Source organism: Pseudomonas abyssi, from assembly GCF_003444685.1.
GTDB classification, from domain to species: domain Bacteria; phylum Pseudomonadota; class Gammaproteobacteria; order Pseudomonadales; family Pseudomonadaceae; genus Halopseudomonas; species Halopseudomonas abyssi.
In genome coordinates, this window is record NZ_LMAZ01000001.1 from 694435 (window position 1) to 750396 (window position 55962).

Sequence of the window (55962 nt, forward strand, 5' to 3'; positions counted from 1 at the left end):
CAAGATAATTGCCTCCTATACGGAATCGAGCGCCTGGCGTCAGGTTTTGGTCAGGTGCGGTGTTGTTTGTACACACTCAGGGATTGTTGGTAGATGATCGGGCGATGTAAAGGCATAACTGGAGCGCGGCCGTGTTAAGCGTCAATCGGTTCGAGCCGCAGCCGCAGGATCGGCTGTTCAACTCCGAAGCGTTCTTTCGGCTGCATGCGCCTGAGTGCGCGTTCTACTTTCAGTGGATGCTCAAGGGCCGGGTCGCCATGTGTCTGCATGTCAGCGAGGTTGCAACGGCGCAGGTTCGCTCGCCACGGCGCGGCACCTTTGGTGCTGTCAGTTTTTTTGAGGACGTGGCGCTGCCCGAGCTGGAGGCCTTTTTGCTGGAGGTGACGCGCTTTTTGCAGCAGCAGGGCATCCGCCGCCTGGAGTTGCTGTTGCCGCCGGCCGCGCATGCTGACGAGCGGGTGGCCGAGCAACACTTTGTGCTGCGCTCGTTGGGCTTTAGCGAAACCCTCTGTGATGTGAACTACGCCATCAGCGTAGATGAGCGTCCGCTGTCGCAGCGGCTGAATTATGCCAACCGTAAACGCTTGAACAAGTGTGTGCGTGACGGGTTCAGCGCAGGGCCGATGGACGCCAGCTCGCTGGCTGAAGTCTACGAGCTAATCCAGCGCAATCGGCAGAGCAAGGGCTACCCCATGACCATGACGCTACCGCAGCTGTCCGAGATGCAGACACTGTTCCCGGCTCAGGTGCTGCTGTACGGCTGTCATGCCGGCGACACCCTCGCTGCTGCGGCGCTGTGTCTGCAGGTGTCGCCTGCCGTACTTTACGTTTTTTATTGGGGAGACGATGCCCAGTTCTCTGGTTACAGTCCTGTCACCTTGCTGGCGGATGCCATCTACAGCGACTGTCAGCATAAGGGCGTTGCCTTGCTGGACATTGGCACGGCCAGTGAGGAGGGGCAGGCGAATCAGGGGCTGATTCGTTTCAAGCGCGGCCTGGGCTGCGAGGCATCATTGAAATTCAGACTGGAGAAGATCCTTGAGCCGTGACTTGCAGCAGTATCAGCAGGAATATCATGCCTTGCCCTTTGAGGCGACGCAGCTTAGCTACCGCCGGCGCGTGGTACTCGAGCAACTGGCCGCTCGCGCGCCCGAGCATGTGCTGGAAGTGGGCTGTGGCTTGCGCCCATTGTTCTGCGAGGTAGAGCCGTTTAGCTCCTTCACCGTGGTTGAACCGGCCAGTGAGTTTGCTGCCCATGCTCGCCAACTGGCTGGTGATGACGGGCGGGTGCGGATCATTGAGCAACGGCTGGAAGAGGCGGTTGACCAGATCGAGCAAAAACCGGACATGATTATCGTCAGCAGCCTGCTGCACGAGGTCGAGAACCCGCAGAGGCTGCTTTCAGCGGTACGCGCGCTGTGCCACGCCGAGACGCTGGTGCACGTCAACGTGCCGAATGCCTACTCACTGCACCGCTTGCTGGCGGTCGAGATGGGCCTGATTGCCGACCCGTTCGAGCGCTCGGCAACCCAGGCGCGAATGCAGCAGCACAGCACCTTCTGTCAGGCGTCGCTCACGACGCTGCTCGAATCTGCCGGCTTTGTCGTGCAGGACAGTGGCAGTTTCTTCATCAAGCCCTTTACCCATGCACAGATGCAGCAGCTGTGCGAGCAGGGGGTGCTGACCGAGGCGCACCTTGAGGGGTTGTTCAAGCTGTGTCGGCGCTTACCGGAATTCGGCTCGGAGATCTATGCCAATGCCAAACGCAGCTGATGTTATTTTATTGGGCAACAATCTCGCGTTAATGGTCGCTGCGCGGGAGCTGGCTGCACAGGGCCAGTCGGTTGTCATGCTAAGCGATGGCAAGCGCCCCGGCGCACACTTCACCGGTATGCGGGTGGAGAACCATGACTTTGATATCGGCATGGTGCTGTTCGAGCAGGTTGAGCGCGGTGAGCAGGCGCTGGATGTCGACAGTTACCACCCGGAGCAGCGCAACGACTGCGCGCGCTTTGCTCGGCTGGTCAGCGAATACGTCGAACAACTGGTGGACACGGTCCCGGTGCCGACGCCGTCGGTATACCTGGACGGCCAGCGTCACCCGGACTTTGTGATTGCCAATCGGCTCGATTACTTCGCCTCCAGCGAGCGTCGCGCAGATCTTGCTCAGGCCCTGCTGGCGCTGCCCGATCCGGGGCCGTTGCACGCGTCCCGCAAGCTGGCCCCCGACTATCAGGGTGTCGGTTATGCCGAGGCTTCCCTGGCAAATCACGGTGAGCCTTTGCACGCGCTCTTCGAGTTGCTGGCCAACAAGATTACCTATCGCTCCACGCGAGACATTCTTGCGCCCTGGCATCGGCTGGCCTGGTTACCGCTGTATTACCCGCAGACACTGCAGGCCGCGGTACGGGGTGATGTTTCAGGTTTGCCGGAATACCCCTTCCGCGCGGCTCGTGAGGGCTTTACCGGTGCTCTGGTTCGAGAGCTGCTGCAGGCAATGCGCGAGGCTGGTGTCCAGGTTGTGGATGATAACGTGCAGTCGTTGGCGCCTGCTGCCCAGGGGTTGTCCATCACCACGGGCGACGGCCAGCAGTGGGTTGCCCCGAGGGTTGTTATGGGGCTGGCGCAGGGGCGGGCCGGCGAGTTGCTGGGAGTTGACCACGCGCCGCCCAAGGGAGCGTCGGTCTGTATTCTGTTTGGCCTGATTGAGCGCGAAAAGCTGCGTCAGCTCGATAGCTGTTTGCTGGTGCTGGACGCAGAACGGGCAACCTATCGGCTGAGCAACCAGGACGTGGCTGCCGGCACTGAGGCGCCGGTTTGCCGTGTCACGGTCGAGTTCAATCCGACCTATGCGGCGCAGCTGTACTCTGATCAGGATGATGCGGGTTTACTGCAGTGTGTCAGCCAGGAGCTGGTCGCATTGGGTGTTGTTGAGGATGCCGAGGATTTTCGCCTGTTGCGCCGCATTCAGGCGGACGGTGCCTTGCCTTTCCCTGACCAGTCGCTGCTGGACTACACCGCGCTATTACGCCAGACCGCTGCCGACTGGCCGGGCGTGGAACTGACCGCCGGCCTGCTGGGCATGGGCGTGTCTTCCTTTAATGATCAGATCATCCAGGGGCTGAAGTTGGCCCGGAGCGGGAGTAAGTCATGAGCGACTCACTGCAAAGCCTTGAGCAGATTGCGCAGAGTTACCATCTGAGCGAGGACGTGCCCGACCGCTTTATCGAGACGGCCTGTCAGCATTATTGCTGTGACTGGATCGCCGGACATCTGCAGGGCGCGCGCAATGTGCTGGAGCTGGGCTATGGCGATGGCATTACCCTGGCGCGCCTGAGTCCTCTGGTTGAGCACTATCGCGTGCTTGAGGGCGCGGAAAGTCTGGTGCGCAAAGTGCGCGCTGAGCAGCCCCGGGTTGACGTTCTGCATCAGCTTTTCGAGCAGCATCACGTTGACCAGCCTTACGACCGGGTACTGGCTCTGCACGTGCTTGAGCACGTCGATGACCCGGTCAGCCTGCTTAAGCACATGGCCGGCTGGATGGGGCCTGACTCTGAGATGATCATCGTTGTGCCCAATCGTGAATCCCTGCATCGCCGTCTGGCGGTACTGATGGGGTTGCAACCGGAGCTCGATACCCTGAGTGCGCGCGACAAGGTGGTGGGGCATCAGCGGGTTTATGATCTTGCGGGCCTGACTGCCGACCTTCAGGCGGGTGGCTTTGAGGTTATTGAAAGCAAGGGGTTCTTCCTGAAAACCCTGCCTAATTCGATGATGCTGGACTACAGCGATGCGCTGATCGCCGGGCTCAATGAGGTGGGCGAGCAACTGCCAGCCGAGCTACTGGCGAATCTTGCCGTGCGCGTGCGTCTTGCCTCGGGTCGCCCTGTCTGATGGCCGAGCTACGCGTTCCCTTTCTTGATCTTCGGCGACTCAACGCTCCCTTTCTGCCGGCCATTCAACAGGCTATGGAGCGGGTGATGGCGTCGGGTTATTACCTGCTTGGCGAAGAAGTTGCCGGCTTCGAGCGCGAATTTGCAGCCTACTGCGGCGTGAGCCGAGCGGTGGGGGTCGCTAACGGGCTGGACGCCCTGACCCTGGTACTCCGTGCCTGGAAAGAGCTGGGGCTCTTGCGCGATGGTGACGAGGTCATATTGCCGGCTAACACCTATATCGCCACGGTGCTCGCAGTCAGCGCCAATGGGCTGGTGCCTGTGCTGGTGGAGCCAGACGCTGCATCGTTCAACATCAGCGTCGATGGCGTGCTCAAGGCGCTGAGCGTGCGCAGCCGGGCGATCATTGCCGTGCATCTGTACGGTCAACTGGTTGATATGCCTGCACTGATGGCGCTGGCGCGCGAAAACGGCCTGCTGGTACTGGAAGATGCCGCTCAGGCCCACGGCGCCGCGCTGGATGGCCGTCGCGCGGGTAGCTGGGGTGATGCCGCCGGATTCAGTTTCTATCCCGGCAAGGTGCTGGGGGCGATGGGGGATGCCGGCGCGGTGCTGACGTCGGACGAGCGCGTGGCGGAGGTGGTGCGCACGCTGGCCAACTATGGCTCCAGCGAGAAATATGTCTGCCCGATGCAGGGCTGCAACAGTCGCATGGATGAGCTGCAGGCTGCGATACTGCGTATCAAGCTGGCTGCGCTTGAGCAGGAGCTGCAAGGGCGCCGAGATGCGGCGCTGGCCTATCGACAGGGTATCGTCAATCCGGCGTTGCTCCCGCCGCAGGGTTCGTTGAATGAGCACGCCTGGCATCTGTATGTGGTGCGCTGCCAGCAGCGCGACCGCTTGCAGCAGCATCTGGCTGCGGCAGGTGTTGGCAGCCTCATTCACTATCCGATACCGCCTCATCGCCAGGGCGCCTATGCCGGTCTTGGGCACGGCCCTTTGCCGCTGACCGAAACCTTGGCTGATACGGTTCTGAGTCTGCCCATCTATGCTGGAGTGGACACACAGCTGGTGATAGACGCCTGCAACAGCTTTGTAGGGCCTGCCTGGCGCGCATAACAAGAAGGGAGAACAACCCATGGCGATCCAAGACTGTCGTCTCATAGAGTTGCCGCAAGTACACGATCAGCGAGGCAACCTGACCTTTGTGGAAGGAGGGCGCCATGTGCCCTTTGATATCCAGCGGGCCTACTATCTTTACGATGTGCCTGCCGGGTCTCACCGTGGCGGGCATGCCCATCGCGGGCTTTACCAGTTGCTTATTGCCATGTCGGGCAGTTTCGATATCACCTTGGACGACGGATTCGAGAATAAGAAATTTCATCTCGCGCGGCCGCATTACGGCTTGCTGATTACGCCGATGGTGTGGCGGGAGATGGATAACTTTTCCGGTGGCTCCGTGTGCATGGTGCTGGCCTCTGCCCATTACGACGAGGCCGACTACTACCGCGACTATGACCAGTTTTGCGCGGCGGCACGCGCCGCTGCGCCGTGACCATGGCCAATGACCTGCAAGACCGTAAGCGCGGTGAGCAGGCGAGCCACCAATCAGGATATCCCATGCACGTTGAAACCCCTGTAGCAGTCTCCGTTGTTGTCATGTCCTACAACAATGCCCGTTTCATTGGTGAGACTATCGAGTCGGTGCTATCCCAGCAGGATGTGGCGCTGGAGCTGATCATCGTGGACGACTGTTCCAGCGACGACTCTCTTGAGGTGGTGCGGCGCTATCAGTCAGACCCGAGGCTCGCGCTGGAGGTCAACACCGAGAACCTGGGGCAAACTGGCAACTTCAACAAGTGCGTCCGGTGCGGCACGGGCCGCTATGTCGTGGTACTTGGGTCTGACGATATCCTCTACCCGGGCCACCTGAGCGCGCTGGTGGAGGCGCTGGACGCCGATCCCAAGTTATCGCTGGCCTATACCCAGTGCACCTGGATCGACGAGGCCGGCAAGGTTCTGCAGCATATCGACCATCGCGGGCACCCTGCGCACTCCTACTCGGGTGGGCGCGACGAGGTCGTTGATCTGCTGACCTTCGATAACTACATCACGCCGTCTACGGTCATGCTGCGGCGCAGCATGCTCGATGACATGCGCTTGTCCGAGGGCGTGTATGCCCAGGAGGGCATGCTGGCCGGGGATTGGGAGCTGTGGATCAGGGTGGCGCGCCACAACCCGGATTTTGCCTTTGTCCGGCGTGCGTCGGTTGGTTACCGTATTCATGGCAATCAGGTTTCCCAGGATTTTTACCGCTCGGAGCGGCCGCTGTGGGAGCACCTGCATATTCTTGAACTGAACCTTGCCGACCCGCAGGTCAAGCCGCGCCTGCAAGCCGCCGCCGAGCGGGTGTGGGCCTTGGTGGAGGGGCGTATGTCGCGCTTCTCGGCCGAGGTGCTCGACAAGTACCGGGAGGATATCGACCGGGTGCGTGGGCAGCTGTTTGGCTACGCGGCCGCCGCCGACACCGACCAATGCCTGTTCTCGATCATCCTCACCACCTACAACCGGCCGGCGATGCTGGTCGATGCATTGCGCAGCGTCGCCGCGCAGACGTTGCGCGACTTTGAGGTGATCCTGGTCAACGACCACGGCGAGCCGGTAGAAGCGCTGCTCAAGGAATTCGATTTTCCGCTCACCTATCTGTATCAGGGTCGCAATCAGGGGCTGTCAGCTGCGCGTAACGCCGGCCTGGCGTTGGCCCGGGGCCGCTACGTCTGTTATCTGGATGACGATGATTTCTACGCGCCGCAGCATCTCGAGACACTGGCCGGCGCCTTTGAAAACGCCGGTGATGCCGTTGTTTACACCGGCGTTGAATATGTCGCCGAACGCGTGGAGGACGGTGTGCGGGTGGAGCTGTCCCGGCAAACGCCCTTCGAGCACGAGCGTTACGACCGTGAGCGGCTGTTTATTCACAACTATATTCCTGTCAACACCTGGGCCCATCCGCGCGCTCTGCTGCAAGGCGTGGGGCAGTTCGACACCGGCCTGACTGCCTTTGAGGACTGGGATCTGTTGCTGCGTCTGGCTGCGCGCTACCCGCTGGTTCACGTGCCTGAGGTTACCGCCGAGGTGCGCACCCGTGAGGGGGGCAGTGACGGCGATGATCATATGCTCAGTCGTGAACGTGAGCGCTTTGCCTCGCTGTATCAGGAAATGTATCGGCGCCATTCCGACCTGGGCAGTGAGCGGGTGCGTAAGGGCAGGGCTGTCCAGTTGCGCAGTCTTGGCGTGGTCGCCAAGGGTGATCCAACGCCGGTGCGTACCTGGCTGTCGGCGCGCAAGCTGACAGCGCCGCAGCAGCGCCTGGCCAACGACTACGTGACGGCGCACCGCGACGATAGCGCGCGGCTGACGGTGATACTGCTGGATCTGGCGGGCGACGCAGCCTTGCGGCAGCGGTCGCTGGACTCGCTTGTTGTGCAGGTCGACGCCGGCAATGTCGTCATGCAGGTGATGAGTGTCGATACCGCGCCCGCGGATTCGGCCGTGGCCTGGACCCAATGCTCCGAGCAAGACTGGCCGGCTCAGCTCAATGCGCAGCTCGCCCAGCTGGACTGCGACTGGGTGATGTTGCTGCAGGCAGGGGACGAGCTGATCGCCAGCGGCCTGCAGATGTTGTCACTGGAGCTGCTGGCCAACCCTGATTGCCGCGCCATTTTTGCCGATGCGTTGTTCCGTCAGGACGGCAGTGACTACGGCGCTGCGCTGCGTCCTGACTTCAACCTCGACTATCTGCTCAGCTTCCCGCGTGGGTTGTCGGCCAACTGGCTGTTCCGGCGTGAAGCCTTGTTGTCGCTCGGCGGCTTTGCCGAGGATGCGCACGAGATCATTGAACTGGATGCCATTCTGCGCCTGATCAACCAGCAGGGTGGCATTGGACTGGGGCATGTGCCCGAGCCGCTGGTGCTCAGTGACGCGCCGGTACTCAGTGACTCGGCGGCCGAGCGAACCGCGGTGTTGCGTCATGTGCAGGCGCGTGGCTACGAACATGCGCAGGTGCAGGCAGTGAGGCCTGGGCAGTATCGCGTTGATTACGGCCATGTCGAGCAGCCATTGGTATCGGTGGTGGTTATTGTCCAGGACCAGATGGCCGCCGCGCAGCGCTGTGTCATGAGCCTGCTGGAGCATACTAGCTATCCGCACTACGAGATTCTGCTGATCGACAACGCCAGTGAGCAGGCCGCTACCCTGGAGTGGCTGCAGTCGATCGAGGCGATGGCCAGCGAGCGACTTAAGGTGCTGCGCACGCCTGAGCGCCTGACTTACAGCGATTTGTGCAACCAGGCGGCGCTGAATACGCTGGGTGAGTACCTGCTGCTGCTGCGCGCCGAGGTGGCGGTGCTGGATGCCGGCTGGCTGGATGCACTGATGAATCACGCGCTGCGCCCAGAGGTGGGGGCGGTAGGGCCGAGACTGGTGGACTCCGACGGCAAGATTACCCATGCGGGCCTGATCCTCGGCTTGCGCGGGCCGGCATCAAGCCCCTTCGTTGGTGAGGCAGCTGACGCGCCCGGTTACATGCAGCGTCTGCAGGTAGACCATAATCCCAGTGCCCTCGGCGATGCCTGCCTGTTGGTGCGCAAGTCTGTCTTCGTTGAGCTGGGTGGGCTGGATGCCGGTGCCCTGGATGGCCAGGCGGCGGTGATTGATTTTTGCCTGCGCCTGGCTGACGGGGGGCACCTGCTGGTCTGGACGCCGTCCGCAACGCTGCTGCATGCCTGCGAGCCAGGCGGTATGACGGTAGAGGTGGAAGATACGCTCTATCAGCGCTGGCTGCCGCGCCTGGCGCGCGATGCGGCCTACAACGCCAACTTCTCGCTGGTTCGCAAGGGCGGCTTTCAGCTGACCGATCCGCAGATTTCCTGGCGACCGCTGGATATATGGCGCCCCCAGCCGGTGGTGCTGGCGCATCCTGCTGATGTGTTCGGTTGCGGGCACTATCGCGTCATTCAGCCATTTAATGCGCTTAGTGAGGCAGGATTGGTGGACGGAGCACTCTCTCAGGGGTTGATGCATGCGGTCGATCTGGAGCGTTATTCGCCGGACGTGGTCATCCTGCAGCGCCAGATTGGCGATGAGCGGTTGGAAGCCATGCGCCGCATGAAGGCGTTTTCATCTGCATTCAAGGTCTATGAGCTGGATGACTACCTGCCCAACCTGCCGATGAAAAGCGCCCATCGTAGCAAGATGCCGAAGGATATTGTGCGCTCGCTCAAACGCGGTCTGTCGCTGGTGGACCGGTTTGTGGTGTCGACCGAGCCGTTGGCCGAAGCGCTCAACGGCTACCACCCGGACATCCGGGTCGTGCATAACCGGCTTGATCCGCGCTGGTGGGGGCAGCTGCCTGCCTCAGCCCGCGGGCAGTCACGCAAGCCCAGAGTCGGTTGGGCCGGGGGCTCCAGTCACACCGGGGATCTGGAGCTGATTCTGGATGTGGTCAAGGAGCTGGCTGCCGAGGTGGAGTGGGTATTTTTTGGCATGTGCCCCGACAGCCTGCGGCCTTACGTCCATGAGTTTCACCCGGGTGTGGCGATCAACCTGTATCCGCGCAAGCTGGCCGAGCTGAACCTGGATCTGGCGCTGGCGCCGGTCGAAGAAAACCTCTTCAACGAGTGCAAGAGTAATCTGCGCCTGCTGGAGTACGGAGCCTGCGGTTACCCGGTGATCTGTTCTGACGTGCGCTGCTATACCGGCGATCTGCCGGTGACGCGCGTGAAGAATCGCTACCGGGACTGGGTGGATGCCATTCGCATGCATTTGTCTGATGCCGACGCGTCGGCAGCGCAGGGCAAAGCGTTGCAACAGGCGGTGCGTGATCATTGGATGCTGGATGAGCAGGGCCTGGTTGCCTGGCAGCAAGGGTGGTTGCCCTGAGCCGCTCAGGGGCGACGAACGGTCACTAAAGGATTGTTGCCTGAGGTCGATAACTGAATCATGGCTGGCGGGGATGCCAGCGCTGCCATAGCTGATCGGACGAATTCACCAGAGAAAAAATGAATTTCCTCCTAAAGCTTTCGGACAAGGTGTCGATACAGTAATCGAATGCGAACTCAATGGGTGCCTGGGCAGGTCCGGCCCACGAGTCGCAAGCTCAGGCAAACATTTTCAGGTCCTTTGGAGGCAATACCATGGCCCTTACAGTCAACACAAACACAGCTTCTCTGAATGCCCAGCGCAACCTGAACGGTTCGTCCAACTCGCTGGCTACCTCCCTGGAGCGTCTGTCTTCAGGTTCTCAAATCAACAGCGCCAAGGATGACGCAGCCGGTCTGCAAATCGCCAACCGTCTGACCAGCCAGGTCAACGGCCTCGGCGTTGCTACCAAGAACGCCAACAACGGTATCTCCATCGCGCAGACCGCTGAAGGCGCCCTGCAGGAGTCCACCAACATCCTGCAGCGTATGCGTGACCTGGCTCTGCAAGCCGCTAACGGTTCCAACAGCGACACCGAGCGTGACGCGCTGAACTCCGAAGTGACTCAGCTGAAGAAAGAGCTTGATCGTATCGCCAACACCACTGCTTTCGGTGGCAAGAAACTGTTCGACGGCAGCTTCGGTACCGAAACCTTCCAGGTGGGTAGTGCTGCCAACGAAGCGATCAGCGTCAAGCTGGACGAAGTGAGCACTAAAGAACTGAAGAGCGACTCCATCAGCTCTGGTTCTATCGCGGCTCAAACTGCGGCCACTGCTTCCGGTGCTGTCGCGGTTACCTTCACCGTGGCTTCGGGTAGTGCTGACGGTACTGACCGCGTGTTCACTATCAGCGCTGAATACGCCTCTGGTGCGACTGCAGCCGAACAGACTCAACTGCTGGCCACCGTGATCAACGATGCCAACATGGGTGTGGGTGCCTTCGTACAGGATGACGGTACTATCTCGGTTGTCACCGACGCTGACGTGGGCACCGCCAAAGGTGAGCTGTCCTTCGCATTCGGTAGCGGTGCGACTGTGGACGCTGCAGAGACTGCTGCAGGCTCCGCCACTGACGTAGCACTGTCTGATGTCACCACTGACAACACCGTCAAGGATATCGACATCAGCGATGCCAAGTCGGCTCAGGAAGCGGTCTACATCATCGACGAAGCCATCGCTTCCATCGATTCCCAGCGTGCAGACCTCGGTGCGATTCAGAACCGCTTTGAGTCCACTATCGCCAACTTGCAGAACGTGTCTGAAAACGCCTCCGCCGCTCGCGGCCGGATCCAGGACACTGACTACGCGGCTGAAACTGCAAACCTGACCAAGAACCAGATCCTGCAACAGGCGGGTACTGCGATCCTGGCCCAGGCCAACCAGCTGCCCCAGGCCGTACTCAGCCTCTTGGGCTAAGACCGGAACAGGGGTAACATGCGGGGGAAGGGCTAGCCTTTCCCCCGCTTTGTCCGTTGCGAGGTAAGCACCATGGAAATGGGTGTAATCAAACCGTTTGAAGTAACACGCGCCGTAGCAGGGTCGGCAGCGTTGGAGGCGGGCGCCAGCAGCAAGGCTGGCAAGCAGACGGAAACTGCGCAGGAGAGTACATCAGTCCAGGCGGTCACTCCCCAGACCCGTGAGGCGGTGCAAGAGCCGGCTCAGGTCGACCGGGATCAACTCCAGGCTGCTGTATCAGATATTCAGGACTTTGTTCAGTCGGTACGCCGCGACATCAACTTTGCGTTGGATGAAGACAGCGGCCGGATGATTATCAATGTAACCGAGGCGAGCAGTGGCGATGTGATTCGCCAGATTCCCTCGGAAGAAGCGCTGCGACTGGCCGAGAACTTGACGGAAATCCGCAGCGTGTTGTTTGAGGCAGAGGCCTGACCTCTGCTGCCGGTTTGGCTGGCACGCTACTTGCCTGAGTAGACCGGAAACCTTCTTTCGGCAGGCGAACCGTCAATAAACGGTCGCGAGGTAAGCATCATGGCTATTACAGGTATTGGCTCGGGTCTCGATATCAGCAACATCGTGTCGGCGTTGGTCGAGGCTGATGGCGCGCCTAAAAGTGCACAGTTGACTCGGCTGGAGCGTGCGTCAACCGAGAAGTTTACCGCCTTGGGCACTTTTCGTAGCGCGTTGTCCACCTTCCAGGACGTGTTGGAAAAACTCAACAGTGCTGATCTATACGAGAAGCGCAGCGCCACCTCCGGTGACAGTAAAACGTTCAGCGTCACTGCTGACGGCACCGCGTCGGTGGGCAGCTACGACGTGCAGGTGTTTAATCTCGCTCAAAGCAGCAAGGTGGCTCTGCGCGGGCAGGCCAATGCGACCGACGCCGTCGGTACGGGCACCATGACCATTACCGCTGGCGACACCTCCATCGACATCGACGTAACCGACGCCAACAGCAGCCTTGCCGGCATTCGCGATGCGATCAACGCCAAAAGCGCCGACAGTGGTATTTCCGCCACGGTGGTCAGCGATCCCAATGGTGGAGGCGGTTCGCGCCTGGTCTTGAGCTCCAACAAAGCTGGCACCGGCAATGACATCAGCGTCGCTGTGACCACCGATGGCACCGATACCGGTGATCTGGGGGCTCTGGCTTACACACCGCCGGCAACGACTGACTTTGAACCCACTGAGGTCGATCCTCTGGACCCGCTCGCGCCGCGTGTCATTTCTTATGCGCGTGATGCCAACCTGGCTATCGACGGCCTGTCGATCAGCAGTGCCAGCAACACGATCTCCGATGCGATTGATGGTGTTACTCTGACGCTGAAGGCGGCGCAGAGTCAGGAAGATATTGATGCCGGCAAAAGTGTCAGCCTGAATGTCGGTCTGGACAAGGCGGGTGTGCGCTCGTCATTGCAATCGTTTGTAGATGGCTACAACGCGATGATGAAATCGATTAACTCGCTGACGTCGGTTACCTCTGTTGGTGGCGAGGATGGTGAGCCCCTGGCGGCTGCCCTGGTGGGCGATGCCTCGGTGCGTTCGGTGGTCTCTGCCCTGCGTACGGAGATGACCAGTGTTGCGCGCGGCGATGTGCGTATCCTGGCCGATTTGGGGATTACCACCACGAAAGACGGTACACTGGCCATCGACAGCGACAAGCTGGATGATGCGCTGGACAATAATTTTGACGCTTTGAGCACCTTCCTGTCGGGTGAAGATGGCCTGATGGGGCGTCTTGACGCGAAGCTGGATCCCTACACCAAGGATGGCGGGATCATTGAAGGTCGAACCGACTCGTTGCAAAAGACGCTGTCTGGTATTGATGAGCAGCGTGAGCGCCTTGAACTGCGTCTGAGCAGTATGGAAACGCGTCTGCTTGCCCAGTTCAACGCGATGGACTCGCTGGTCGCCAATCTGTCGAGCACCAGCAGTTTTCTAACTGGCCAGTTGGCCAACCTGCCCGGCGTCGTGAGGGAATCCTGATCCTATGGCCAATCCGATTGATACCTACAAAAAGGTCAACATTTCCCAGGAAGTGTCCCAGTACCGTGCCGTTCAGCTGCTGCTGGACGGTGCCATTGAGCGCGTGAAGCTGGCGCGTCACGCTCAGGAAACCGGCAACCCCGAGCGTCGTGGTGTCGCCGTCAGCAGCACGTTGAGCATTATTGGCGCCCTGCAGGCGTCACTGGACAAGGACATGGGCGGCGAAATTGCCGAAAACCTGGACGCGCTCTATGACTACATGACTCGCAAGCTGGCCGGGGTGGCGCTGGACGACACGCCGCGGTCGCTGGAAGAGGTGCAGCAGCTGCTGGGTGAGATTAAGTCAGCATGGGACGCCATTGAGCCGGCGTGACCAGAGGCAGGTGAAAAAAACCGGCGTGGTGCCGGTTTTTTTATGTCAGGCCTTCAGGTTTGTAGCGTGGTGCCGATAAACCCAGCATGTACCACTTGCATGCAGGGCTTGTCCGATGAACGCTTACGCCGCGATGAAGCAGTACCAGACCGTTAACGTCAACGCCCAGGTTAGTGAGGCCGATCCTCATCGCCTGATCCAGATGTTGATGGAAGGGGCTCTGCAGCGTATCGCGCAGGCGCGCGGTGCCTTGCAGCACGGCAATGTGGCGCTCAAGGGCGAACAGATTGGCAAGGCGACAGCCATTGTGGGTGGCCTGCGTGACGCTCTGAATGTGGATCAGGGTGGGGAGCTGGCGGCCAACCTTGATCGGCTATATGCTTTCATGCAGCAGCGCCTGAGCGAGGCAAACCTGAAAAATGATGCAGCTATGCTCGACGAAGTCAGCGAGCTGCTGCGAGAAATCAAGGCCGGTTGGGACGGCATCCGCCAAGCGTGAGGACTCAGACATGGCCAATGCCGTAGAGCAGTTGCAACATACCCATAACTCCCTGATCGACGCCGTGAAGGCCGGAGATTGGCAGCAGGTTGGCGAGCTGGACCGGCTGTGCCGAGACCAGGTGCGCCAGGCAATGGAAGACCCTCAGCGCGATGACCAGCAGGTTGCTGTCGTGCTGGAGGATCTGAGCGAGACCTACCGCGAAGTGGTTGCCCTGTGTCAGGCAGTGCAAGGCAAGTTGGCCGAAGAGCTGCAGGATCTGCAGCGTGGACGGCAGGGCGCCAAGGTCTACCAGATGTTCCGCTGAGTTGGCTGGGCAGGCGTGAATGGCGTTCGTCGGAAAACGGCGCGCCAACTATTTGACTCGCTTGCCAATTCTGACTACATTTAGCCTCATGATAAAAGAGTATGGCGCAGCGCCATTATCTTGCTGCGATCATTCTTGCCTGCCAACAGGAAAGCCTTCCCGTCTATGCTGCCGAACAGCCATATCCTATTGATTGATGACGCTGCCCAAGGACGTCATGATCTGGGCGTTATTCTGTCCTTTCTGGGCGAAGACGCCATTATTGCCGACAGCGCAGGCTGGCAGGAGGCCGTCAACGCAGCGGTCGATACGCCGAGCCACATCCGCTGTGTCATTCTCGGTCATTGTGCCCATGCCCAGGGGCTGCCCGCGTTACTGGGGCAGTTGGACAAGTGGGATGAAAACCTGCCGGTGATTCTGCTTGACCCTGAGCAGTCGCTGCTGTGGCCAGATCACCTCAAACAACGCTTGCTCGCTGTATTTGAGCCGCCGCTGAGCTACAACCATCTGCTGGATGCCTTGCATCGCGCTCAGGTCTACCGGGAGGTGTTTGAGGAAAACAGCAGCCGCCAGCGTCAGCGTGAGCCGAACCTGTTCCGTAGTCTTGTCGGCACCAGCAGACCCATTCAGGCCGTGCGCCAGATGATGCAGCAGGTTGCTGACACCGAAGCGACGGTACTGATTCTGGGTGAATCCGGCACGGGCAAGGAGGTTGTTGCCCGCAATCTGCACTACCATTCCCGCCGCAAGGATGCGCCCTTCGTTCCGGTCAACTGTGGCGCTATTCCGGCAGAGCTGCTGGAAAGCGAGCTGTTTGGTCATGAGAAGGGCGCGTTCACGGGAGCCATCACCAGTCGCGCAGGTCGCTTTGAGCTGGCCCAGGGCGGCACGCTGTTTCTCGATGAAATTGGCGATATGCCGCTGCCCATGCAGGTCAAGTTGCTGCGTGTGCTGCAGGAGCGGACCTTCGAGCGTGTGGGTAGCAACAAGGTCCAGACCGCTGATGTGCGTGTCATCGCGGCCACCCACAAGAATCTGGAGCAGATGATTCAGGAGGGGGGCTTCCGCGAAGACCTCTATTACCGCCTCAATGTCTTCCCCATCGATATGCCGGCGATGCGCGAGCGTATCGAGGATTTGCCGCTGCTGCTCAACGAGCTGATCACGCGGATGGAGAACGAGAAGCGCGGCTCAATCCGCTTCAGTACCTCTGCGATCCTCTCGCTCTGCCAGCATGACTGGCCGGGTAATGTGCGGGAGCTGGCCAACCTCGTTGAGCGCATGGCGATCATGCATCCGCACGGCGTCATCGGTGTGGGTGAGCTGCCGCGCAAGTTCCGGTACGTTGAGGATGACCAGGACGATCTGCGTCAGCTGCGCGAAACCGAAGACGAGCGAGGCGAGGCGTTCAGTGGCTTGGTTGGGCTGGATAGCCCCGCGTTCCTGCCGCCGGAAGGGCTGGACTTGAAAGAATATCTCGGTGGCCTTGAGCAAACGCTTATTCAGCAGGCGCTGGATGAGTGCAACGGCGTGGTGGCCCGCGCCGCCGAGCGCTTGCGTATCCGACGTACCACCCTGGTCGAGAAGATGCGCAAGTACGGCCTCAATCGTGGCGCGGACGCGTCAGAAGACTGACATGCACTGATCCTTTTATTTTCAAGTGTTTGAAAATAAAAGGATTTTTTTTATGGCACGATGATTGCTGAGTGTCCCCTGAACGTTATCCGTAACTCAGGGGATGCCACATGGCTGCCAAGGCTCATCTCAATCCGCACACTGCTCAGCAGGACGGCGCACCGGCGCCCGGTCTGGCCGAGGGGGATCCGGCTGCGCTGCAGAATGCTTACCAGCGCTTTCAGGGGATGTCAGAGCAGCTCAGCGCCTCGCATGCGCTGCTTGAGCAGCAGGTAGTCCAGCTGCGGCGGCAGCTGGCAGATGCTCAAGCCCAACGCACCCGGGAATTGGCGGAAAAGGCGCGCCTGGCCGGACGACTGCAGAACGTGCTCAACCTGCTGCCCGGCGGCGTGATCATTCTCGACGGACGGGGTGTTGTGCGTGAGGCCAACCCGGCGGCGCGCGCACTACTCGGTGAGCCGCTGGAAGGGCAGCTGTGGCGTGACCTGATCCAGCAGCGCTTTGCTCCCCGGGACGACGATTATCACGAAGTCTCCCTGCGCACCGGTCGCCGGGTGTCGCTGGCGACCCGTTCACTGGAAGGTGAGCCCGGCCAGTTGATCCTGATTAACGATCTGACCGAGACCCGTCAGCTGCAAAGCGAGCTGGCGCGTAACGAGCGCCTGTCCGCCCTGGGCCGCATGGTTGCCTCGCTGGCCCATCAGATTCGTACGCCGCTGGCTTCGGCACTGTTATATGCAGAGCACCTGACCGACGAACAACTGCCTACCGCCCATCGCACCCGGTTTTCAGAACGTCTGCAGGGGCGGCTGCACAGCATCGAGCACCAGATTCGCGACATGCTGCAGTTTGCCAAGGGTGATCTGCCGATTGAGGATACCTTGCCGGTATCCATCTTCATGGAATGGCTGCAACTGCAGGCCGACAGCGTGATTGAGAGTCGTGGCGGCTCCTGCCGCTGGGTGAATCTGGTGCCTGCCGATGCGATGCTGCGTTGCAACCGTGACACCTTGGTCGGCGCAGTGATGAACCTGATCGAGAATGCCTTGCAGGCCGGCATGCCAGCGCCTCGTCTGAAAGTCGTGGCCCGCCAGCTGGAAGGTCAACTGAGCCTGACGGTGGTGGACGCGGGCCAGGGCATGAGTGCTGACCAACTGGCGCGTATTGGCGAGCCATTCCATACCAGCAAACCGCAGGGCACAGGTCTGGGGGTCGCGGTGGTCAAGTCTGTGGTCAAGGCCCATGGTGGCGCGTTCTATTTGCGCAGCAAGGCGGGCTGGGGTACCTGTGCCGAGGTTCTGCTGCCGTTGCGCCTGCTGGTTAAAGGCGAGGAGGTGGCGTGATGAAGGGCACCAGCAGCCGTATCTTGTTGGTCGAGGATGACGACGCGCTGCGCGAGGCGCTCGCCGATACCCTGATGCTGGGCGGCTATGATTACCTGGAGGCCGCCAGCGCCGAAGCGGCGTTGCAGTTGCTGCAACAAGACAGCGTCAGCATGGTGGTCAGCGACGTCAATATGCCCGGTATGGATGGCCATGCGCTGCTGCGCACGTTGCGCAGCCAGTATCCGCAGCTGCCGGTACTGCTGATGACCGCCTACGGAACCGTGCAGCAGGCGGTGGCGGCGATGCGTGACGGGGCGGCCGACTATCTGGTCAAGCCTTTTGCGCCCAAGGCGCTGCTGGAGCTGATTGGCCAGCATGCACTGGGGCGGTTGGCGCCGGCTGCGGACGGGCCGGTTGCCGTCGAGCCCGCCAGTGTTCAATTGCTTGAGCTGGCCGCCCGCGTGGCCGCCAGCGATTCGACGGTGCTTATCTCGGGTGAGTCTGGTACCGGTAAGGAGGTGCTGGCGCGCTACATTCACCAGCAGTCGCCGCGCGCCGCGCAGCCGTTTATTGCGATCAACTGTGCTGCCATTCCGGACAATATGCTCGAGGCGACGCTGTTTGGGCATGAGAAGGGTGCCTTTACCGGTGCAGTGGCAGCCCAGTCAGGCAAGTTTGAACAGGCCAATGGCGGCACCTTGCTGCTGGACGAGATATCCGAGATGCCCTTGGCCCTGCAGGCCAAGCTGTTGCGGGTGCTGCAGGAGCGAGAAGTCGAACGAGTAGGTGGGCGTAAGCTGATCCAGCTGGATATTCGCGTGATTGCCACGACCAACCGTGATCTGCCCGGCGAAGTAGCGGCAGGGCGTTTCCGCGAGGACCTGTATTACCGCCTGGGTGTTTTCCCGCTGCAATGGCAGGCGCTGCGCGAGCGGCCGGCAGACATTCTGCCCCTGGCTGAGCGCTTGCTGGCCAAGCACTGTCGCAAGATGAACCTGGGGACTGTCAGATTGTCGGCGCAAGCAGCCCAGGCGCTGCAGACCCATCCCTGGCCGGGCAACGTCCGTGAGCTGGACAACGCTGTACAGCGCGCGCTGGTGCTGCAGCAGGGCGGCGTAATCGACGTTGCTGACCTGTACCTGGACGGCGTGATCAGCGGCAGCGGTCTGCGCCGTGCGGCCGCTCCCGCGCCGGCAGCGGTCGAGCCGGTCGCGAGCGAGCCTGCGCCCGCGTCCTCCGAACTTGGCGTTGGCGTACGCCAGCGTGAGTTCCAGCTGATAGTCGAGGTGCTGCGCGCTGAGCGCGGGCGCCGCAAGGAAGCTGCCGAGCGTCTCGGTATCAGCCCGCGGACATTGCGTTACAAGCTGGCGCAGATGCGTGATGCGGGTCTGGATGTCGAGGGCAGCCTGTTCGCCGGCGTCTAGGGAAGCACTGATTCATTCCACACGCTCTCTGCGAGTGGAATGAATCAGTGCTTCCCTGGCGCCAAATCATGTCTCCTGCCAGCCGGCGCACTCCTGCGCCGGCTGGCTTGTTTTTATCTCCCCCGCTGCCTTGTCTGTGCGGCGTCTGGATGTCAATCTCACTGTTGGCACCATATTTGCTGAATACCCTGTAACACGACGATAGCCGTCAAGATTTGGACGGGTTGGAGGCGACAATGACTCAGGGTGTGGAATTCAATCGACTGATGCTGCAAATGCGCACCATGCAAATGGAAGCCATGGGCAAACCGCAGCCAGTGCCGGCGGCCGAGCCCAGCGTCAATGGCCCGGGCTTTGACGACTTGCTCAAGCAGGCCGTCGACCGCGTCAATGAGCTGCAGCAAACCACCTCTGACCTGCGTACTGGCTACGAGCGTGGGGTTGAGGGTATCGACCTGACCGAGGTGATGATTGCCTCGCAAAAATCCTCAGTAGCCTTTCAGGCCATGACCCAGGTGCGCAACAGGATGGTTGCCGCCTATGAAGACATCATGAAAATGGCTATCTAGGCCTGACCCGTCGAGGAATTGACCATGGATACCGCCAGCAATACACCGGCGACCCGCAATCAGCCAGAGGGCGATCGCAAGCCGCTGATGGGGCTTACCTTTCTGGATAATCTGGCGCAACTGCCGATGCTGCGTCAGTTTGGCTTGCTGGTCGGTCTGGCCGCCAGTGTGGCGATTGGCTTTGCGGTAGTGCTGTGGTCGCAGGAGCCGGACTACCGGCCCCTGTACAACAGTCTTGACGGCTACGACGCCGGCCAGGTGGTTGAACTGCTGCAGCAGAGCCGCATCGATTACAAGGTGGAGCCCAACAGCGGCGCCCTGCTGGTGCGCAGTGCCGACCTGGCTGATGCGCGCATGCGCCTGGCCAGCGCGGGTATTGCCCCTACCGATGGCAATCTGGGGTTTGAGATTCTGGACCGTGAGCAGGGTCTTGGCACCAGTCAGTTCATGGAAACGGCGCGTTATCGTCGTGGCCTGGAGGGTGAAATGGCGCGTACTATTTCCAGCCTCTACAACGTCAAGAGTGCGCGGGTGCATATTGCTATTCCGCGCTCTACCGTCTTTGTCCGCGATGACCGCAAGCCCAGCGCGTCTGTGCTGCTGGAAATGTATGCCGGTCGTCGCCTTGAGCCTGCGCAGGTCATGGCCATCGTCAACCTGGTTGCGACCAGTGTGCCGGAGCTGAGCAAGGATGAGGTCACCGTCGTTGACCAGAATGGCAACCTGCTGTCCGATCAGAATGAGCTGAACGAGCTGACTGTCGCCGGGCGCCAGTTTGATTACACCCGTCGGCTGGAAGATACCTACACCCGCCGCGTGCACAACATTTTGCAGCCGTTGCTGGGCGCTGGTCGCTACAAGGCTGAAGTATCGGCCGACGTGGATTTCAGCACGGTAGAGTCGACCGCCGAGATGTTCAGCCCTGACGCGGCGCTGCGCAGCGAGCAGGTAGTGAGTGAGGCCCGTTCGGCCAACAGTGGTCCGCAGGGTGTTCCGGGCGCGCTGTCCAACCAGCCGCCCGGCGCGACCCAGGTGCCAGAGCAGGTGATTGATCCGGAAACGGGTGAGCCCGTAGTCGCTGTTCCGCCCCAGGACAAGCGTGAGCAGGCGATTCGCAACTACGAACTGGACCGTCAGATCAGTCATACCCGGCAGCAGCAAGGGCGTCTGAAGCGTCTGTCGGTGGCGGTGGTGGTAGATGATCCGTCTGAGGTCAATGCCGAGACCGGTGAGGTGACCCGTACGCCCCTGAGCGAGGCTGAAGTGCTGCGTCTGACCCGGCTGGTGCAGGACGCCGTCGGCTATGATGCTGCCCGCGGTGACAGCGTCAGCGTGATCAATAGCGCCTTTGTGGCTGAATCCGACGTCGAGCCGCTGCCGGAAATCCCGTTCTGGGAGCAGCCCTGGTTCTGGGATGTCGCCAAGCAGATTCTGGGTATTCTCTTTGTTCTGGTGCTGGTGTTTGCAGTTTTGCGCCCGGCGTTGAAAAATCTGACTGTGGCCGGCAAGAGTGGCAGTGACGGATATCCGTCAGATCTGGCAGGTGGTGCCGGTGGCGGCATGGGCGGGCTCAACGACGAGCTGCGTGACGATCAGGTCAGTCTGTCTGGCCCGGCCTCTAGCCCGGTACTGCTGCCACCGCCTGGTGCCGGTTATGAACAGCAGCTGAACGCCATTAAAGGCCTGCTGGCTGAAGACCCGGGTCGTGTAGCCCAAGTTGTGAAGGAATGGATCAATGCCGATGAGTGAAGAAGCGGGTAAGCGCCCGGCCAAGATGTCCAAGCTGGACAAGGCGGCCATCTTTCTGCTCAGCCTGGGTGAGTCCGACGCTGCAGCCATTCTCAAGCACATGGGCCCCAAGGAAGTTCAACGGGTGGGTAGCGCCATGGCGGGCCTGCGCACCGTGCATCGTGAACAGGTGCAGGAGGTCATGGGCGACTTCATCGAGGTGGTCAGCGATCAGACCAGTCTGGGCGTTGGCGCGGACGGCTATATTCGCAGCATGCTGACTCAGGCCCTTGGCGAGGACAAGGCCAACAGTCTGGTTGACCGCATCCTGCTTGGCGGCAGCACCTCTGGCCTCGACAGTCTGAAGTGGATGGAGCCGCGGGCGGTGGCGGACGTCATTCGCTTCGAGCACCCGCAGATTCAGGCCATTGTGGTGGCCTATCTGGATCCGGACATGGCGGCCGAGGTGGTTGGATACTTCGATCACAAGGTTCGCCTGGACATTCTGCTGCGGGTTGCCGCACTCAACACCGTGCAACCCTCGGCGTTGAAAGAGCTCAACGAGATTCTGGAGAAGCAGTTCGCCGGTAACTCCAACACCTCGCGCGCCGCCATGGGCGGGGTCAAGCGTACCGCCGACATCATGAACTTCCTGGAGTCGAGCACCGAGTCGCAGTTGATCGAGGCCATCCGCGAGATGGACGAAGACCTCTCCTCGCGTATCGAAGACCTGATGTTTGTCTTCGACAACCTGGCCGAAGTCGACGACCGCGGGATTCAGGCGCTGCTGCGCGAAGTGTCCTCCGAGGTGTTGATCGTGGCGCTCAAGGGCGCGGACGATGCCATCAAGGACAAGATCTTTCGCAACATGTCCAAGCGCGCATCCGAGCTGTTGCAGGACGACCTCGAAGCCAAGGGGCCGGTACGCATCAGCGAGGTCGAAGCGGCGCAGAAGGAAATTCTCACTATTGCCCGCCGTATGGCCGACGCCGGCGAGATTGTGCTGGGCGGCAAGGGCGGCGAGGAAATGATCTGACGCGGTGGCCTGCAGTGGTATGCTGCCGTGGTTTTCAGAGCGGGGTAGGGTGCGATGGCGCAAGTCAAAAGTGAGAGCGAGCTGCTGCGCAGCAGCGATGTGTCGGCGTTCAGTCGCTGGGATCTGCCCAGTTTTGATGAAGCACCGCATCAGGTTGCGCTGGAGCGTGAGGCCCCTGAGCCGCAAGAGCCTGAAGTAGAAGACGAACCTGAGATCGAGGTGGAGGAGGTCAAGCCCTTCACGGTCGAGGAGCTGGAGCAGATTCGTCAGGAAGCCTACAACGAAGGCTTTTCTACCGGCGAGAAAGACGGTTTTCACGCCGGCCAGTTGAAAGGCCAGCAGGAAGCGCGCAACGCTCTTGAGGCGCGACTGGGGGAATTCGAACAGCTCATGGGCCAGTTGATGGCGCCGCTGCAGCAGCAGGACGAGTTGATCGAAGACATGCTGCTGGTGCTGCTCGAACATATGTTGCGCCAGTTGCTGCAGCGCGAGGTGCTGATTGACCGCTCGCAGGTGGTGACCGTTTTGCGTGGCGCGCTGAAGGCGCTGCCGGTCGGCGCAGAGAACATCCGTATCTACCTTCATCCAAGCGATTTCGATGCCATCAAGGCGCTGCGCGAGCGTCACGAGGAAAGCTGGCGGCTGCTGGAAGACGACAGCCTGATGCCCGGCGGCTGCCGGGTCGAGACCGAACACAGCCAAGTCGATGCCACCCTTGAGACCCGTCTGCAGCAGTTGCTTGAACAGCTGCAGGAGCATCACCGCGAGCAGCGCGCTCACCCCCCCGAACCAGACCTGCCGGTAACCGACGTGCTGCCGGCTGGCGATGACCCAGCGTCATGAGTCGCCCCGAGCGCATCAGCTTTGCGCGGCGCTTGTCGCGCTACCAACCCGCCCTGCAACTGCCGACTCAGCCGGTCGTTGAGGGCCGGCTGATCCGTATGGTCGGCCTGACCCTGGAAGCCGAAGGGTGCAAGGCGCCGGTGGGCAGCCGCTGCCTGGTGATCAGCGAAACCGCGCAGGGGCAGAGTCAGATCGAAGCCGAAGTCATGGGGTTTGCCGGCCACAAGGTTTACCTGATGCCGGTGGATCGGCTGGAAGGGCTGCAGCCTGGTGCCCGTGTAGTGCCCTCCGCTGGCGGGGGTAAACTGCCGATGGGCGCAGCTATGCTGGGGCGCGTGGTGGACGGCATTGGCCGTCCGCTGGATGGCAAGGGCAGTTTTGCCGCCGATGACTGGGTCGATCTCAATGGCCCGACCATCAATCCGCTCAAGCGTCACCCGATTGAAGAGCCGCTGGATGTCGGCATTCGCTCGATCAACAGTTTGCTCACTGTTGGGCGTGGCCAACGTCTGGGGCTATTCGCCGGCAGTGGCGTGGGCAAGAGTATGCTGCTTGGCATGATGACCCGCTTTACCGATGCCGATATCACCATCGTGGGGCTGGTCGGTGAGCGGGGGCGAGAGGTTAAGGAATTTATCGAGCAGATCCTCGGTGAAAAGGGCATGGCTCGCTCGGTAGTGGTCGCCTCGCCGGCCGATGACGCCCCCTTGATGCGTTTACGTGCGGCAATGTACTGCACGCGTATTGCCGAGTACTTCCGCGATCAGGGCAAAAATGTGTTGCTGCTGATGGATTCACTGACGCGTTTTGCCCAGGCCCAGCGCGAGATTGCCCTCGCCATCGGTGAGCCGCCGGCCACCAAGGGCTATCCGCCGTCGGTGTTTGCCAAGCTGCCGCAACTGGTCGAGAGGGCCGGTAACGCCGAACAGGGCGGTGGCTCGATTACCGCGTTTTACACCGTGTTATCCGAGGGCGACGATCAGCAGGACCCGATCGCCGATGCATCGCGCGCGATTCTGGACGGTCACGTGGTGCTGTCCCGGCGCCTGGCTGAAGAGGGCCACTATCCGGCGATTGATATCGAAGCCTCGATCAGCCGCGCCATGCCGCAGATTGTCTCGCCAGAGCAGTTGCAAAAGGCGCAGCTGTTCAAGCAGTTGTACGCCCGCTATCAGCAAAGCCGCGACCTGATCAGTGTAGGCGCCTACGCCGCTGGCTCCGATCCGTTGACCGACAAGGCGATGGAAAAAATGCCGGCGATGCAGGCGTTTCTGCAGCAGGGCTTGCAGGTCAGTGTCAATCTGAGCGACAGCCAAAGTGGGCTGGAGCAGACTCTGAGCAATGAGTGAAAGCCGCATTCGCCGTCTGGCGCCGGTGGTGGACATGGCGCTGGAGGAGGAACGCAAGGCCGCTGCCATGCTGGGACAGTGTCAGCAGCAGCTTGACGATGCCAGCGCGCGCCTGCGCGATCTGGAGTACTACAGCAGCGAGTACGCCAAGGGGTGGGCGCAGCGTGGTGCTCAGGGGGTAGGGCGTGACTGGCTGATGAACTATCAGCGCTTCATGGCGCAGATGGAAGTGGCGATCGAGCAGCAGCGCCAGACCGTGACCTGGCACGGTCAGAGTATCGAGCGCGCGCGCGACAACTGGCGGCAGCGTTACCAACGGCTGGAAGCGCTGCGCAAACTGATTGAAAAGTATCGCCAGGAGGCGCAAGCCAGAGCGGACAAGCAGGAGCAGAAACTGCTTGATGAGTTGTCGCAGCGAGCCCACGCGCAACGCACAAATAATCCCTGACAGGCACCGGACCCTGTGCTACAAAACAGTGTGTAGGTGATCGCACAAACTGACAGGGAGAACTCATGTCGATCCAGGCGTCCATGTCTGCTGACAGCCAGATACTGACCATTAACGTCAAGGGCCGGTTTGATTTTGGCGCGCATCAGGCGTTTCGCAGCGCCTATGAGCGCAGCGGCCTGACCCCCCGCCAGTATGTGGTTGATTTGCACGAAACTGACTATATCGACAGCTCGGCGCTGGGCATGCTGTTATTGCTGCGCGACCACGCCGGTGGTGACAGCGCCGATATCCGTATCGTTCATTGCAATCCGGATGTACGCAAGGTGCTGAGCATCTCCAACTTCGAACAGCTGTTCAGCATCGAGTAAGGCATGCGGTCCGAGGGCGCGCTTCCCCGACCGGTCGACCCCGAGGCGGCGCCCCTGCTGGTACTGGTTGCCGATGACAATCCGACCGATAGATTGATTCTCGGGCGTCTGGTCGAGCGCCTTGGTCACCGGGTCTGTCTGGCTGAAGAGGGTAAACAGGCGGTGAGCCTGTTCGTCGAGCGGCAGCCTGACATTGTCCTGCTGGATGCGCTGATGCCGGTCATGGACGGGTTTGAGGCGGCGCGACAGATCAAGCAACGCGCCGGTGAAGATCTGGTGCCGGTGATATTTCTGACCAGCCTGACCGAAACCGACGCCCTGGTGAAATGCCTTGAGGCCGGCGGTGACGACTTTCTGACCAAGCCCTACAACCCCGTCATTCTGCAAGCCAAGATTCGCGCCTTTCGGCGCATGCGCGAGATGCATCAGACCTTGCAAAGTCAGCGCGATGTCATCGCCGGTCAGCATGCCAGCCTGGTGCGAGACCAGGAGCTGGCCAAAATCATCTTTGACCGGGTCGCCCACTCGGGCTCTCTCAGTGATAACAGCCTGCGCTATCTGCAGTCGGCCTACGCCATGTTCAATGGCGATATTCTTCTGGCGGCGCACCGTCCTTCCGGCGAGATGCATCTGCTGCTGGGTGATTTCACCGGCCATGGGTTGTCGGCTGCCATTGGTGCCATGCCGCTGGCCGAAGTGTTCTACGCCATGACCAGCAAGGGCTATGCGCTGCGCGATATTCTGCTGGAACTCAATAGTAAGCTCGCGACCATTTTGCCGGTTGGCATCTTCTGTTGCGCGGTGCTGATCGAGGTAAACCCGACCAAGGGCCTGGTCGAGATCTGGAATGGTGGTTTGCCGGACGTGATGATCCTTGGCCGGCAGGGCGAGCTGCTTGAGCGAGTAACCTCAACCAACCTGCCCCTGGGCGTGGCCAGCCGCGAACGTTTCAGTCCGGATCCGAAGGTGCTGGTCATGCACCCTGGCGAGCGACTGCTGTGCTGGACCGACGGCGTCATCGAAACCCGCAACGGCGCCGGTCAGCTGTTTGGTGATGCCGGTGTGCTGCGAGTTATTGACGCCCATAAGGGTGAGCCAGAGCAGGTATTTGATGGCTTGCTGAGTGCTCTGTCGCAATTTCATGGTAGCCCGGAAGACGATGTCAGCTTGCTGCAGGTGGTGATGCCCGAGCGTGACCACTTGCCGGCGCCGCAGCCTCAGCCGCTGACGGCCGCCATGGATGCGCAGCAGGACTGGCGGCTTAGCTACACCTTTCGGGCGCAGGCCATTCGCGGTCAGAACCCGCTGCCTTTCATTTTGCAGAAGCTGTTGAGCGTGGCTGGCTTGCGGGCTAGAGCCGGCGCACTGTTCACGGTGCTCAGTGAGCTGTACAGCAATGCGCTGGAGCATGGCCTGCTGCGCCTGGACTCGGCCTGGAAGCAGGACTCAGATGGTTTCGCGCTCTACTATCAGGAGCGCAGTGCTCGTTTGCAGGCGCTGGACGACGGCTGGATCTGTCTGACCATTGATCATCGGCCTGATGCGCAGGGCGGCGAGTTGGTGTTGACTTGTGAAGACAGCGGTGCCGGATTCTCGACGGTGCGGTCTGCGGCCGATTACGCCGGCCGCGGGCTGGCTCTGGTCGCCGCATTAGCCGACGAGTTGGCATTCAGCGAACAGGGCAGTCGGGTCAGGGTGGTCTTCCGTTGGCAGCTTGGGCATACTCCCGAGGCTTGATGAAGCACTGATCAATTCCGCTCGCCATGCCGAATGAATCCAGTGTCTCCTCAACAGGATCAGGACTAAAAGGAGAGTCGCAGGCGATGTCAGAGTCCTTGCAAGATGTGAATCCAGCTGTGCTGCAAGCGCTGCGTGAATTGATGCAGGACGACTATGCGTTGTTGCTGGACACCTTCCAGGGCGATGCCGACCTGCGGTTGCGGCAGTTGCGTGAGGCGCTGCAGGCCGATGACATGGACGCGTTTCGCCAGGCCGCGCATAGCTTCAAGGGCAGCTGCGGCAATATGGGCGCTGCGGCTCTGGAGCAGGCCTGCCTCGAAGCTGAAGCCGCCGGGTTGGCCGGCGATAGCGCTGAAGCCGCCAAAGCGCTGACGGTGATTGAACAAGCGTTTGTCAGGTTGAAGCCCCTGCTGCACTGAATCTTCCCCCTTGTTTGGGCAAATTGGCCCAAGCCTTGCAAAAGATCTTGCGTACCCTTGACCGAGTCCTTCGGGTGGAGATCTTGTCATGCCTATTGGGCAAAACCTGCTGGCGCTGTTCAATGCCGATTTTTCTCGTGATGGCTTTTCTGCGTTTGCCTCAGGCAAGGCGGTAAGCGCTGATCCTGACGCTGTTGCGGCGTTCTCTGCGGTTCTGGCGGAGCAGACTCCGGCCGATCTGGATGCGTTGATGGCCCAGCTCAACGCCGCCGTTGAGACCGAGGCCGGTGTGGCAGACCCGGCCGTGGAGGTTGCCGCCAGCGGCAAGGAATTGCCGGCTGATGTGGCCTCCTGGCTGACCCAGCTGGCGCAATTGCTGCAGCCACAAACAACCGCTACCAGCACCGAGGTCCCGGAGCCTGGCGCTGAGCCGACTGCTGAGCAGAGCACGGATGACTCGGTGCTGGCCGGTATCAGTCAGCAGTGGCAGCGTTGGTTGGCGCAGTTGCCCGCTGACACGCCACCCGCCGAAGCGGCGCAAGCTGGCGCGGCCCCGATGGCTGGGGCGCCTGTCTCTGCCGCAGCGGCTGATGCCCGGAATGCGGCGCCTGGCACTGTCCTGGCTGAGACCGATACAGACGTCGAAGCAGCAAACGGCTCGCGTGGCGGCGTTGCGTTGTCGGAGCTGGTGTCGCAACTTCGGGCTGCCTTGCGTAGCGCCGAGGGTGCCGCTGCCGAGAGCGCGCAGGGAAGTACGCAAACGGCAGCGCAGACCGCTCGCTCCTCAGGTGATGCGGCCGCACCGATGGATGCTGCCCAGCGACAGGCAGCGCTGCAGGACAGCAGTCAGACCCTGCAGCGGCTGCAGGCCAGCGCGCCGCAGGCGGTGGATGAGGGGGGGCTGGCACGCTTGGTGGAAAAGCTCGAGTCCCGGTTGGGCGCGGGCAATGCGCGCAGTGACGCCGATGCGACTGATCTGAGCAAGAGCAGTGCCGTTACGCAGATGCAGCAGGCTGGCCAGAGCGCGCTCAGCGCACGGCCGGTCACTGCGCCGCTGCAGAGCCTGGGGGTGCCGATGGGGCAGCCCGGCTGGAGCGAGGCGGTGGTCAACAAGGTCATGTGGATGTCGAGCCAGAATGTGCAGTCGGTCGAGATCCAGCTTGATCCGGCCGAGCTGGGGCCGCTGGAGATCAAGATCCAGACCCGCGGACAAGAGCACCAGGTGCAGTTCGTCAGCCAGAATGCCGGTGTTCGCGATGCCCTGGAGGGACAGATGTTCCGCCTGCGCGAGATGTTTACCCAGCAGGGGGTGGGGCAGCTGGACGTGAATGTCTCTGACGGCTCGTCACAGCAGCGTCAGTCTGATGGCGGCCTGCTGGCCCAAGGTGATGGCCGTGGCGGTGAGCGCGGCAACGGGAGCACTGGGCTGGGAGCCGAGGCCGCCGATACCACTGCCTCGGCGAGCGATGTCTCGGCCCAAGCGCTGCTGGCGCACGCCCGGCTGGTCGATTACTACGCCTGAGTCCCGCCTGCCGCACCGTCCGGTGCGGCAAAGACATTTTTCGTTCCAGCCAGTATCCTATGCTTGGGAATTGCTGATTGATTCCGCATGCCCTCTGGCGTTCAGGCTCGGCCTGTGCGCCCCGTAGGCCGCGGGGAATTGATCAGTGCTTTCCTTGGTTCATGGAGCGCTGCTCCCTACTGCTTGCCTGCTGAGGCCCGCAGCGTTGAACTGCATATCCGTGGGTGTCGGGCGTGCTGCAGCGTGATGACTGGCACGCTCAATGCATCTGGCATGGTTATCGGCGGCCGTAAGGCCCGAATGACGGAATATTGGCATGGCGAAACAATCTGCAAAGTCCGACGACGACGCACAGGAAAAACCGGCCAAGGGCCGCAAGAAGCTATTCATTTTGCTTGGCATCGGCTTGTTGGCGCTGTTGCTGTCGGCGGGCGGCGTGGCCTTCTTTCTGCTCAAAGACGATGAGACGCCAGAGGAAACCGAGCCGGCTGAGCCCGTCAAGCAGGTGGCTCTGTATCAGCCACTGGACCCGGCCTTTGTGGTCAATTACGCAGCCGGTGGTCGACAGCGCTACATGCAGGTCAGCGTTGTGCTGATGGGGCGTGATGCTGAAGGCATGGCCAAGCTCAACCAGCATTTGCCGTTGATTCGCAATCAACTGGTGATGCTGTTTGGCAGCGAAGAATTTGAGGCACTGGCAACGCCCGAGGGCAAAGAGGCGTTGCGCGAGAAAGCCAGCCTGGCCGTCAAGGCGCTGCTGGAGAAAGAAGTCGGCGACCCGGTCATCGAGTCGGTGCTGTTTACCAACCTGGTTCTGCAATAGGACATAGCTATGGCCGTACAGGATCTGCTGTCACAGGATGAGATCGATGCCCTGCTGCACGGGGTAGACGACGGCGCTATCGACACCGATGTCGAGAGCGAGCCGGGATCGATCAAGAGTTATGACCTGACCAGCCAGGATCGTATTGTGCGTGGGCGCATGCCCACGTTGGAAATGATCAACGAACGCTTTGCCCGTTATACCCGTATCAGCATGTTCAACCTGATGCGCCGTTCCGCCGATGTGGCTGTGGGCGGGGTGCAGGTGATGAAGTTTGGCGAGTATGTGCATTCGCTGTATGTGCCGACCAGTCTTAACCTGGTCAAGATGAAGCCGCTGCGCGGTACCGCGCTGTTCATTCTGGATGCCAAGCTGGTATTCAAGCTGGTCGACAATTTCTTTGGCGGCGATGGTCGTCACGCCAAGATCGAGGGGCGAGAGTTCACTCCAACCGAGCTGCGGGTGGTGCGCATGGTGCTGGACCAGGCCTTTATTGATCTCAAGGAAGCCTGGCAAGCGGTGCACGACGTGCAGTTCGAGTATGTCAATTCCGAGGTCAACCCGGCATTGGCCAATATCGTTAGCCCCAGCGAGGTGGTGGTGGTGTCCACCTTCCATATCGAGCTGGATGGCGGTGGTGGCGACCTGCATGTGACCTTCCCTTATTCGATGATCGAGCCGCTGCGCGAGGTCCTAGACTCGGGTGTGCAGTCAGACGTCGACGAGCACGATGAGCGCTGGGTGCGCGCATTGCGTGAAGAGATTACCGGCGTCAAGGTGCCGCTCAGCGCCACCGTGGTGAAAACCCAGCTGAAGCTCAAGGACCTGCTGAGCATGCAGGCCGGGGATGTGATTCCGGTCGAAATGCCTGATCACATGGTGCTCTGCGCCAACGGTGTGCCGACCTTCAAGAGCAAGCTGGGCGCGGTCAAGGGCAACCTGGCCTTACAGATTCTGGGTCCGGTTGCGCGTCCGCGCTGACCGACCACGCTAAACAACAACAGGGGACAGCGAGATGGCTGAGGACAAACAACCCGACGAGATCAGTGCCGAGGAGCAGGCATTGGCTGATGAGTGGGCGGCGGCACTGGATGAGGCTGGTGACGCCGGGCAGGACGATATTGACGCCATGCTCGAGCAAAGCAACGCCGAACCGCGGATGCCGATGGAGGAATTCAACTCGCCGGCCCGTGCCGACGGGGATGACTTTGATCCGGGCGATAGCCCTAATCTGGACGTCATTCTGGATATTCCTGTCACCATTTCCATGGAGGTCGGCAATACCGACATCACTATCCGCAATCTGCTGCAACTCAACCAGGGGTCGGTGGTAGAGCTAGACCGACTGGCGGGTGAGCCGCTGGATGTGAAGGTCAACGGTACGCTGATCGCACATGGCGAGGTGGTGGTGGTCAACGAGAAGTTTGGCATTCGCCTGACCGATGTGATCAGCCCCTCCGAACGCATCAAGAAGCTGCGCTGATGCGGGCGTTGCTGCTTCTTCTGGGCGTGGGTGTGCCGTTACCGCTACTGGCGCAGACCGGCCAGCCGGCGGCCGCCGCTGCCAGTAACATCGGTAGCGCCTCGCTTGCCGGCCAGTTGAGTCAACTGGCGCTCGGGCTGCTGGTCGTGGTTGGCCTTATCTTTGCGCTGGGCTGGCTGCTGCGCCGGGTTGGGCCCATGGCCGGGCAGGGTGGGCAGCACATCCGCTTGCTCAGCAGTCTGCCACTGGGGCCGCGTGACCGTTTGCTGCTGGTCGATGTCGGGGGCACGCAGATGTTGCTGGGTGCCTCGCCCGGCCGTATCAACACCCTGCATGTCTTCGAGCAGCCGGTGGCGGACATCAGTCAGGCTACCGCTGGCAACAGCGACTTTGCCCGCAAGCTGCAGGCGATGCTGAAACGGGATCAGACACCATGATGCGCTGGTTTGGTTTGTTGTTGATACTGCTGGCGCCCTCGGTCTGGGCGCAGACGGCAGCCGATCCGTTGAGCATGCCGGCGATCACGCTGAGTACCGATGCAGAAGGCCAGCAGACCTATTCGGTCAGCCTGCAAATTCTGCTGCTGATGTCGGCGCTGAGCTTTATCCCGGCTTTTGTGATGATGATGACCAGCTTTACCCGGATCATCATTGTGTTCGCCATCCTTCGGCAGGCCCTTGGCTTGCAGCAGACGCCGTCGAGCCAGATCCTGATTGGCCTTGCGTTGTTTCTCACCCTGTTCATCATGGCGCCGGTATTCGATCGCGTTAACCAGACAGCGCTGCAGCCCTACCTGAATGAGGAAATGGCGCCGCAGCAGGCGCTTGAGGCGGCCAGTATTCCGATGCGCGACTTCATGCTGGCGCAGACACGCGAGACCGATCTGGAGCTGTTTGTGCGGTTGGCCAAACGTACTGACCTGGCCAGCCCGGACGATGTGCCTTTCCATATTCTGGTGCCGGCGTTTGTTACGTCCGAGCTGAAAACAGCCTTTCAGATCGGCTTTATGATCTTTATTCCCTTTCTGGTGATTGATCTGGTGGTCGCCAGTGTGCTGATGGCTATGGGTATGATGATGCTGTCGCCGCTGATCATCTCGCTGCCCTTTAAGATCATGCTATTTGTGCTGGTCGATGGCTGGGCGCTGATTATCGGCACCCTGGCCGCCAGCTTTGCGGTGACATAGGAGCAGGCCATGACTCCCGAAGTGGCGATCGATCTGTTTCGACAAGCGCTCTGGCTGACCTCGGTGGTGGTCGCCATTGTGGTACTGCCAAGTCTGCTCATAGGCCTGATTGTCGCCATGTTTCAGGCGGCAACACAGATCAACGAACAGACTCTCAGCTTTTTGCCGCGTTTGCTGATCACCTTTCTGACCCTGATCTGGCTTGGGCCCTGGCTGGCGACGCAGATGGTCGAGTTCACCGATACCCTGTATCGGCAGATACCCGGATTGATCGGCTGATGTTGGAGCTCTCCAGCGCCGAGATCAGTCGCTGGGTAGGTAGCTACCTGTGGGTGCTGTTTCGCATTGCCTCCCTGTTGATGACCATGCCGGTGATTGGCACGCAGCTGCTGCCGGTGCGCATCCGTCTCTACCTGGCGTTGGCCATCACCGCCCTGGTGGCCCCACAGATCGGCGAAGTGCCGACGATCGATGCGTTGTCGCTGCAAAGCTGGCTGTTGATCGGCGAGCAGATTCTGATTGGCGCGGCAATGGGCTTTTCGCTGCAGCTACTGTTTCAGATTCACGTGCTGGCCGGACAGATTGTTGCCATGCAGATGGGCCTGGGGTTCGCGTCCATGAACGACCCCAGCATGGGGATTTCGGTTGCGGTCGTTGCCCAGGTCTTCACCATGCTGGTGACGCTGCTGTTTCTGGCCATGAACGGCCACCTGGTGGTGTTGGAGGTGCTGGTTGAGAGCTTCACCACGTTACCCATTGGTGAGAGTCTCGGGCGGCTCGACTTTCAGGCGCTGGTGCTGCGGTTCTCCTGGGTAATGGCCGCCGCCATTCTGATCGGTCTGCCGGCGATTACCGCGCTGCTGATCGTCAATATTTCCTTTGGTGTGATGATGCGTGCTGCGCCGCAGCTGAACATTTTTTCCATCGGCTTTCCGCTGACGTTGGTGTTTGGCCTGTTTATTCTCTGGGTGCTGCTGGGTAATGTGCTGGCGCAGTATCAGGCGCTGGCAGCGGAGGCGCTGATTTACCTGCGTGCACTGGTGAGGGCGGGCTGATGGCTGAATCCGATAGCGGTCAGGAACGCACGGAGGAGCCCACGGGCAAGCGACTCCAGGAGTCGCGTGACAAGGGGCAGGTAGCGCGCTCGCGCGAGCTCAATACGCTGGCGGTGGTGATGGTCGCGGCGGTGGGGCTGCTGACGCTGGGGCCGGCGATGGTGCAGAAGCTGATGAACATCATGAGCTTCAACTTCAGCATTGAGCGCGAAGCGCTCTACAGCAATGACAGTATGGGCCTGCACCTGTTTGCTTCGGTGGGCGAGGGGCTGGAAGTGTTGGGGCCGCTGTTTTTCCTGTTGCTGGTGGCCTCTATCGTGGGGCCGGTGCTGCTGGGTGGCTGGCTGTTCAGCATCAAGTCCCTGGCGCCCAAGTTCGAGCGCATGAATCCGCTGGCCGGCCTCAAGCGCATGTTCTCGCTCAAGGCACTGGTCGAGCTGCTCAAGGCGTTGGGCAAGTTCCTGGTGGTGCTGGGCGCCGCCTTGCTGGTACTCCACCTGCGAACCGAGGATCTGCTCAGCATGGGCCAGGAGTCGCTGCAGTCAGCGATTGTGCACTGCGCCTGGGTACTTGCCTCCTCCCTGATCATCCTGTCTGCGTCACTGATCCTGATCGCAGCAGTCGATGTGCCGTTTCAGCTGTGGGACCACAAGCAGAAGCTGCGGATGACCAAGCAGGAGGTCAAGGACGAGTTCAAGGATTCCGAGGGCAAGCCCGAAGTAAAAGGGCGTATTCGTCAGTTGCAGCGTGAAATGGCCGAGCGCCGGATGATGGACAAGGTGCCGCAGGCCGATGTGGTGATCACCAACCCGACGCATTTTGCCGTAGCGCTGAAGTACGACCCGCTGGCGACCGGTGCGCCGGTGCTGCTGGCCAAGGGGGCTGACCTGGTGGCGCAGCGCATTCGCGAGGTGGCCAGCGAAAACCAGATTGTGGTGCTGGAATCAGCCCCGCTGGCGCGGGCGGTGTTCTACAGTACCGAGCTGGATCGCGAGATTCCGGCCGGGCTTTACTTGGCCGTGGCGCAGGTGCTGGCGTATGTCTTCCAGCTGCGCCAGTTCCGCGCAGGTCAGGGCAAGCGGCCGGGGCCGATGCCGCAGCCGCCGATCCCGGATGACCTCAAGCGCTGATCAGGGGCGCGGGGTTGGGTTGTGCTGCAGCTCCAGATCTTGAATCAGGTCACCCAGGTCCTCCTCCATCAGCCGGCGCAGCTCTGCCTCGTATTCTTCAATCGAACCGGACAGGTCCAGAATGATTTCCACCCGGCGGTTCAGTGCGCGGGTTTCCGGCCATTCATTGCTGGCGCGCGGACGGGTCTCGGCGTAGCCCTGCACGCGAATGCGTTCAGGCTTGATGCTGTCGTCCAGCAGCAGGGCGTTGGCTACCGACGAGGCGCGTGCGGCTGACAGGTCCCAGTTGGACTGGAAGCGATTGGTGTGGATCGGGATATTGTCGGTATGGCCTTCAATGGTGACCTCGCCCGGCAGCTCGGCGAGCACCTCTGCGATGCGATCGAGCATGGCGTGAAAGTCTTCGGTCATGTCGGCTGAACCAGACGGGAAGGAGCCTTTTTCCTCGACCCGAATGATGATTCGCTTGCGATCATGCTCGAGTTGGATACGCCCTTCCTGCAGCTCGTTTTCCAGCACATCACGCAGGGCGTCCACGCTGGTGTCGATCTGCTGCTCGGTGGTGCTCTGCACCTGCTCCTGCAGTTCGGTTTCCATTTCGGCGCGCAGGGTGTCGAGTTGCGGGGATTCCTCGGTGGTTTGCTGGCGCACGCTGTCTACCGGCGTGGGTTCAGGCTTGCCGGGGGAGAAGTTGTCGAAAATCGGGCTGGTACCCATCGGGATATCAAGCGCCGGAATATCGCGCTGCACGCCGAAGGCCTTGGATAACTCGCCGGCAATCTGCTTGAACTTCTGCGCGTCGATTTCCGAGAATGACAGCAGCAGTACGAAAAAGCACATCAGCAGCGACATCAGGTCGGCGAAGGTCATGACCCACGCCGGGATGCCGGGGCTATCGTCTTCCTGTTCTTCCATCAGGCGTCCTGCGCCTCGCCAGCGGCGGCTTTGTCACGTTTGTTCTCAGGCAGGTAGCTGCGCAGCAGTTGCTCGATGACGCGTGGGTTGGTGCCTTCCTGGATAGCCAGAATGGCGTCTATCCAAAGCGCCTGCATGCGCGCCTCTTCGGTCATGCGCAGGGTCAGCTTGTCGGCGATGGGCAGGCAGATCATGGTGGCGAGCATGGCCCCGTACAGCGTGGTGAGCAGGGCGACTGCCATGGCTGGGCCGATTGATTTCGGGTCTTCCATATTGGACAACATCTGTACCAGACCGATCAGCGTACCGATCATGCCCATGGCCGGGCCAACATCGCCCAGCGCGGAAAATACCTTGGCGCCCCAGCGGTTGCGGTCCAGCGTCAGCACGCGTTCTTTTTCCAGGATCGCTTTCACGGTTTCCTGCGGATGGCCATCAATCAGCAGTTGGATGCCGCTGGCCAGAAAGGGTTGGGAGATTTCTTTCTCTTCCAGTGCCAGCAGGCCTTGCTTGCGGGCCAGGGTAGCCAGTTCGACCAGTTCGCTGATACTGGCTTCGGTATCGGGCAGCTTGAAGCGGAAAGCGCGGCCGGCAACTTTAATGGCGCCAATAAATTGACCAACATTGAATTTGGCAAGCACCACGAACAGGCTGCCCCCGATCACGATCAGCAGGGAAGGCACATTGAAGAACACCTGAGCGCCAGAGCCCAGCAAGATTGACGCGGCAATAATGCCAATTGCGCCGATAAGACCTATCAGGGTTGCGAGATCCAACAGGGACTCCTGGAACTGAACGACGGGTTGACAGCCAAAGGGCTTTACGCGGGCTACATCGGGACTGCCGATCGGTTTTGCTCAGCCCTGCAAGTGAGTGCGCTGCAAGGCAGGGCGGACAGATTGCTCTGTGCCGCTAGCGTGCGGGATTGATCGGCTTCCCACAAGGTCTATTCTATGTGGGCTTGGCGATATTGCAAACGCCCGATGCTTAGCATTTTTGCTGCCGCGAGGGCTCTGATGGAGAGTATTCATGTCTGCAGTTGCACGTTGTTCCCTCTGGTCGCTGCTGGCAGCGGCTTTGATTGCGCTGGCCCTGGGCTTTGTCGGTGTCAGCTTGAAAACCGGTTTGTTGGAGTTCCGTGGCGCCGACCGGGTAGTGAGTGTCAAAGGTTTGGCGGAGCGCGAGGTCGCCGCCGATCTGGCTCTCTGGCCGGTTAACTTCAGCGTCAGTGGTGACAGCCTTGATCGTTTGCAGAGCGATATCGAGACCCAGCAGGGGCTGGTGCGCTCGTTCTTGTTGCTGAAGGGCTTTACCGAGGCAGACATACAGTTGTCGGTGCCCAAGATTGTCGATCAACACGCCAACAGTTACGGCGCCAACCTGCCGCCCGAACGCTATCGCGCTGAGGTAACCGTGCTGGTACGCACGCAGGATGTGGATGCGGTGAAGGCGGGAATGCAGAGCGTCGGCGAGCTGGTCAAGTCCGGGGTGGCGTTGACCCAGAGTTACGAGTTTCAGCCGACCTTTCTGTTCACTCAGCTGGAGTCGATCAAGCCGGAGATGATCGCCGATGCCACCGCCGATGCCAGAGCCGCGGCTGATCAGTTTGCCCGTGATTCGGGCAGCACGGTCGGCAGCATTCGGCGTGCGACCCAGGGTTATTTTTCGATCAATGACGTGGACCCCTTTACACCTGAAATCAAGCGTATCCGGGTGGTCACCAATATCGACTACAGCCTGGAGTAGTCTGCCGCGTGGCGGAGCACGAAGTGGCTGATGCTGGCCGGCCAAGCATGCAGGGCGTTGACGTCGTCGATCACCTGCAGCTCGGCCAGCGGCAAGGCGGCTGCCAGCCGTTGCGCGGTTTCTAGCGGGTGAATCGGGTCGTCACGCCAGGCCAGTATCAGTGTCGGGATTTGCAGCTGCTCAAGGGCTGCTGCTGGCGGCAGGTCGCACTGGCAGGCAGCGTCTAGTATCGCCAGCAGGTCGTCGGCGTGCATCTGTGCCAGTGCGTCCAGCGACGCCGCGGCGTCCCCGGGCCTGGCCGCGAGCAGCCAGGCGGGCAGGGCGGGGTTTTGTGCTGCCAGCGAGACTAGGCTGGCCAGTCCGCGTTGCTGAATAATGCGCTGCATCTGCCGGTAGCGTCGTACTTGAGCGGGTCTCGTGTGCCAGGCGGTGGGTGGCGTCGCCAGTACCAGGCAGGACACCTTCTCGGGTGCGCGCAGGGCTGCCAGCAGGGCGCTGGCCGAGCCCATCGAATGCCCTCCCAACGCGTAAAGCCCGGTTGCCTGGGCGTCGGCCAGCGACAGCAGGTCACCGGCCTGACTGGACCATAGATAGTCGGCAGGATCGATGCTGCCCGGCGAGCGGCCGTGCCCGCGGGCATCAAAGCGCACCCGGCGCAGCGGGTCTGGCTGGTCGGGGTGAAACCAGCCGGTGCGGCTCTCAAACTCCGTTGAGTGCATCAGGCCATGGGCCCATACGAGCGTGGGGCCGTCGCCGGAAAGGGTGGTGTGGAGCATGCGCGTTATCGTGATCAAGGCCGAAACGCCAGATTAACAGACGGGAATGCCGCTGACAGGCTATGGGCGGCGGATTAGACTGTCTGCCTTGTTTTGGGGGAGTTCACCGGATGGAGTTGTTACCCTGGGCGCACGCTGTCAGCGCCGGTTTTACCCTGCGTGGCTGGCACACCCGGCCCAGCGGCAAGCCCTTGCTGCATTTTTTGCATGGTAATGGTTTTTGTACCCGTACCTATGAGCCCATGCTGGCGTTGCTGGTTGAGCACTTTGATCTGTGGCTCTGCGATCTGCAGGGGCACGGACAAAGCGACCATGGCGAGCGTTTTGTTGGCTGGAATCGAAATGCCGAGGCGGCGGCCGAGGCGTTTCGCGCGGGGCGTGAGCAATTTGGTGATGTGCCGAGCCTGGCCTGTGGGCACAGCTTTGGCGGCGTGCTCAGTGCCTTGATGATGGCGGCGGAACCGGCATTGTTCGAGCGCGCGGTGCTGCTCGATCCGGTGCTCTTCCCGCCTGCACTCATCGCCCTGCGTCGCGGGCTGGGGCTGGTGGGCTTGAATGACCATGCGGTGGCCAAGCGTGCGGCCGCCCGGCGTGACTATTGGCCGGATCGCACCGCTGCCCATGCTGGCTTGCATAATCGCGGTATGTTCCGCGGTTGGGATGAAACCGCCTTTGAGGCGCATATCTCCCATGCGCTGCGCGAGCGCTCGGGCGGTGGCGTTGAGTTGTGCTGCCGGCCCAGCCGTGAGGCTGAGGTGTTTCGCACCATGCCAAAGGGGCTGTGGTCGTCGCTGCGCCGCCTGAAAACCCCGACCCGTATCGTCTACGGTGATCGTACCTATCCGTTTGTCATTCAGTCAGCCCGCCGACTGGCTGTCAGCAATAGCCAGGTCAGTGCGCACCAGACCGCTGGCGGGCACTGCTTCATGCTTGAGCATCCGGCTGCGGCGGCCGCCCAGGTGGTCGAATTTCTGACTGCCCGTCACTGAGCAAACGGCTGCGCTCCTGAATGCTCCGTGCGACGTGCTCGGCGAGGCCTGTACCGGCTTCGCTCATGGTCAGGTAGGTGTGGTCCGCGCCGGCCTGGATGATGCGGCGGGCGATGTCCTCGTACATGGCATGAGAGACAATCAGGCCGTCAAAGCCACGACCACGCAGGTTATGCACGGTGATGGTCTTGGCCTCGGCATCGTTCATCGCCAGAATCACCGAGTGGATGTTGGGCATGTCGAGGTTCTGCCAGAACACCGGGTCCTCGGCATCGGCAAACAGTGCGCGGCGGCCAGCCTGCAGGCTGGTTTCTACGGCAACCGGGTCCGAGTCCAGAGCAATCACCCGGTAGCCCTTCTCCGACAGGTTATCGTAGGCTGCCCGGCCGGTCCGACCCAGACCCATGATCAGAATTTGCGCATCATCCAGGGTGATCGGCTGTTCGTCGGGGTGGCGAATATCACGCTCAAAACGGGTGAGCAGCGGGGCGATGTGCTCATAGATGCTGTGTACGATGCGGTTTAGCGGTGCAGAGATCACAAAGGAGAAGGCGACGGTCAGTGCCAGTGGCACCAACCATTGTGGCAGCACCAGGCTGGCCATGATCAACCCGAACTCGCTGTAGTTGGTCAATGTCAGGCTGCTCAGAAAGGCGCTGCGCGCGCGCAGCTTGAAGCCAACGAACAGGGCGAAGAACAGCGCGCTCTTCAAGGGCAGCAACAGGGTCATGACCAGCGCGAAGATCAGTGCATGCTGATCCGGCAGGCCGCCCAGGCCGATCTGCAGGAAGAACCCTACCAGAAAGATCTCCTTCAAACTCCACAGCGACTGCGACAGCTCGCCAGCGCGCTTGTGACCAGCCAGCATGGCGCCAAAGGCGAGGGCGCCCAGCTCGGAGCTTAGCCCCAGCGTTTCAAAGCCGGCGCCGCCGACCACCAGTGCCAGTAGCAGGCCCAGCAGGACCATCAGCTCTTCATGTCCGCTGAGGTCCAGTAGCTTGTACAAGATGGGTTTGCACAGCGGCAGGATCAGCACCATCAGGGCCCAGCTCGATGGGCTTTTGCCGCTGGCGATGCTGATGGCGACCAGGGCAATCAGGTCCTGCATGATCAGGACGCCAATCGCCACACGACCGTGGAAGGCCCGCAGCTCGCGTTTGCCTTCGAGTACCTTGGCGGCCAGTACCGTGCTGGAGAATGACAGCGCCATGGCCAGTAGGCTGGCTTCGCCAAGCGGCAGGTCGAGCAAATAGAGGAAGGCGGGTAAAAACAGCGCGGTCGACAGGCCAAAGTGGAGCAGGCTGCCGCCAACCACTTCGGGGCGTACCAGATTCTTGGCCTTCAGTTTGAGGCCGACGGTGAACAGCAGTAGCAGGACGCCAAGGTGCGCAATGTGGGTGAGGATATAGCTGTCGTCCGGACCCACGCCGACGCGCTCGCCCAGCAGGGAAAGGGCAAAACCGGCACCAAGGTATCCAATCAGCGGGGGCAGGCCGACCTGCTTGAACAGCAGGCCCAGGCCGAAGGCAAAGGCAATCCAGACAGCTTCAATCACAACAGCATTCCGTTATCGGGTTATTCCTGTTGCCCGACTATAACGCACAAACCCGGCCTGAGCCGGGTTTGTGCGTTATACGATTGCCAACCGGGTTAGGCCGCGACGATCACATCTCCGTGGTTTTCCGGCTCGATCAATGCGCGGTGCAGCGCAGCAATCGCGGCGTCGTAATCTTCTTCCTGAACCACGCACTGCATTTCAACCTGGCGGATAGACTGATGCACCGCCTGGATGCTGATGCCGGCTTCGGCCAGGGCCGCCACGGTCTTGGCCAGAATGCCTTTGACCTTGAGGTCCGAGCCGATCGCCGACACGATGGCAATGTTATGCACGTTGACCTCCGCCATCGGATAGCGCTCCTCGATCAGGCGAGAGGCACGGTTGATCATCTTGCGCGAGCCGGAAATATAGTAGGTGATGCTGTTGGCATCCGAGTCCTTGTTCACCACGTACAGCTTGAGCTTTCTCAGCAGTTTGGTGATTTCCAGGTCGTACTCCACGTCGCCCAGCATTTCCTGGTCGAATACCTCGATGCCAAAGACGTCCTTGCGGCCGGCGATGATCTCGACGCAGGGCTTCTCGCTGCAGTAATCCTGGCTAATCAAGGTGCCGCCGTGATCCGGCTCGAAGGCGTTCTTGATGCGCAGATGAATGCCTGCGCGGCGCAGGGTGCGTGCTGCCTTGGGGTGGATTGCTTCCATGCCCAGGTTGGACAGCTGATCGGCCACGTCGTAGTTGGTACGGCCGATGGTGACGACCTTGTCGACGCCGACCAGGGTCGGATCGGCACTGGAGAGGTGATATTCCTTGTGAATGATCGCCTCGCTGGCACCGGTGGCGGCCGCAATCTGCGCGAAGGTGATTTCGCTGTAGCCACGATCAAAGGTGTTCATCAGACCTTCGCTGCAGTGGGTGTAGCCGGTTGCGACAACCAGCTCACGGCTGAAGTCGATGCCATCGAAACCGTCGCGCACCATGTCCTGGAAGCTCTTGGGCTCGCGCTGGTTCCAGCCGGTCAGATCGGCCAGACGCGCGTTTACGCCGCGCTTCTTGAGTGCCAGTACGGTATTGAAGGCGCTGTGCGCCTCGCCCAGCGACGCCAGCATCTCGCGGACTTTCATCAGGTGCTCGGTCAGCTGGAAGTGACCGTAGGAGCACAGCTGCTGCAGACTCACCATGCAGTCGCGCACGTCGCTGATGCGGCCTTCAATAAAGCGGTTTGCCGCCTGCAGCTCGTACTCGCCGCTGAACAGCTCTGCGTTCTTGTTCAGCATCGCTTGCTGCACGGCGTCCAGCGCGTCCAGCCAGGCGTCCTCGTTGTGGGCGTCGGCAAAGCGCTCGTACACACCGGGCTCGCCGGTTTTCTTGTGTTCGAGCAGCATGTTGGTCATACCGCTGTAGGCAGAGACAACGAAAACACGCTGGTACAGCTCGGTACCCTGACGTTGGCCAATGAAAATGTTGTTCAGTACTTCCTCAAAGCGGCTCATCGAGGTGCCGCCGATTTTCTCTACTGTATGCATAGTCCTGGTTTCTGTCTTTGGTGAAATCGGTCCTGCCACCAGCAGGTCGGGAGCCTCATGCTCCCGTTACAGGTAACGCTGCGTCGTAATGCGCAGTGGTGTTACCGGGCCGCGTTCGGCCACGAATGCCGGTCTGGGTGTATCGGCCCCGAAAGGCTCGACCGGCAGATTATCCACGTGGTTGTACACGTAGAACAGGTTGCTGCGCGGATCCGGCGTAATATTGCTGTTGGAGCCGTGCAGCGTGTTGCAGTCAAACAGTACCACCGAGCCGGCCTGGCCGGTTGCGGCGGTGATGCCACCCTCGCTGACCATGTCGGCAAGGCTGGCGTCATCCGGTACCCCCAGCTCCTGCTTGCGCAACGAGCGGCGGTAATGCTCCTGCGGAGTCTCACCCACACAGCCTATAAAGTGGCGATGTGAACCCGGCACCAGCAGCAGCGGGCCGTTGAAGGGCGAGTTGTCGGTGAGCAGAATAGAGCAGCTGATGGTGCGCATGCGCGGCAATCCATCCTCAGCGTGCCAGGTTTCAAAGTCGGAGTGCCAGTAGAACTCCTTGCCTTTGAAACCGGGTTTCAGATTCAGACGCGATTGGTGCACGTACAGGTCACCATCGAGCAGGTGCTGAACCTTGGCGGCGATGCGCTTATCTGCTGCTACCTTGGCGAACAGCTCGCTGCTCTGGTGAATCGCGAACAGCGAGCGCAAGGCGCCGCTGTCCGGTTCGCGTATGGCAGCGTCACTGGCAAGGATGCCCTTGTCGCTGCGTAACCGTTCAACCTCTCGGCGGAAAACGGCAACTTCCTCCGCGCTGAATGCATTGGGCAGTAGCAGGAAACCATCGCGTTCAAAGCGGGCAATCTGCTGCGCCGTTAGCGGCGCTTCGCGTTCATGGCGCCGATAGACAATCGGGTCAATTCGCTCGTGCCAGCGGGGCTGGTCTTGGCGGCGTGTGGGATACAGGTCAACCGCTGCCGTCATTAATCCTCCTTATATAGGGCCTGTTGTCGTGTCGTTCTCTCCACCGTTAGCGGGGGCGCAGCGACAACAGGCCATTTGGTTCTCAGCTGTTATCGACGGGGTAGACCCCGTCCTTGTCGTGTACTTCCTTGCCGCTCAGTGGCGGGTTGAATACACAAGCCATTTTCATGTCCTCGGTACCGCCGCGCAGCATGTGCTCGTCGTGCTTGTCCAGGATGTACAGCGTGCCGGGACGGATTTGATATACCTTGCCGTCCGACAGGGTTTCGATCTCACCGTTCCCGCTCATGCAGTAGACCGACTCCAAGTGGTTCTTGTAATGGATGTGGGTCTCTTTATTGGCGTAGATGGTGGTGATGTGGAAGGAAAACCCCATCTGGTCGTCCTTGAGCAGCATCCGGGTGCTTTCCCAGGTCTCGGTGGCGACGCGGCGTTCGGAGTTTTCGCATTCTTCCAGTGTACGTACGATCATGTTCTCTATTTCCTCAAGAAGCTTGGTTGGCGACCTGCTCAGCCATCACTTTGGCGAAAGCTGCGTCCAGAATGGTCAGGGCCTTGTCGATCTGCTCTTCGGTGATGGTCAGCGGGCACAGGCATTTGACAACCTGGCTATGGTTGCCGCTGGTTTCGATCACCAGGCCGTTGGCAAAGGCTTCCTTGCAGATGGCGGCGGCGGTGTCGCCATCCGGGCAGTTGATGCCCAGCATCATGCCGCGACCCTTGAGGTAGAGGGAGTCGGGGCCGTGCTTACGGACGATCTTCTGCATGCCGTCAGCGATACGCTTACCCTTGGCCTGCACGCTCTTGGCGAACTCGTCGTTGACCCAGAAGTGCTCCAGCGCAGCAGCAGCGGTAACGAAAGCGTGGTTGTTGCCACGGAAGGTACCGTTGTGCTCGCCCGGCTCCCACTGGTCGAGTTCGTTGCGCATGACCACGATGGCGAACGGCAGGCCAAAGCCGCTGAGCGACTTGGACAGGGTGATGATGTCCGGCTTGATGCCCATTTCTTCAAAGCTGAAGAAGGTGCCGGTACGACCGCAGCCAGCCTGGATGTCGTCGACAATCAGCAGCATTTCATGCTTGCGGCACAGTTTTTCCAGTTTGCGCATCCAGTCGGCAGAAGCGGTGTTCAGACCACCTTCGCCCTGAACGACTTCCACAATCACGGCTGCGGGCTTGTCGATGCCGCTGCTCGGGTCGCTGAGCATTTTGTCCATCATGGCGATGGTGTTGACCTTGTCGCCAAAGTAGTTGGCGTAGGGCATGCGGCTGACCTCTGACAGCGGTACGCCGGCGGCGCCACGATGATGGCCGTTACCTGTAACGGCCAGGGCGCCGATCGTGCAGCCGTGGAAACCGTTGGTGAAGCTGATGACATTGCTGCGGCCGGTGACCTTGCGGGCCAGCTTGAGCGCTGCTTCAACCGAGTTGGCACCGGTCGGGCCGCTGAACTGAACCTTGTATTTACCCAGGCCGCGCGGTTCCAGAATCACCCGATTGAAGGTCTCTAGAAAGCGTTCTTTGGCGTCGGAGTACATGTCCAGGCCGTGGGTGATGCCGTCATCTTCCAGGTACTGGATCAGTGCCTTTTTCAGAACCGGGTTGTTGTGCCCGTAGTTCAAGGTGCCGGCGCCGGCCAGGAAGTCGATGTAGCTCTTGCCTTCGCGGGTCACCAACTCGGCGCCGCGGGCCTGCTTGAAGACCACCGGGAACGAGCGGCAGTAGCTGCGAATATCCGATTCGTTTTTCTCGAACTGTTCAAAGGTGTTCATGTGATCTCCTGATCTCAAGCTTGAGCTGGTTGGGGTGCAGATTGGGTGAACGGGCCAGCGCGGTAGATGACTTCATCATCGTGCTGGCCATTGAAATGGGTTTCGCGGGAGAACAGCACTTCGGTGCTGTACTCGGCGCCCAGCAGGCGGAAGGCTTTCTTGAACAGCGCCTCGGATGCGTCGTTGCCTGGAGAAATGGTGGTCTCCAATCGACTGACACCGTCTGCGCGAACGCGTTCAATCAGTGCCAGCAGCATCTTCAAGGCCAGCCCCTGACCACGCATGCGGCTGTCCACGGCGACCTGCCAGACAAACAAGGTGTCTTGGCGCGCCGGCGGACGATAGCCGGAAATAAAGCCGACCATATCGCCATCAGCTGTCTCGGCAGCGATCGCGGTATCGGCAAAGTCGTGACACTGCAGCAGGTTGCAGTACACCGAGTTGGTGTCTAGCGGCTTGCAGCGTTCGACCAGGTTGTTCAGGGCGAAGCCGTCCGTGCTATTAGGTTTTCGTAGTGTTACGGGTGTAAGTGACAAACCGGGTTCCTAATGCTTATGCGTATATGCTTTTTCCATAATAAACATATCCAAAAAATTATCTCAACCCGCATTAAACGCCGTGTTCATGCGGTTTTGTGTGGTTTGAATATGTTTATAGCTGTTAAATAGATTTGTCATCAAACTACTTTCTTGTGTAATCAATTTGGCGCTATGCCCCGTCTGGTGGGGGCTGCGTGGGAACGGGCTTGGGTGCCTTCGGGTGCACCGTCCGGGCGCAGCAATGCCTCACGCTGGGGCGTGATCAGGGCGGTTTTCAGGAGGGAAGAGCGCCCGCCGGGCGGCGGGCATCTGCAGAGGGTTGGCGTTGCGCTTACAGGGTGAAGCCGCCGTCGATCGGAATGATGTTGCCGGTCATGTAGGCGCCGCCGGTGCCGGCCAGCATGATCGCCAGCGCGGCCATTTCTTCTTCGCGGCCCCAGCGTTTCATCGGAATGTGCTGACAGTCTTCGGCCATGGCCTCGGGGTCGCTGTGGATGTGGCTGGTCATCTTGCTCGGGAAGCGGCCGGGGGCGATCACATTGACGTTGATATGCTCGCTGACCAGTTCGCGGGCGAGGTTGCGCGACAATTGGTGTACAGCGGCCTTGCTTGGGCCGTAAGAGTAGGCTTGCTCGCCGAAGGAGCTGATGCCCGCTACCGAGCCGATGTTGATGACGCGTGCCGGATTGTCGGCGTTGGCCGAGGCGCGCAGCAGCGGCAGCAGCTGCTGGATGCAGCTGAACACCGAGATGACGTTCAACTGCATGACTTTTTCCCAACCCGATACCGGGAAGTCTTCCAGCGGCGCCCCCCAGCTGGTGCCGGCGTTGTTGACCAGAATATCCAGGCGGTCGGTGAGCTTGCCGACATCGGCGGCCAGCTGACGGGCGCCTGCCTCGGTGGACAGGTCAGCGGCCAGGGCGGTGCACTCGCCATACTGGCTGAGCTCCTGCGCGGTTTGCTGGCCCTCTGCAATCTTGCGGCAGCAGATGATGACGCGCGCGCCGGCTTCCAGGTAGCCCTGGGCGATCATGCGGCCAATGCCGCGGCTGCCACCGGTGACCAGGGCGGTGCGCCCGGCCAGGCTGAAGTACTGTTGCATGGGAGTCTCCTTGTTGTTGGTATGCGGTGCAGGTGGCTACGTTAAACCAGCGTGCACCCTGCCCCAAGTGCGACGGTGGCTTATAGAGCACGCAAATGCCCGATCATGGTGGGCGCTGCGGGCAGATGGCTTTTGGCTTATCCTTGGCTAGGGCCTGTTGTCGTTTCGTTCGCCCGCCTGTTGCAGCCTGTAAAGCCGCCAATCAAGGAGCGAGAAGCGTAGCGTGGTCTTTCCACGTGAGCGACGAGCGACGCCGAATGGCGGCTTTACAGGCGCAACCTCGGCGGCCCCACCCCGAGGGCCGGGGGCATTTTTCGGCAGGCGGATGAACGAAACGGCAACAGGCCCTAGAGTCGCCAACGGAACTGTTGTCACGAACAAGGTTCACAATGGCGAGCCCAACCAGCGAGTAGAGTGAGGAAGCAATGGGATCTGTTCGACGTTCGCGCAAAGAAGACGCATCGGCCTGGACCGTGGCAGACAGCCGCAGTGTCTACGGTATTCGCCATTGGGGCGCGGGGTATTTCAACGTCAATGAACAGGGTCATGTCGAGGTCATGCCGCGCGGTCCGCAGGCGGGCAGCATCGACCTGCACGAGCTGGTAGGGCAATTGCGCGAGAGCGGGCTGGATCTGCCGTTGCTGGTGCGTTTTCCGGACATTCTGCAGGCGCGCGTGCGTCAGTTGACTGGCGCCTTTGACCGTAACATCGAGGCGCTGGAGTATGGCGCGGGCTACACCGCGCTTTATCCGATTAAGGTCAACCAGCAGGAAGCGGTGGTAGAAAACGTGATTGCCACCGAGAACGTCTCCATTGGCCTGGAGGCGGGTTCCAAGCCGGAATTGATGGCGGTGCTGGCGCTGGCGCCCAAGGGGGGCACCATCGTCTGCAATGGCTACAAGGATCGTGAGTTTATCCATCTGGCGCTGATTGGCCAGAAGCTCGGCCACAAGGTGTTCATCGTAATCGAGAAGGAGTCTGAGGTCCGTCTGGTGATCGAGGAGGCCGAGAAGCTCGGTGTCACGCCTCAGGTCGGCCTGCGTGTGCGGCTGTCATCGCTGGCGTCCAGCAAGTGGGCCGACACCGGCGGCGAGAAGTCCAAGTTCGGGCTTTCTGCCGCCCAGCTGCTGCGCGTGGTCGATACCTTTCGGGCAGCTAATCTGCAGGACGGCGTGCGCTTGCTGCATTTTCACATGGGGTCGCAGATTGCCAATCTGGCGGACTATCAGCACGGTTTTCGTGAAGCGATTCGCTACTTTGGCGAGCTGCGCGCGCTGGGGCTGCCGGTCGACCATATCGATGTGGGCGGCGGCTTGGGCGTCGACTACGACGGCACGCATTCGCGCAACGCCAGCTCCATCAACTATGACGTCAATGAGTACGCGCAGACGGTGGTGGGCATGTTGCGTGATTTCTGCGACGAGCAGGGACTGCCGCATCCGCACATCTTCTCTGAGAGTGGTCGGGCGATGACCGCGCATCATGCGGTGCTGGTAGTGCAGGTAACGGACGTTGAGCGCTACAACGACGTGATGCCCGAGATCGAGGACCTGGACGAGTTGCCGGCGGTGGTCCGCAACCTGGTCCGTCTGCAGGATCAGCATGACATCGAAATGGTCACCGAGACCTACTGGCGCGCGACGCACTATATGGCCGATGTGGCCGCGCAGTACGCCGAGGGCAAGCTCAGCCTGTCCGAGAAGGCGCTGGCAGAGCAGTGCTACTACGCCCTGTGCAACCGCTTGCATGTGCAGCTCAAGGCGCGTCAGCGCTCCCATCGTCAGGTGCTGGATGAGCTGAATGACAAGATGGCCGACAAGTACATCTGCAACTTCTCCGTATTCCAGAGCCTGCCTGACACTTGGGCGATTGATCAGGTGCTGCCGATCGTGCCGCTGGACCGGCTGGAAGAAGAGCCGCTGCGTCGCGCGGTGCTGCAGGATCTGACCTGTGATTCGGATGGCAAGATACGTCACTACGTCGATGAGCAGAGCATCGAGAACACGCTGCCGGTGCATGATCTGCGCGAGGGTGAGGACTATTTGCTGGGGATTTTCCTGGTGGGTGCTTATCAGGAAATTCTCGGCGATATGCACAACCTGTTTGGTGACACTGATTCGGTCAACGTTTACCTGCGCTCTGACGGCCGCGTAGTGCACGGTGGTATCGAAACGCACGACACCATCGAAGATATGCTGCGTTACGTGCACTTTGCGCCGGATGAGCTGGTCACGCTGTATCGGGACAAGGTGGCGGGTGCGCGTCTGAGCCCAGCCGAACGCACCCGTTTTTTGGATGCGCTGCGACTTGGGCTGACGCGATCTTCTTACCTCAACGCCGAGTAACCTGGCGTCGTCAGGCCGCCTGTTTCTGCAAGCTGATCCAGGTGGCCTCGGCCCAGGCTACTGGCTGGCCGTCTGCTGTATAGAGGGCGGTGCCGGCCTGGTGCTTGCGGCCATCGTGGGCGATGGCCCAGCCGGTCACGACCAGTTGCTCACCGACCTTGATCGGGCGTTCGATGTGCGCCGCAAAGCGGCCTAGCAGCGCCACGCCGGCCTGATCTTTCACGGCAAAGTAACCGGGACAGTCCAGCGCCGCCCAGACAAACTCCGGGGCCACAGTGCCGTCGCCGGCGTCCAGGGTGCTGTCCGGCGTCCAGGCGCAGGCGACGGTATCGTTGCGACCGGTCACCGGGCCGGTGTGCAGCAGCAGGCCATCGTGCTCACAGCGGTCGGTACCGCAGACAAAGCAACCGGGCAGGCCATGCTGCTCGTAGCCGCTGAAGCGGGGGCGGGCGGCTTCGGCGTCGGCCAGGCTGACCGCGGGCGGCGGCGTCAACGCAAACTGATAGGGGCGGGCACTGCCGAGCAGGGTCTCGCCCTGCAGCAGGCGGGCACCGTCCGCGACGCGTACGATCACAAGGTCGGTGTCCAGTGGCGGCGGAGCATGCAGGGTGACCTGGCAAGGCTCGTTCATGGCCTTGGCCAGCAGGCCGCAGACGTAGCCGCCGTTGCCACTGTTGGGTGGGCCGCAGAAACGTTTGCGGATCATGGTCGGTATCGTGTTTTGCATCGTAAATTCCTTAATGACTCCAGCCGCCGCAGACCGGGAATACCTGGCCAACGAAACAGTTCGCCGCGTCCGAGCACAGATAGGCGGCAAAGTGGCTGTCTTCTTCTGCCGAGACCAGTCGCCCGAGCGGCACTTCGCGCTGCAGGCGCGCCTGAAACGCCGGGTTGGCCTGAATCTCGGGTGGGAAATAGGTGGGGTTGTCGACAAAGTTCTGGGCGATGGCGTTGACCTGCACGCCCTTGCCTGCGACCTCCGCGCCCACGGCCTGCACCCAGGCCAGCTGCGCACCGCGTGCAGCGCTGTAGCTCGAAGCTCGCTTCATGCCGCGCAGGGCCGAGGCGCTGCCCATCAGCACAATCTTGCCATGGCCGCGCTCGGTCATGGCTGGCAGGACGGCGCGGGCGAATCGTGGCAGCGGGTCGACCATGTGGCGAAACAGCAGGCCCCACTCTTCATCCTCTACCTGATCGGCCGGTGTGCTTGGCGCGGGCACGCCCAGATTCAGCAGTAGCACGTCAAAGCTGCCTGCTTCGGCGGTCAGCTTCTGGGGCGCCTTCGGGTCCAGAAAGTCGCGGTTGTCAGCCACGACCTCCGCGCCGCAGGCTTGCAGTGTGCGTTGCAAAGCGGGCCCCATGAAGTCCCCTGCCTGGGTCAGCAGGATGCGCTTGTTACTCAGATCACACAGGCTCATCGTTCTTCTCCCTTGTCAGGTTGCGGGGAAGTGGCGCTCCAGAAACGGCAGTAGCAAGCCGTTTACGTCGGCAGGCTTCTCGGCCTGAATCCAGTGGCCGCAGTCGGCGATCACATGCTGTTCGACCTGCGGCACCACGCTGGGCATTTTCTTGATGGTATAGGCTTCCAATGTGCCGACCGGGTCACGATCGCCGATCAGGAACAGGGCAGGTTGCTCGATCTGGCGGCCAGCCAGCGACTCGGTACGTTCCCAGTTGCGCTCAAAGTTGCGATACCAGTTGATCGGGCCGCGGAAACCGCTTTGCTCAAAGGTTTTGACGTAGACCTCGAAGGCCTCGTCGGAGCACCAGGCGGGCGGCTTGCCCGGGTCGCTGTAGTCCTCGAGCCAGGCCGAGTCGGCCGGTTTGTCCTGCACCAAGGCGCCGCCTTCCTGACTGTCCAGTCCGTGCATCATCAGGCGCATGGTGCGCGGGATATCCGCGGCCAGTTCGGCTTCAGCCGGGCCCTGAGTCTGGAAGTACAGCATGTAATGAAATTTGTCCTTGTAGGCCTCGCGCATCATGTTGATTGCCGGCTGACGCGGGCGCCCGCCGAAGGGCACCGACAGGCCGCACACCGCCTTGACGCGGGCCGGCTCCAGTAGCGCCAGGTGCCAGGCAATGGGGGCGCCCCAGTCGTGGCCGAGCATGGCTACCTGCTCGTGACCGAAATGGTTCATCGCGCCCTGAATGTCGCCGCAGATGGTGATCAGGTCATAGGCCTCGACCGCCTCTGGCGCCTCGGTCGCACCGTAACCACGCATTTCCGGGGCAAACACGCGATAGCCCTGGGCCGCCAGCGCCGTGATTTGATGACGCCACGAGTACCAGCACTCCGGGAATCCATGCAGCAGCCAGACCGGCTTGCCGCTCTCCGGGCCTGCGATATGCACGCTGAGCTGAATGCCGTTGACCTTGATCAGTTGTTGTTTTGTCTGCTGCATACTGCTCTCCACTGAGTCCTGAGGCCACACTATGGCAAATCGGCGGCGATATGGCGCGATTGTCGCATGCGCATTCACCAGCCGAAGTGTCGAATATCGGTGCGGTGCATGATTCGTGCGCAGAGCGGCTCGCGGTTGCCTGGGCGGCGCGGGTTTCAGGCTGAGCTATGCTCAGGTTGCTGGGCCAAAAAGTCGTGTGGGCATCGTAAATAAGGAAAGGCGATGAGCAAAGCGCGTCCGTGGATTACCTTGCAGGGCCTGATCGCTGTCTCGATTGTGATCTGTCTGCTGACCATGCTGGCGGTCACTGCGCTGCAGGGCTATCGGGGGGCGCGTGCGGTGCTGGTTGCGGCGGCATCGGATTCGGCCAAGCAGATTGGCGCATTGCTCAATGAGCGCGCCGAGCGTTTGCTGTCGCCGGGCGAGAATGCCTTGAGCATTCTGGTGCACGATCCGCTGGTCACCGCCGACTCGCTGCGCGAGCGGGCGAGCCGCATGCCTGCTTTGGCTCAGCTGCTGGGGGATGGAAAAACGGTCAGCGCTGTGTATGCCGGCTACCCCGATGGTGAGTTCTTTCTTGTGCGCCGGGTGCCCGATGGGGGGCTCGATCGCTACCAGCTTCCGGAGGGGACGCATTTTCTGGTGCAGTCGGTTGAGCGCGATGGCGAGCGCATGCTCGGACGTTGGCTGTTCTTCAATGCGGACCTGCAGCAGACCGGCAGCAGGCCGGTACCCGAATACCGATATGACCCCCGTGAGCGGCCTTGGTACCAGCTGGCGCAGACCCGCGACGGGGTAGTGTTGACCGAACCCTATCTCTTCTTCACCACTCATCAGGTTGGTCTGACCATGGCGCGGCGCAGCAAGCTGACCGGCGTAGTGATGGGGCTGGATGCGGCTGTGGATGACCTGGCCGTTGAGGTCAAGGACATGCACCTGACGCCCGGCACGGAGATGGCGATTGTCAGCGGAGAGCGGGTTGTTGCCTATCCGGACATGGACCGCCTGATCGTGCTGGAAGGCGCGCAGGAGCCGCGATTGGCCACCATTGAGGAGCTGGGCGTGCCGGTGCTGAGCGAGCTGGCAGCAATGGATGTCGATCCTGCGGAGGTGGCACTGCTGTCACGCGATGACGGTGATTGGTACGTCATCAGCCTGCCACTGACTCGCATTGGCGATGAGCTCGGTCGGGTGCTGATTGCCATGCCCGGTAAGGAGATGCTGGCAGGGGTTGTGGGCATTCTGCGTCAGCAGGCGACCTGGGCGCTGGTGTTGCTGTTGCTGCTGGTTCTGGTGGGTTGGGCGCTGGGCCAGCGTTTGGGCGGGCCACTCAAGGCGCTGGCTGATCAGGTGGGTGGTCTGGCCAACATGGACTTCAGTCAGAAGATCGGTGTGCGTTCGCGCATTCGCGAGGTCAACGAACTCGGCGGTGTGCTCAGCCGAATGGCGGGAGCGATCAATCATTTTCAGCAGATATCATTGGCGCTGAGTCGCGAGACGCGCCTGGAGCGCATGCTTGATGTGGTGTTGGGCCACTTGATCGCGATGGCCAAAGGACGTGGCGGGGCGGTGTTTCTGTATGAGGAGCAGAGCGGTGAGTTGAGGCTGGCCAGTGGTATCAATGACGAGCATTACCCGCAGTCGTTGACGCTGGATGAGGAGCTGCGCAGTAAGCCGGAGCAGGTGCTGGCGGCACGTCTGGACCGGGATCATCGCTATATGACGCTGGCCCTGCGAGACCGTCAGGAAAATCTGATCGGCGTGCTTGCGGTAGAGGTCTCGCCGCTGTTGACCTCAAACATGGTCAAGAGTCTGCGCCAGTTTCTGGAGAGCCTGTCCGGTACCCTGGCTGTTGCCATCGAAACGCGCCAGCTGTTCGATGACCAGCAGGTGTTGATGGAGTCGATCATTCGTCTGCTGGCCACGGCCATTGACGCCAAGTCGCCCTACACCGGCGGACACTGCGATCGTGTGCCGCAGCTGGCCGAGATGTTGCTCCACCGTGCCTTGGCCTCGGAAAGTGGCGCACTGGCTGAATTCTCGATGGATGAAGAACAACGCTATGCCTTCCGCATTGCGGCCTGGATGCATGACTGCGGCAAGATCACCAGCCCTGAATACGTAGTCGACAAGGCCACCAAGCTGGAAACCATCTACAACCGCATTCATGAGGTTCGCACGCGCTTTGAGGTGCTGTGGCGAGATGCGGAGATTCGCTATTGGCAGGGCGTTGCCGAAGGGCGAGACGAGGCGGAGCTGGCCGCCGAGTTGGCGCAGACCCGACAACGTCTGCAGGCCGAATTTGACGAAGTGGCCAAGGCAAACGTCGGTGGCGAGTTCATGCGCGAGCAGGACGTCGAGCGTTTACGACAGATTGCCGAGCAAACCTGGGTGCGCCACTTTGACGACCGGCTCGGTCTGTCGCAGGAAGAAATGCAGCAGTTGCAGGCCGTGCCAGCGCCGGCACTGCCGGTGGTTGAGCGCCTGCTCAGCGACAAGCCCGAGCACAAGGTGCCCTGGGGGGATCGCAAACCGCCTGTGGCCAAGGATGATCCGCGTAACATCTGGGGCTTTGACATGGATGCGCCGCAATACAGCTTTGACCGCGGTGAGCTGCACAACCTGTCCATTCAGCGTGGCACGCTGACGGCGGAAGAGCGCTTCAAGATCAACGATCACATCGTGCAGACCCTGATCATGCTCAGTACCTTGCCGTTCCCGCGGGCGCTGCGCGACGTACCGCAGCTGGCGGCTACGCACCATGAGAAGCTCGATGGCACCGGTTATCCACGTCGTCTGGGTGAGGACCAGTTGTCGGTGCCTGATCGGGTGCTGGCCATTGCCGACATCTTTGAAGCGCTGACGGCGGCCGACCGCCCGTATAAGCCGGCAAAAACGCTGTCCGAGGCCATCAGAATCATGCTGTTCATGGCCAAGGATCGGCATATCGACGGAGAGCTGCTGGCGCTGTTTCTGCGTACCGGTGTGCATGAGCAATACGGTCAGCTGTTCCTGCAGCCGGAGCAGTGCGATCAGGTTGACGTGGAGGCGTGCCTGGCGCAGTTGCGTGAGTGGCAGGTCATCGCCTGATCAAGCGTCCTGGTTGTTGACCGCAGATGACAGAATTGTGGCACTCTGTCCGGCTGCTGGTGACCCGTATCACCGCGCCTGCCGTGAGTCTGAACAAGAGAGTCGTCATGTTGAGTCTGTCGCCCGTTGCTGAGTCTGCCACCCTGCTACGCCGCATCGGCGTGGTTGTCGGTTCTGTTCTGGTTACCCTGGGATACTGCCTGGATGTGCTCTGGAGGGCTGCTGCCAGGCGCCTGGATCGCGCCCGGGTTGACCGTTACACACGTGGCTGGGCTGCCGCTCTGCTCCGGCTGGTGCGCCTGCAGGTCTGCGTCTTTGGTGCGCCGCCCAACTTCAGCGACGGGCGCCGCTATATCATTCTCTGTACCCATGCCAGCCACTACGATATCCCGGTCAGCTTTGTGGCGCTGCCTGGCTCCATTCGCATGCTGGCCAAGTCCGAGTTGTATCGTATTCCGGTGCTGGGGCTGACCATGCGCCTGGCGGAGTTCCCTTCAATCAATCGCCACAAGCGCACTCAGGCGCTGGCCGATCTGGCCCGCGCCCGGCAGATGATGGAGTCGGGTATTGTGCTCTGGGCTGCGCCGGAGGGGACGCGCTCGCGCACGGGTGAGTTGCTGCCGTTTAAAAAAGGATGTTTTCACCTGGCGCTGGATACCGAGGCGGTGATCGTGCCGGTCGCCATTCGCGGTATCCACAGGGTGCTGCCGGCGCGCAGTTGGCGCTTCAACCTCGGGCAACAAGTGTCTGTGCACGTCGGCGAGCCGATTGACGCGGCGACCTACACGCGTGAAGACCTGCCCGCGCTGATGGCCGAGACCCGCCAGCGGATTGCGGCGTTGCTGGGAGGCTCTGCGGTCTGACTCAGCGCTGCCCTGACTCGTCAACGGCGAGGTGGAATTGCGCGCCTTCGGTTTCCAGTGGCGCGAGGGTACTGATGCAGTAGTCCAGCTCCTCCAGCAGACCGCGCACCTTGTTGCTGTTCAGACCGCTGTGCGGGGATTTGCGCAGATGATGCTGGAGTGCTTCCAGGGTGCTCATGCCGGCCGCGACCGGCTGCCAGCTGACGTCTTCAATGCCCCATATCTGGCCGGTCTGTGGGTCGGGTTCCGGCACCGCCTTTTTGGCTTCATCGTCCAACATGGCGACGGCGGCCTGCAGTTCCAGTGCGGTGGTGTCGACAAAGCTGCTGAGTTCCGAGACGCCGAGTGTGCGGCACAGGCCGTCGAGCAGCTTCAGCTCGTTTCGCAGGGTATCCAGCAGACGGTCATCTGGCTGAAATTGACGGTTCAGCAGGGTGTTCAGCCGCAGGGCGCTTGCCACAGTGTGCTCCTGAGTCGAGGGTGGTGGAACTCGAACTTTAACCTAGAGCGCCGCTGTCCTGCACTGCCATGCTCATTCGATCCAGCGATACAGGGTGCGGCGCGTGATGCCCAGGATGTCTGCGGCCCGGCGCTTGTTGCCGCCGGTGGCGCTGAGCACCTGGTGAATGTATTGGCGCTGCACGCTCTCCAGACTCGGTAGTTGCTCCAGTGCCGCCCCGGTCAGCCCGTCCAGTAGCGGGACGCCGGGCGAGCCCGGGTTTTGCTGCTCGGCCTGTTGCAGTCGATCCGGCAGGTTGCTCAGCTCGATCAGGTCGCCGGT

General features: G+C 61.1%; 55 protein-coding genes (2 of these 55 cut by a window edge). 39 read left to right on the forward strand and 16 right to left on the reverse strand.

The window, feature by feature from the left end:
* Positions 1–3 carry the beginning of a dTDP-glucose 4,6-dehydratase gene (rfbB, locus tag ASB58_RS03245; RefSeq protein WP_235827179.1) on the reverse strand. Its footprint begins 1095 nt before the window's first position, so only the first 3 of its 1098 coding nucleotides appear in the window; its start codon is at positions 1–3; its stop codon lies off the left edge, out of view.
* A 128-nt stretch (positions 4–131) separates the two neighbouring features.
* Here rfbB and ASB58_RS03250 point away from each other — a divergent pair, with 128 nt between their 5' ends.
* From ASB58_RS03250 to flhB, 34 genes are all read left to right on the forward strand, one after another.
* A complete protein-coding gene (locus ASB58_RS03250) occupies positions 132–1049 on the forward strand; it encodes a GNAT family N-acetyltransferase (protein ID WP_118129319.1) in 918 nt (305 codons plus the stop codon).
* Complete coding sequence (locus tag ASB58_RS03255; protein WP_118129320.1) at positions 1039–1773, forward strand: class I SAM-dependent methyltransferase; 735 nt, start codon at positions 1039–1041, stop codon at positions 1771–1773. The genes ASB58_RS03250 and ASB58_RS03255 overlap by 11 nt, the downstream gene beginning before the upstream one ends.
* Positions 1757–3154 (forward strand): hypothetical protein, encoded by a 1398-nt coding sequence (locus tag ASB58_RS03260; protein ID WP_147336786.1) that lies wholly within the window; start codon positions 1757–1759, stop codon positions 3152–3154. The genes ASB58_RS03255 and ASB58_RS03260 overlap by 17 nt, the downstream gene beginning before the upstream one ends.
* Positions 3151–3894 carry a class I SAM-dependent methyltransferase gene (locus tag ASB58_RS03265; protein WP_118129322.1) on the forward strand — a complete coding sequence of 248 codons (744 nt, stop codon included), beginning with the start codon at positions 3151–3153 and terminating at the stop codon, positions 3892–3894. Before ASB58_RS03260 ends, ASB58_RS03265 begins: the two co-directional genes overlap by 4 nt.
* Positions 3894–5012, forward strand: coding sequence for a DegT/DnrJ/EryC1/StrS family aminotransferase (locus ASB58_RS03270; RefSeq protein ID WP_118129323.1), 1119 nt, complete (start codon positions 3894–3896; stop codon positions 5010–5012). Before ASB58_RS03265 ends, ASB58_RS03270 begins: the two co-directional genes overlap by 1 nt.
* 19 nt (positions 5013–5031) lie before the next feature.
* Entirely contained in the window at positions 5032–5448 is a 417-nt protein-coding gene (locus ASB58_RS03275; RefSeq protein WP_096003554.1) for a sugar 3,4-ketoisomerase, read from the forward strand.
* Between the two features lie 65 nt (positions 5449–5513).
* Positions 5514–9833, forward strand: a complete 4320-nt coding sequence (locus tag ASB58_RS03280) for a glycosyltransferase (protein ID WP_194294994.1) — start codon at positions 5514–5516, stop codon at positions 9831–9833.
* 254 nt (positions 9834–10087) lie between these two features.
* The gene (locus ASB58_RS03285) at positions 10088–11287 is read left to right on the forward strand and encodes a flagellin (protein WP_096003749.1); all 1200 of its coding nucleotides are present in this window, start codon (positions 10088–10090) and stop codon (positions 11285–11287) included.
* A 72-nt stretch (positions 11288–11359) separates the two neighbouring features.
* Complete coding sequence (locus tag ASB58_RS03290) at positions 11360–11761, forward strand: flagellar protein FlaG (protein WP_407920652.1); 402 nt, start codon at positions 11360–11362, stop codon at positions 11759–11761.
* A 99-nt stretch (positions 11762–11860) separates the two neighbouring features.
* Positions 11861–13315 carry a flagellar filament capping protein FliD gene (gene fliD, locus ASB58_RS03295; RefSeq protein WP_235827184.1) on the forward strand — a complete coding sequence of 485 codons (1455 nt, stop codon included), beginning with the start codon at positions 11861–11863 and terminating at the stop codon, positions 13313–13315.
* 4 nt (positions 13316–13319) lie between these two features.
* Complete coding sequence (fliS, locus tag ASB58_RS03300) at positions 13320–13688, forward strand: flagellar export chaperone FliS (RefSeq protein ID WP_118129326.1); 369 nt, start codon at positions 13320–13322, stop codon at positions 13686–13688.
* A 115-nt stretch (positions 13689–13803) separates the two neighbouring features.
* The gene (gene fliS, locus ASB58_RS03305; RefSeq protein WP_096003559.1) at positions 13804–14187 is read left to right on the forward strand and encodes a flagellar export chaperone FliS; all 384 of its coding nucleotides are present in this window, start codon (positions 13804–13806) and stop codon (positions 14185–14187) included.
* Between the two features lie 10 nt (positions 14188–14197).
* Complete coding sequence (locus ASB58_RS03310) at positions 14198–14494, forward strand: flagellar protein FliT (RefSeq protein WP_165771214.1); 297 nt, start codon at positions 14198–14200, stop codon at positions 14492–14494.
* A gap of 165 nt (positions 14495–14659) precedes the next feature.
* The gene (locus ASB58_RS03315) at positions 14660–16129 is read left to right on the forward strand and encodes a sigma-54 dependent transcriptional regulator (protein WP_118129327.1); all 1470 of its coding nucleotides are present in this window, start codon (positions 14660–14662) and stop codon (positions 16127–16129) included.
* Positions 16130–16239: 110 nt separating this feature from the next.
* Positions 16240–17472: a sensor histidine kinase gene (locus tag ASB58_RS03320; protein WP_118129328.1), complete on the forward strand. Its 1233-nt coding sequence runs from the start codon at positions 16240–16242 to the stop codon at positions 17470–17472.
* Positions 17472–18878: a sigma-54-dependent transcriptional regulator gene (locus ASB58_RS03325; RefSeq protein ID WP_118129329.1), complete on the forward strand. Its 1407-nt coding sequence runs from the start codon at positions 17472–17474 to the stop codon at positions 18876–18878. Before ASB58_RS03320 ends, ASB58_RS03325 begins: the two co-directional genes overlap by 1 nt.
* Before the next feature lie 236 nt (positions 18879–19114).
* A complete protein-coding gene (gene fliE / locus ASB58_RS03330) occupies positions 19115–19447 on the forward strand; it encodes a flagellar hook-basal body complex protein FliE (RefSeq protein WP_083723494.1) in 333 nt (110 codons plus the stop codon).
* Positions 19448–19471: 24 nt separating this feature from the next.
* Positions 19472–21196 (forward strand): flagellar basal-body MS-ring/collar protein FliF, encoded by a 1725-nt coding sequence (gene fliF, locus ASB58_RS03335; RefSeq protein WP_118129330.1) that lies wholly within the window; start codon positions 19472–19474, stop codon positions 21194–21196.
* The gene (gene fliG, locus ASB58_RS03340; protein ID WP_096003750.1) at positions 21189–22211 is read left to right on the forward strand and encodes a flagellar motor switch protein FliG; all 1023 of its coding nucleotides are present in this window, start codon (positions 21189–21191) and stop codon (positions 22209–22211) included. Before fliF ends, fliG begins: the two co-directional genes overlap by 8 nt.
* Before the next feature lie 54 nt (positions 22212–22265).
* Complete coding sequence (gene fliH, locus ASB58_RS03345) at positions 22266–23054, forward strand: flagellar assembly protein FliH (RefSeq protein ID WP_118129331.1); 789 nt, start codon at positions 22266–22268, stop codon at positions 23052–23054.
* The gene (fliI, locus tag ASB58_RS03350) at positions 23051–24403 is read left to right on the forward strand and encodes a flagellar protein export ATPase FliI (RefSeq protein ID WP_096003566.1); all 1353 of its coding nucleotides are present in this window, start codon (positions 23051–23053) and stop codon (positions 24401–24403) included. Before fliH ends, fliI begins: the two co-directional genes overlap by 4 nt.
* Positions 24396–24851, forward strand: a complete 456-nt coding sequence (gene fliJ / locus ASB58_RS03355) for a flagellar export protein FliJ (protein ID WP_118129332.1) — start codon at positions 24396–24398, stop codon at positions 24849–24851. Before fliI ends, fliJ begins: the two co-directional genes overlap by 8 nt.
* Positions 24852–24916: 65 nt before the next feature.
* On the forward strand, positions 24917–25222 hold the full coding sequence (locus ASB58_RS03360; protein ID WP_096003568.1) for an STAS domain-containing protein: 306 nt from the start codon (positions 24917–24919) through the stop codon (positions 25220–25222).
* Between the two features lie 3 nt (positions 25223–25225).
* On the forward strand, positions 25226–26959 hold the full coding sequence (locus tag ASB58_RS03365; RefSeq protein ID WP_118129333.1) for a fused response regulator/phosphatase: 1734 nt from the start codon (positions 25226–25228) through the stop codon (positions 26957–26959).
* A gap of 86 nt (positions 26960–27045) precedes the next feature.
* Positions 27046–27381, forward strand: coding sequence for an Hpt domain-containing protein (locus ASB58_RS03370; RefSeq protein WP_096003570.1), 336 nt, complete (start codon positions 27046–27048; stop codon positions 27379–27381).
* Between the two features lie 88 nt (positions 27382–27469).
* Positions 27470–28903: a flagellar hook-length control protein FliK gene (locus ASB58_RS03375; RefSeq protein WP_118129334.1), complete on the forward strand. Its 1434-nt coding sequence runs from the start codon at positions 27470–27472 to the stop codon at positions 28901–28903.
* A gap of 316 nt (positions 28904–29219) precedes the next feature.
* Positions 29220–29726, forward strand: a complete 507-nt coding sequence (locus tag ASB58_RS03380) for a flagellar basal body-associated FliL family protein (RefSeq protein WP_118129335.1) — start codon at positions 29220–29222, stop codon at positions 29724–29726.
* Positions 29727–29735: 9 nt separating this feature from the next.
* A complete protein-coding gene (gene fliM / locus ASB58_RS03385) occupies positions 29736–30707 on the forward strand; it encodes a flagellar motor switch protein FliM (RefSeq protein WP_118129336.1) in 972 nt (323 codons plus the stop codon).
* A gap of 34 nt (positions 30708–30741) precedes the next feature.
* The gene (gene fliN / locus ASB58_RS03390) at positions 30742–31209 is read left to right on the forward strand and encodes a flagellar motor switch protein FliN (protein WP_096003573.1); all 468 of its coding nucleotides are present in this window, start codon (positions 30742–30744) and stop codon (positions 31207–31209) included.
* On the forward strand, positions 31209–31646 hold the full coding sequence (gene fliO, locus ASB58_RS03395) for a flagellar biosynthetic protein FliO (protein WP_118129337.1): 438 nt from the start codon (positions 31209–31211) through the stop codon (positions 31644–31646). Before fliN ends, fliO begins: the two co-directional genes overlap by 1 nt.
* On the forward strand, positions 31643–32395 hold the full coding sequence (fliP, locus tag ASB58_RS03400) for a flagellar type III secretion system pore protein FliP (RefSeq protein ID WP_118129338.1): 753 nt from the start codon (positions 31643–31645) through the stop codon (positions 32393–32395). Before fliO ends, fliP begins: the two co-directional genes overlap by 4 nt.
* Positions 32396–32404: 9 nt before the next feature.
* Positions 32405–32674, forward strand: a complete 270-nt coding sequence (gene fliQ, locus ASB58_RS03405) for a flagellar biosynthesis protein FliQ (protein WP_096003576.1) — start codon at positions 32405–32407, stop codon at positions 32672–32674.
* Entirely contained in the window at positions 32674–33450 is a 777-nt protein-coding gene (fliR, locus tag ASB58_RS03410; protein WP_096003577.1) for a flagellar biosynthetic protein FliR, read from the forward strand. The genes fliQ and fliR overlap by 1 nt, the downstream gene beginning before the upstream one ends.
* Positions 33450–34580, forward strand: coding sequence for a flagellar biosynthesis protein FlhB (gene flhB, locus ASB58_RS03415; protein WP_096003578.1), 1131 nt, complete (start codon positions 33450–33452; stop codon positions 34578–34580). The genes fliR and flhB overlap by 1 nt, the downstream gene beginning before the upstream one ends.
* Here the strand turns inward: flhB and ASB58_RS03420 are convergent, their stop codons facing one another.
* Both ASB58_RS03420 and pomA read right to left on the reverse strand, forming a co-directional pair.
* Positions 34581–35495: a flagellar motor protein MotB gene (locus ASB58_RS03420; protein ID WP_096003579.1), complete on the reverse strand. Its 915-nt coding sequence runs from the start codon at positions 35493–35495 to the stop codon at positions 34581–34583.
* Positions 35495–36271: a flagellar motor protein PomA gene (gene pomA, locus ASB58_RS03425; protein ID WP_118129339.1), complete on the reverse strand. Its 777-nt coding sequence runs from the start codon at positions 36269–36271 to the stop codon at positions 35495–35497. Before pomA ends, ASB58_RS03420 begins: the two co-directional genes overlap by 1 nt.
* Before the next feature lie 253 nt (positions 36272–36524).
* Between pomA and ASB58_RS03430 the strand changes: the two genes are divergently transcribed.
* Positions 36525–37241 (forward strand): SIMPL domain-containing protein, encoded by a 717-nt coding sequence (locus tag ASB58_RS03430; protein WP_118129340.1) that lies wholly within the window; start codon positions 36525–36527, stop codon positions 37239–37241.
* Here the strand turns inward: ASB58_RS03430 and ASB58_RS03435 are convergent.
* Positions 37226–38017 carry an alpha/beta fold hydrolase gene (locus ASB58_RS03435; protein WP_118129341.1) on the reverse strand — a complete coding sequence of 264 codons (792 nt, stop codon included), beginning with the start codon at positions 38015–38017 and terminating at the stop codon, positions 37226–37228. The two genes, ASB58_RS03430 and ASB58_RS03435, sit on opposite strands and share 16 nt — an antisense overlap.
* A 110-nt stretch (positions 38018–38127) precedes the next feature.
* Here ASB58_RS03435 and ASB58_RS03440 point away from each other — a divergent pair, with 110 nt between their 5' ends.
* Entirely contained in the window at positions 38128–39006 is an 879-nt protein-coding gene (locus tag ASB58_RS03440; RefSeq protein ID WP_096003582.1) for an alpha/beta fold hydrolase, read from the forward strand.
* On the opposite strand, the gene ASB58_RS03445 is transcribed toward ASB58_RS03440, so the two are convergent.
* The 7 genes from ASB58_RS03445 to ASB58_RS03475 all read right to left on the reverse strand — a co-directional run bounded on the left by ASB58_RS03445 (position 38942) and on the right by ASB58_RS03475 (position 46481).
* Positions 38942–40561 (reverse strand): cation:proton antiporter domain-containing protein, encoded by a 1620-nt coding sequence (locus ASB58_RS03445; RefSeq protein WP_118129342.1) that lies wholly within the window; start codon positions 40559–40561, stop codon positions 38942–38944. The two genes, ASB58_RS03440 and ASB58_RS03445, sit on opposite strands and share 65 nt — an antisense overlap.
* Positions 40562–40656: 95 nt before the next feature.
* Positions 40657–42087, reverse strand: coding sequence for an aspartate kinase (locus ASB58_RS03450; RefSeq protein ID WP_096003584.1), 1431 nt, complete (start codon positions 42085–42087; stop codon positions 40657–40659).
* 66 nt (positions 42088–42153) lie between these two features.
* Positions 42154–43068 carry an ectoine hydroxylase gene (gene thpD, locus ASB58_RS03455; RefSeq protein ID WP_096003585.1) on the reverse strand — a complete coding sequence of 305 codons (915 nt, stop codon included), beginning with the start codon at positions 43066–43068 and terminating at the stop codon, positions 42154–42156.
* A gap of 82 nt (positions 43069–43150) precedes the next feature.
* Complete coding sequence (locus ASB58_RS03460) at positions 43151–43540, reverse strand: ectoine synthase (protein ID WP_083723446.1); 390 nt, start codon at positions 43538–43540, stop codon at positions 43151–43153.
* A 13-nt stretch (positions 43541–43553) separates the two neighbouring features.
* Entirely contained in the window at positions 43554–44840 is a 1287-nt protein-coding gene (ectB, locus tag ASB58_RS03465) for a diaminobutyrate--2-oxoglutarate transaminase (RefSeq protein WP_096003586.1), read from the reverse strand.
* A gap of 14 nt (positions 44841–44854) precedes the next feature.
* Positions 44855–45376 (reverse strand): diaminobutyrate acetyltransferase, encoded by a 522-nt coding sequence (gene ectA, locus ASB58_RS03470; protein ID WP_118129343.1) that lies wholly within the window; start codon positions 45374–45376, stop codon positions 44855–44857.
* Positions 45377–45710: 334 nt separating this feature from the next.
* The gene (locus tag ASB58_RS03475; RefSeq protein ID WP_096003588.1) at positions 45711–46481 is read right to left on the reverse strand and encodes an SDR family oxidoreductase; all 771 of its coding nucleotides are present in this window, start codon (positions 46479–46481) and stop codon (positions 45711–45713) included.
* A gap of 425 nt (positions 46482–46906) precedes the next feature.
* Here ASB58_RS03475 and speA point away from each other — a divergent pair, with 425 nt between their 5' ends.
* Positions 46907–48826 carry an arginine decarboxylase gene (gene speA / locus ASB58_RS03480; protein ID WP_096003589.1) on the forward strand — a complete coding sequence of 640 codons (1920 nt, stop codon included), beginning with the start codon at positions 46907–46909 and terminating at the stop codon, positions 48824–48826.
* Positions 48827–48836: 10 nt separating this feature from the next.
* On the opposite strand, the gene ASB58_RS03485 is transcribed toward speA, so the two are convergent.
* Genes ASB58_RS03485 through ASB58_RS03495 form a run of 3 tightly spaced genes read right to left on the reverse strand, consistent with a single transcriptional unit; the run spans position 48837 to position 51228 of the window.
* The gene (locus tag ASB58_RS03485) at positions 48837–49553 is read right to left on the reverse strand and encodes a hotdog fold domain-containing protein (protein WP_202974583.1); all 717 of its coding nucleotides are present in this window, start codon (positions 49551–49553) and stop codon (positions 48837–48839) included.
* A 10-nt stretch (positions 49554–49563) separates the two neighbouring features.
* Entirely contained in the window at positions 49564–50244 is a 681-nt protein-coding gene (locus ASB58_RS03490) for an SDR family NAD(P)-dependent oxidoreductase (RefSeq protein ID WP_118129344.1), read from the reverse strand.
* Positions 50245–50259: 15 nt separating this feature from the next.
* On the reverse strand, positions 50260–51228 hold the full coding sequence (locus ASB58_RS03495) for an alpha/beta fold hydrolase (protein ID WP_118129345.1): 969 nt from the start codon (positions 51226–51228) through the stop codon (positions 50260–50262).
* 222 nt (positions 51229–51450) lie between these two features.
* On the opposite strand from ASB58_RS03495, the gene ASB58_RS03500 reads away from it, so the two are divergent.
* The gene (locus ASB58_RS03500) at positions 51451–54318 is read left to right on the forward strand and encodes an HD domain-containing phosphohydrolase (RefSeq protein WP_118129346.1); all 2868 of its coding nucleotides are present in this window, start codon (positions 51451–51453) and stop codon (positions 54316–54318) included.
* A 107-nt stretch (positions 54319–54425) separates the two neighbouring features.
* Complete coding sequence (locus ASB58_RS03505) at positions 54426–55181, forward strand: lysophospholipid acyltransferase family protein (protein ID WP_118129347.1); 756 nt, start codon at positions 54426–54428, stop codon at positions 55179–55181.
* A 1-nt stretch (position 55182) separates the two neighbouring features.
* Here the strand turns inward: ASB58_RS03505 and ASB58_RS03510 are convergent, their stop codons facing one another.
* Both ASB58_RS03510 and ASB58_RS03515 read right to left on the reverse strand, forming a co-directional pair.
* Positions 55183–55641: a hypothetical protein gene (locus ASB58_RS03510; RefSeq protein ID WP_118129348.1), complete on the reverse strand. Its 459-nt coding sequence runs from the start codon at positions 55639–55641 to the stop codon at positions 55183–55185.
* A 72-nt stretch (positions 55642–55713) separates the two neighbouring features.
* Positions 55714–55962, reverse strand: the 3' end of a protein-coding gene (locus tag ASB58_RS03515; RefSeq protein ID WP_118129349.1) for a sigma-54-dependent transcriptional regulator. It continues 1125 nt past the right edge of the window; only the last 249 of its 1374 coding nucleotides appear in the window; its start codon lies off the right edge, out of view — the gene reads right to left on this strand; its stop codon occupies positions 55714–55716.

What these genes read in the sequence shown, in the direction of transcription:
- ASB58_RS03260 (WP_147336786.1), top strand. Translation starts at nt 1,757, where the DNA reads ATGCCAAACGCAGCTGATGTTATTTTATTGGGCAACAATCTCGCGTTA.
- ASB58_RS03265 (WP_118129322.1), top strand. Translation starts at nt 3,151, where the DNA reads ATGAGCGACTCACTGCAAAGCCTTGAGCAGATTGCGCAGAGTTACCAT.
- ASB58_RS03270 (WP_118129323.1), top strand. Translation starts at nt 3,894, where the DNA reads ATGGCCGAGCTACGCGTTCCCTTTCTTGATCTTCGGCGACTCAACGCT.
- ASB58_RS03275 (WP_096003554.1), top strand. Translation starts at nt 5,032, where the DNA reads ATGGCGATCCAAGACTGTCGTCTCATAGAGTTGCCGCAAGTACACGAT.
- ASB58_RS03280 (WP_194294994.1), top strand. Translation starts at nt 5,514, where the DNA reads ATGCACGTTGAAACCCCTGTAGCAGTCTCCGTTGTTGTCATGTCCTAC.
- ASB58_RS03285 (WP_096003749.1), top strand. Translation starts at nt 10,088, where the DNA reads ATGGCCCTTACAGTCAACACAAACACAGCTTCTCTGAATGCCCAGCGC.
- ASB58_RS03290 (WP_407920652.1), top strand. Translation starts at nt 11,360, where the DNA reads ATGGAAATGGGTGTAATCAAACCGTTTGAAGTAACACGCGCCGTAGCA.
- fliD (WP_235827184.1), top strand. Translation starts at nt 11,861, where the DNA reads ATGGCTATTACAGGTATTGGCTCGGGTCTCGATATCAGCAACATCGTG.
- fliS (WP_118129326.1), top strand. Translation starts at nt 13,320, where the DNA reads ATGGCCAATCCGATTGATACCTACAAAAAGGTCAACATTTCCCAGGAA.
- fliS (WP_096003559.1), top strand. Translation starts at nt 13,804, where the DNA reads ATGAACGCTTACGCCGCGATGAAGCAGTACCAGACCGTTAACGTCAAC.
- ASB58_RS03310 (WP_165771214.1), top strand. Translation starts at nt 14,198, where the DNA reads ATGGCCAATGCCGTAGAGCAGTTGCAACATACCCATAACTCCCTGATC.
- ASB58_RS03315 (WP_118129327.1), top strand. Translation starts at nt 14,660, where the DNA reads ATGCTGCCGAACAGCCATATCCTATTGATTGATGACGCTGCCCAAGGA.
- ASB58_RS03320 (WP_118129328.1), top strand. Translation starts at nt 16,240, where the DNA reads ATGGCTGCCAAGGCTCATCTCAATCCGCACACTGCTCAGCAGGACGGC.
- ASB58_RS03325 (WP_118129329.1), top strand. Translation starts at nt 17,472, where the DNA reads ATGAAGGGCACCAGCAGCCGTATCTTGTTGGTCGAGGATGACGACGCG.
- fliE (WP_083723494.1), top strand. Translation starts at nt 19,115, where the DNA reads ATGACTCAGGGTGTGGAATTCAATCGACTGATGCTGCAAATGCGCACC.
- fliF (WP_118129330.1), top strand. Translation starts at nt 19,472, where the DNA reads ATGGATACCGCCAGCAATACACCGGCGACCCGCAATCAGCCAGAGGGC.
- fliG (WP_096003750.1), top strand. Translation starts at nt 21,189, where the DNA reads ATGAGTGAAGAAGCGGGTAAGCGCCCGGCCAAGATGTCCAAGCTGGAC.
- fliH (WP_118129331.1), top strand. Translation starts at nt 22,266, where the DNA reads ATGGCGCAAGTCAAAAGTGAGAGCGAGCTGCTGCGCAGCAGCGATGTG.
- fliI (WP_096003566.1), top strand. Translation starts at nt 23,051, where the DNA reads ATGAGTCGCCCCGAGCGCATCAGCTTTGCGCGGCGCTTGTCGCGCTAC.
- fliJ (WP_118129332.1), top strand. Translation starts at nt 24,396, where the DNA reads ATGAGTGAAAGCCGCATTCGCCGTCTGGCGCCGGTGGTGGACATGGCG.
- ASB58_RS03360 (WP_096003568.1), top strand. Translation starts at nt 24,917, where the DNA reads ATGTCGATCCAGGCGTCCATGTCTGCTGACAGCCAGATACTGACCATT.
- ASB58_RS03365 (WP_118129333.1), top strand. Translation starts at nt 25,226, where the DNA reads ATGCGGTCCGAGGGCGCGCTTCCCCGACCGGTCGACCCCGAGGCGGCG.
- ASB58_RS03370 (WP_096003570.1), top strand. Translation starts at nt 27,046, where the DNA reads ATGTCAGAGTCCTTGCAAGATGTGAATCCAGCTGTGCTGCAAGCGCTG.
- ASB58_RS03375 (WP_118129334.1), top strand. Translation starts at nt 27,470, where the DNA reads ATGCCTATTGGGCAAAACCTGCTGGCGCTGTTCAATGCCGATTTTTCT.
- ASB58_RS03380 (WP_118129335.1), top strand. Translation starts at nt 29,220, where the DNA reads ATGGCGAAACAATCTGCAAAGTCCGACGACGACGCACAGGAAAAACCG.
- fliM (WP_118129336.1), top strand. Translation starts at nt 29,736, where the DNA reads ATGGCCGTACAGGATCTGCTGTCACAGGATGAGATCGATGCCCTGCTG.
- fliN (WP_096003573.1), top strand. Translation starts at nt 30,742, where the DNA reads ATGGCTGAGGACAAACAACCCGACGAGATCAGTGCCGAGGAGCAGGCA.
- fliO (WP_118129337.1), top strand. Translation starts at nt 31,209, where the DNA reads ATGCGGGCGTTGCTGCTTCTTCTGGGCGTGGGTGTGCCGTTACCGCTA.
- fliP (WP_118129338.1), top strand. Translation starts at nt 31,643, where the DNA reads ATGATGCGCTGGTTTGGTTTGTTGTTGATACTGCTGGCGCCCTCGGTC.
- fliQ (WP_096003576.1), top strand. Translation starts at nt 32,405, where the DNA reads ATGACTCCCGAAGTGGCGATCGATCTGTTTCGACAAGCGCTCTGGCTG.
- fliR (WP_096003577.1), top strand. Translation starts at nt 32,674, where the DNA reads ATGTTGGAGCTCTCCAGCGCCGAGATCAGTCGCTGGGTAGGTAGCTAC.
- flhB (WP_096003578.1), top strand. Translation starts at nt 33,450, where the DNA reads ATGGCTGAATCCGATAGCGGTCAGGAACGCACGGAGGAGCCCACGGGC.
- ASB58_RS03420 (WP_096003579.1), bottom strand. Translation starts at nt 35,495, where the DNA reads ATGGAAGAACAGGAAGACGATAGCCCCGGCATCCCGGCGTGGGTCATG.
- ASB58_RS03430 (WP_118129340.1), top strand. Translation starts at nt 36,525, where the DNA reads ATGTCTGCAGTTGCACGTTGTTCCCTCTGGTCGCTGCTGGCAGCGGCT.
- ASB58_RS03435 (WP_118129341.1), bottom strand. Translation starts at nt 38,017, where the DNA reads ATGCTCCACACCACCCTTTCCGGCGACGGCCCCACGCTCGTATGGGCC.
- ASB58_RS03440 (WP_096003582.1), top strand. Translation starts at nt 38,128, where the DNA reads ATGGAGTTGTTACCCTGGGCGCACGCTGTCAGCGCCGGTTTTACCCTG.
- ASB58_RS03450 (WP_096003584.1), bottom strand. Translation starts at nt 42,087, where the DNA reads ATGCATACAGTAGAGAAAATCGGCGGCACCTCGATGAGCCGCTTTGAG.
- thpD (WP_096003585.1), bottom strand. Translation starts at nt 43,068, where the DNA reads ATGACGGCAGCGGTTGACCTGTATCCCACACGCCGCCAAGACCAGCCC.
- ASB58_RS03460 (WP_083723446.1), bottom strand. Translation starts at nt 43,540, where the DNA reads ATGATCGTACGTACACTGGAAGAATGCGAAAACTCCGAACGCCGCGTC.
- ectB (WP_096003586.1), bottom strand. Translation starts at nt 44,840, where the DNA reads ATGAACACCTTTGAACAGTTCGAGAAAAACGAATCGGATATTCGCAGC.
- ASB58_RS03475 (WP_096003588.1), bottom strand. Translation starts at nt 46,481, where the DNA reads ATGCAACAGTACTTCAGCCTGGCCGGGCGCACCGCCCTGGTCACCGGT.
- speA (WP_096003589.1), top strand. Translation starts at nt 46,907, where the DNA reads ATGGGATCTGTTCGACGTTCGCGCAAAGAAGACGCATCGGCCTGGACC.
- ASB58_RS03485 (WP_202974583.1), bottom strand. Translation starts at nt 49,553, where the DNA reads ATGCAAAACACGATACCGACCATGATCCGCAAACGTTTCTGCGGCCCA.
- ASB58_RS03490 (WP_118129344.1), bottom strand. Translation starts at nt 50,244, where the DNA reads ATGAGCCTGTGTGATCTGAGTAACAAGCGCATCCTGCTGACCCAGGCA.
- ASB58_RS03495 (WP_118129345.1), bottom strand. Translation starts at nt 51,228, where the DNA reads ATGCAGCAGACAAAACAACAACTGATCAAGGTCAACGGCATTCAGCTC.
- ASB58_RS03500 (WP_118129346.1), top strand. Translation starts at nt 51,451, where the DNA reads ATGAGCAAAGCGCGTCCGTGGATTACCTTGCAGGGCCTGATCGCTGTC.
- ASB58_RS03505 (WP_118129347.1), top strand. Translation starts at nt 54,426, where the DNA reads ATGTTGAGTCTGTCGCCCGTTGCTGAGTCTGCCACCCTGCTACGCCGC.